The sequence below is a fragment of the Erwinia persicina NBRC 102418 genome, from assembly GCF_001571305.1.
Lineage (GTDB): Bacteria > Pseudomonadota > Gammaproteobacteria > Enterobacterales > Enterobacteriaceae > Erwinia > Erwinia persicina.
Map to the genome: position 1 here is coordinate 113,461 of NZ_BCTN01000012.1, position 44,649 is coordinate 158,109.

The following is a 44,649-nucleotide window of genomic DNA, read 5'->3' on the forward strand; positions in this document are numbered from 1 at the left end:
CTCCGGCTGGCGGGCCATTGACAGAGCCGGGGCATCGCTGGTTTTCGGCTTCATCTCCTTGCCGCGTATCCACCAGGCCAGACCCAGTAAGGCGGCGGTAAACAGCAGGAAGACCAGGTTTGGCATTCCCGGCACCAGGCCAAGCAGGCCGAGGACGCCCGCACTGAGCATCATCACGCGTGGGTTATTAAACAGCTGGCCCACCATCTGCTCACCGACGTCCTGATCGGTACCGACGCGGGTAACGATAACCCCGGCGGCGGTCGAGATCACCAGCGCCGGGATCTGCGCGACCAGGCCATCACCAATGGTCAGCAGCGTATACGTTTCTGCCGCATGTCCGGCGTCCATCCCATGCTGTACCACGCCCACCAGCAGACCGCCGATGACGTTGATAATCATAATCATGATACCGGCGACAGCATCACCACGAACAAATTTACTCGCACCGTCCATCGAACCGTAGAAGTCCGCTTCCTGGGTCACGTCAGAGCGGCGTTTTTTCGCCTCCTCTTCGCCAATCAGCCCGGCATTGAGGTCGGCATCGATCGCCATCTGCTTACCCGGCATCCCGTCAAGGACAAAACGCGCGCCCACTTCAGCAATACGCCCGGCCCCTTTGGTGATAACCATAAAGTTGATGATCACCAGGATAACAAACACCACAATACCGATGGCAAAGTTGCCACCGACCAGGAAGTGGCCAAAGGCTTCCACCACCTGACCGGCGGCGGCGGCCCCGGTATGGCCTTCCATCAGAATAATACGCGTTGAGGCCACGTTCAGTGCCAGGCGTAATAAGGTGGAAAACAGCAGGATGGTCGGGAAGGCAGCGAAATCCAGCGTGCGCTGGGTGAACATCGCCACCAGCAGCACCATGATCGACAGGGCAATGTTGAAGGTGAACAACAGATCGAGGATAAACGGCGGCAGCGGCAGCACCATCATCGACAGGATCAGCAGGATCAGGATCGGCCCGGCCAGCACCTTCCACTGCGTGTCTTTCATGTTAGCGGGTAAGCGAAGTAATGCGGCCAGATTAGCCATCAGATTTTTGTTCTCCAACAAAGTCCAGCCCATCCGGCACCGGCAATTTAACAGGTCTCTTCGGGATCAGCCCCCCTTCCACTTTCCAGCGGCGGAGTTGCCACACCCAGGCGAGCACTTCAGCCACGGCTGCGTACAACGTCCCGGGAATATGCTGACCAATTTCACTATGACGATACAGCGCACGCGCCAGCGGCGGTGCTTCAAGAATCGGGATGCGGTGCTCCTTGCCCAGTTCACGAATGCGCAGAGCAATTTCTCCTGCGCCCTTCGCCAGCACTTTTGGTGCGCTCATTTTCTTTTCGTCGTACTGCAACGCAACCGAATAGTGGGTCGGGTTAGTGACTATCACGTCCGCCTTCGGCACATCCTGCATCATGCGTCGCCTGGCGGCCGCCCGCATCTGCTGACGGATACGCCCTTTCACATGCGGGTCGCCTTCCTGCTGCTTGTGCTCGTCCATAATATCCTGACGAGACATGCGTAAATTTTTGAAGTAACTGTACACCTGGAAGAAGACGTCGAAACCCACCATCGGGGAGAGCCCCAGCACCACCAGAATGCTGCACATGGCAATCATATTCAGTGCGCTGGCCAGAGCCGTCACCGGCGATTCGCTGATCAGGCGTAACATTTCCGCCCAGTGATGCCAGATATACAGCCAGGTCACCACGCCCACCAGCGTCGCTTTCAGCACGGCTTTGAGCAGTTCGGCCGCGGATTGCGCGGACACCAGTTTCGCCAGGCCTTTTATCGGGTTCATTTTGCCGAAGTCGAATTTAATCGACTTGCCGCTGATCACCAGCCCACCCAGCAGCATTGGTGCCGCAATTGCCATCACCACCAGGCCGAACATCATTGGCAGAATGGCCAGCACGGCCTGCATTAGCAGATTGGCTATCTGATGAAGCATCTGACTGGTATCGCTGACCACGGAATGATTGAAGACCAGACCATCGGCCACCAGCGCACCCAGTTTTCGCCCCATCCACTCGCCGCCGACCCACAGAATACTCAGGCCGGTCACCAGCATCAGAATCGATGTCAGCTCGCGCGATCGCGGGATTTGCCCTTCTTCTCGTGCTTTTTCAAGTCGATGGGCCGTGGGGGACTCTGTTTTTTCCTGATCGCTATCCTGAGACACGGTAGCAAAACCTTCAATACGGAATGACTGAGGGTAGAATGCCAAATTCGCGCAGGGGTAATGCCACGAGTAAACGGGTAAAAAGGGGGTTATTTAAGGAATGGGCGAAAGACAGTGCCCGCGCAATGGCGCGGGCACTGACATCAGCAGAGGCGGAATGGCTCCGCCTCTGTTATCAGAAGCCGAGGCTGTCCAGCAGATCGTCAACCTGATCCTGGCTTGCCACCACGTTCGGAGCCGCAGCATTAATCTGCGGGCCGTTCAGCAGGCTGTCGGTATCTTTCTTCACGCGGGCGCTCTGGTCAGGGATGTTTTCCATGAGGACCGTCAACAGCTGACGCTCAATTTCCTGGATAACATCCATCATACGTTTGATCACCTGCCCGGTCAGATCCTGGAAATCCTGAGCCATCATGATTTCCATCAGCTGGGCATTAGTGAAGCCTGTATGCCCCGGTACTTCGTCCAGATAACCACGAGTATCCGAAACCAGAGAGCGGGCATCTGACAGTTCGATAGGGTTCTCGAACCACTCATCCCAGCGAACTTTCAGTGCTTTCGCTCCATTCTCCATCACTGTCTGACGGGGCTGCGCGGCCTCGACGCAGTTTAGTGCACGCTCGGCCGCCTGGCCGGTCATTTGAATCACATAATCAAGACGATCGCGGGCATCCGGGATCGCCTCTGCGGCTTCTGCGATAGCCTGATCAAGACCTAACTCACGCAGACTGTCGCGCAGCATACGCGTCAGTGAACCAATTTTAGAGATTATGTCCTGCGCCGAAGCTGCATCAACATTTGGTTTCGGAATAGTGTTCATCTCAGCTCCTTACATACCCAGTTTTTCGAAGATCTTACCTAACTTCTCTTCCAGGGTAGCCGCTGTGAATGGTTTAACAACGTAGCCGCTGGCACCCGCCTGTGCAGCCGCAATGATATTCTCTTTCTTGGCTTCTGCCGTAACCATCAACACCGGCAGCTTACTCAGCGCGGCATCCGCACGGATGGTTTGCAGCAGCTGCAGGCCATCCATATTCGGCATGTTCCAGTCAGACACCACGAAGTCGAAACCCCCTGCACGCAGTTTGTTCAGCGCATCCACACCGTCTTCTGCTTCTTCAACATTGTTGAAGCCCAGCTCTTTTAACAGGTTACGGACGATACGACGCATCGTGTTGAAGTCATCGACCACCAGAAACCGCATATTTTTATCAACCATACCTACTCCCGTAATATGTAGCCCGCGAGGACCGCGTTAGATACGCAACGCCTGTCCGGCGCTAATTTTTGCCAGCATGTGCTGGCTGATTTGGTGGAGATCCACCACCTCACTGGCTCCCCCGAGGGCGATTGCCTCCCGGGGCATGCCAAATACCACACAGCTCGCTTCGTTCTGGGCAATGGTCCAGGCACCGGCTTTATTCATCGCCAGTAGCCCGGCAGCACCATCGTTCCCCATGCCGGTCAGGATCACGCCAACGGCGTTACGACCGGCAAACTGCGCCACTGAGTTAAACAACACATCGACCGACGGTTTATGACGATTCACCGGCGGTCCGTCATTCAGTTTGACCTGATAGTTCGCGCCACTGCGCGTCAGTTCCATATGCATCGCACCCGGTGCGATATACGCATGGCCCGGCAGAATACGTTCACCGTCTTCCGCTTCTTTCACCGTAATCTGGCACAGCTTGTTCAGACGTTCGGCAAACGATTTAGTGAAGCCCGGGGGCATATGCTGGGTGATTAACAGCGCCGGGCTGGTGGCCGGTAACGGCTGCAGCACATGACGAATCGCTTCGGTGCCGCCGGTAGAGGCGCCAATGGCAATCAGTTTTTCACTACTCAGCAGCGGCCCGGCTTTCAGCATCACCGGCGCAGGCTGTGGCCCACGGGTGTGCAGACGGGCGCGTGACGCCGCACGCACTTTATCGGCAATCATCTGACTGTAGGCCAGCATCCCTTCCCGAATTCCCAGCGACGGTTTCGTGACAAAGTCGACGGCTCCCAGCTCCAGGGCACGCAGGGTAATTTCAGACCCTTTGCCCGTCAGTGATGAAACCATCACCACAGGCATCGGGCGCAGACGCATCAGCTTTTCCAGAAAATCGAGACCGTCCATGCGCGGCATCTCTACATCCAGGGTCAGGACATCCGGGTTAAACTGCTTAATCAAATCCCGTGCCACCAACGGGTCCGGTGCAGACGCGACCATCTCCATATCGGAATGGCTGTTGATAATTTCGGTCATCAACTGGCGCATCAACGCCGAATCATCGACGCACAACACTCTGATTTTACTCATTATCTTTCCTTAGTCAGTCCATAGACCGTCTGGCCACGCAGATAAAATTCTTTACTAATCTGGCTGAAGTTTTCCGAGTGACCGGCAAACAGCAAACCGCCGGGTTTCAGTAACGGAACAAAACGTCGTAAAATCTTTTCCTGTGTTTCTTTGTCGAAATAGATCATGACATTACGGCAGAAAATCACATCAAACTGTCCGGGCAGCGCCCAGTCATTAGCCAGCAGATTCAGTTGAGCAAACGTCACCATATTGGCCAGCTCAGGACGGGCACGCACCATGCCTTCATGCGGCCCGGTTCCCCGCAGGAAAAAGCGTTGCAGCTGCTGCGGTGAGAGCGTACGCAGCTCCTCCTGGCGATAGACGCCCGCCAGCGCTTTTTCCAGCACCTGGGTATCGATATCACTGGCGTGGATCTGAAACTTACCCGGGCCGGTGCCCAGCGTTTCCGCCAGGGTCATCGCAATGGAGTAAGGCTCTTCGCCGGTAGAGGCCGCTGCGCACCACACGCTGTAGTTCCCCGGGCGACGTTTCGCATGCTCCGCCAGGATCGGAAAGTGGTGGGCTTCGCGAAAAAAGGCCGTCAGGTTGGTGGTCAGGGCATTCACAAACGCCTGCCACTCTGCGCTGTTAGGGTCGTTTTCCAGCAGCGCCATATAGCGACCAAAATCGTCGATATTTAACATCCGCAGCCGGCGGACCAGGCGGTTGTAGACCATTTCTCGCTTGTGATCGGCGAGAACGATGCCAGCTCGCTGATAAATCAACTGACTGATACGCTTAAAATGCGTATCGGATAACGGCAGGCGCTGTACCATCTGCGACAGCAGCGTTGCGTTTTCCGGTGGAGCTAACAACGTCGATTTCTTCATGTAGCCATCCTGCAAAGCGCGGATAAGGGTATTATTAGGGTGTCTCGTTCCCGCCGGTCTTCAGACCGACGGGATCGCTATTTAGTCTGCACGCTCATCCAGTGCGAAGCGGCTGACCGCCGCTGTCAGATATTCTGCCTGTGCTTCCAGTGCCCCCGTGGCGGCCGCGCCCTCTTCCACCAGGGCGGCGTTCTGCTGGGTCACCTGATCCATCTGGCCTACCGCCAGTGCAACCTGTTCAATACCGCGTCGCTGCTCGTCGCTGGCGGCGGCAATTTCGCCCATGATGTCGTTCACCCGGTTGACCGACTGGAGGATCTCATCCATCGTTTCCCCGGCAGAAGCGACCTGCTTCGCCCCCTGATCGACCCGGCTGACCGACTCTTCAATCAGAGATTTAATCTCTTTCGCCGCCTGTGCGCTGCGCTGGGCAAGGTTACGCACTTCACCCGCGACCACGGCAAACCCGCGTCCCTGCTCACCGGCGCGGGCCGCCTCTACCGCCGCATTCAGCGCCAGAATATTGGTCTGGAAGGCAATACCGTCAATGACGCTGGTAATGTCGGCAATCCGTTTTGAACTGCTGGCAATCGCGTTCATGGTGGTGACCACATTACCGGTCAGTGCGCCGCCTTTGTGCGCCGTACCCGATGCCTCCCGCGCCAGATCAGAAGCCTGACGGGCGTTATCGGCGTTGGCAGACACCGTGGCCGTCAGCTGCTCCATACTGGCGGCCGTCTGCGCCAGCGACGCCGCCTGCTGCTCGGTGCGGGCGGAAAGATCGTTGTTACCGGCGGCGATCTCGCCAATCCCGGTCTGCATGGCGCGGCTGCCGTCACGCACATCACGCACGGTCGAAGACAGTGCATGCTGCATATGCTGCAGGCTGGTGAACAGCTGGCCCAGCTCGTTGCGGCTTCCCGCTTCCACTTCGCCATTCAGGTTACCGGAGGCAATGCGCTCAAAATGGCTGCGCATCCGCGCCAGTGGCGCAATCAGCGCCTGCTTCACCCACCACAGCGCGGCCAGGGTCACCAGAAGTGACAGGGTCACTGAGACCGCAAAAATTACCTTCGACTGGAAGTAGAAACCTTTGCTGGCGGTCCCGGCGTGATCACGCAGTTCATCGATGTGTTTCATCCAGCGCTGGTACTGCACCTGGAACTTGTCCTGCTTGCCCTGCGTCGGAGAGTCAAGAAACGCCTGCAGCTGATTGTTCTGCAGCCAGGCGATCAGCTGTGACAACTCGCTGTAGTAGACGTCATAGGCCGCCACAATATCTTTTTCCAGTGCCATCCCCTCGGGGGTGACGACGGGGATCGCTTTAAATGCTTTAAACGCCTTATCGGCCCGATCGAGGTCGCTCTGCGCTTTGGTCATCAGGCTGACCACCTGCTCACGCGGGACATTCAGTGCCGCACGGGTGCCGGCACGACTCAGTGTCACACGGGTGCTGAGAAGCGCAGCCCAGCTTTCACCCAGCGCGTCGCGCTGGTCACCGCTGATTTCAACCTGATGAATATTGTCTGCATCCAGGCGGAAAGAGTTAAATGACAGTCCGCTGGCGGCGATCTGCATCAGGCAAAACACGCCAAGCAGGGCGATGATGGTGCCAGATATACGTAAACGACCTAACATTGCGCACTCCCCGGAAATGTCACCTGACACAGGCAACAAAAAAGATTCTTTTTCATCGGGCCGCCCGTTTACCGGGCTGGCCTCTTGTAGCGTTATAGCGGGTTCAGAAATTAAAACGTTTCCCAGTTATCATCTGATTTGCTGGCCGGCAGCGCTTTACGCGCAGCAGACGGAGGTGACAGCAACGGAGAAACCTGCGCCCTGTTGTTATTAACGGCCGCGATGATATTTTCTTTACGAATTCGGAAAACAGCGACAGCCTGAGTCAGACGGCTGGCCTGATCTTCCAGCGAAGCGGCAGCAGAAGCAGACTCCTCCACCAGTGAGGCATTCTGCTGAGTCACGCGATCCATCTCGTTAACGGCGGTGCCCACCTGGTCAATACCCCGGCTCTGTTCGTCGCTGGCAGAGGCGATCTCACCCATGATATCGGTGACGCGGGTGACCGCGCTGACGATGTCTTTCATGGTTTCCCCGGCGCTTTCCACCAGCACCGAGCCGGTATCCACGCGCGACACGGAATCCTCAATCAGGCCCTTAATCTCTTTTGCTGCCTGCGCGCTGCGCTGGGCAAGGTTGCGCACTTCTCCGGCCACCACCGCAAAACCACGGCCCTGCTCGCCGGCACGTGCCGCTTCCACCGCCGCGTTCAGTGCCAGGATATTGGTCTGGAAGGCAATGCCGTCGATCACGCTGATAATATCGGCGATTTTCTTCGAACTTCCGGCGATGTCATTCATGGTTTTCACCACGCCATCCACCACTTTGCCGCCCTTCTGCGCGGTTTCCGAGGCGCTGAGCGCCAGCTGGGACGCCTGGCGGGCGTTTTCAGCGTTCTGTTTCACCGTTGAGGTCAGCTGCTCCATGCTGGCTGCGGTTTCCTGCAGCGCGGAGGCCTGCTCTTCCGTGCGTGAAGAGAGATCGTTATTGCCGGCTGCAATTTCGCTGGCACCGGTATAGATAGCGTCAGAGCCATCGCGTACCACGCTCACCGTCTTCACCAGTTCCTGCTGCATATGCTGCAGGCTGGCTGCCAGCTGGGCCATTTCATTGCGCCCTTCCGTGTCGATCTGCTGTGTCAGGTCGCCACTGGCAATATGACGAATATGGTCAATGCTGGCTTTCAGCGGACGTAACAGGATCTGGTGGATCCCCGACCAGACGGTGGCAATGATGATCACTGACACCAGCAGAATGGTCAGCAGGACCCAGATGGCGCGCTGATAGGCGCTCTCATTCTGCGCCGAACCGGCTGCCAGCATGCCATCGGTATTTTTCAGCCAGACGGTATAGGCCTGCTCAAATCCGTTCTGGAAACCGGTCGTTGGCTGATCCACGAAGCCTTTAAAATCACCGCTGGTCAGCATCTGAATCAGCTCGATTAACGCACCGTGCAAAATCTTGTAGTTTTCATTCACACTCTGCACGTGCGGCAGGCTGAGCACGTCAGGCGGCAGTTCTTTGTTGAACTCAGCGAATTCCTGCTCTGCCGTCGCCAGCTGCGATTTCGCCAGCGCCAACAGTTCGGCCACCGTCGATCCCGTTCCCTGGCCTTTTTCATCCAGCAGATAACGCGTTGCCGCACGGTTCAGCGTGTTGCGTGTTTGTACCAGTGCTATCCATGCAGAGGTCAGATTGGCCTGCTCGCGACGAATCTGTTGGGTCAGACTAAAGTTTTCCTTATCGCCTTTCAGAGACTGGAAAAACAATCCCCCGGAAATTAACTGCAAAGAACCAAATATTACCAGGACCAGCATCAGGCTGGTCACCACTTTCATACGCTTGAACATACCTTTCCCCAGTTGGATAGCTACTGTGATTTATCGGCAGTCATAGCGGGATCTTTACCGGGTTATGCATAAAGCCCGCAGAATAGCGGGCTGGGGAGTCAGTTCGTCTTTTTTTTAAGCATATCGGGGCTGAGAACCGCCCCGTCAGCATGGCTAGAAGGTTTCCCAGTGATCCCCGGTGGCGGCAGGTGCCGCCAGCTTCGGCGCCGCGGCGGCGCTCAGAGCGGGCCGTTTCAGCACTGCAGCCGGTGCCGTTTTCTGTTGGCTGAGGCGGAACACCGCAACAGCCTGAGTCAGACGACTGGCCTGATCCTCCAGCGAGGCGGCGGCTGAAGCCGACTCCTCCACCAGCGAGGCATTCTGCTGGGTCACGCGATCCATTTCATTAACGGCGGTGCCCACCTGGTCAATCCCCCTGCTCTGCTCGTCGCTGGCAGAGGCGATCTCACCCATGATATCGGTGACGCGGGTGACCGCGCTGACAATATCATTCATGGTTTCCCCGGCGCTTTCCACCAGCACAGAACCGGTATCCACGCGCGACACGGAATCCTCAATCAGCCCCTTAATCTCTTTTGCCGCCTGCGCGCTGCGCTGAGCGAGATTGCGCACTTCCCCGGCTACCACCGCAAAACCACGGCCCTGCTCGCCGGCACGGGCGGCTTCCACCGCCGCGTTCAGTGCCAGGATATTGGTCTGGAAGGCAATGCCGTCGATCACGCTGATAATATCGGCAATCTTCTTCGAACTGCCGGCGATGTCATTCATGGTTTTCACCACGCCATCCACCACTTTGCCGCCCTTCTGCGCGGTTTCCGAGGCGCTGAGCGCCAGCTGGGACGCCTGGCGGGCGTTTTCAGCGTTCTGTTTCACCGTCGCGGTCAGCTGCTCCATGCTGGCAGCCGTTTCCTGCAGCGCCGAGGCCTGCTGCTCAGTGCGCGAGGAAAGATCGTTATTCCCGGCGGAGATTTCGCTGGCTCCGGTATAAATGGCGTCAGAACCGTCGCGCACCACGCTCACCGTGCGGATCAGTTCATCCTGCATATGCTGCAGGCTGGCTGCCAGCTGCGCCATTTCATTACGCCCTTCCACGGTAATCGGCTGTGTCAGATCGCCGCTGGCGATACGGCGAATATGTTCAATGCTGGTTTGCAGCGGACGCAGCAGGATATGGCGAATTCCTGTCCAGACTCCGGAAATGACCATCAGCGAGACCACCAGTGCAATACCGAGGATCCAGATCGCCTGCCCGTAAGACCGCAGGTTTTCTTCCGCACCCGCAGCGGCCTGAGCATCATTATTCGTCAGCCAGGCGTCGTAGGCATGGGCAAAGCCATCCTGATAGCCCTGGGTAGGTTGATCAAAGAATTCATTAATTTTCCCGGCATTCATGAGCTGGATAAGCTCACTCAGCGCCGAGTGGAGGATGTCATAATTTTTCTGGATAGCCAGTACGTTGTCGGCCGTCTTTCCCTGTTCTGTCAGGCGGGAATTCCACAGCGCATAATTTTTTTCTGCCAGGGTTAACTGCCCCTGCGCGTCGGCCAGCAGCTGCTTCACTGCTTCGCTGATCCCTTCACGGTTAGCATCCAGGGTGTAGCGGATACCCGAGCGATTGAGCGTGTTACGCGCCTGAATCAGCGCGATCCAGGACTGGTTGAGTGCGGACTGTTGCAGACGAAGCTGCTGGGAGACGGCGAAGTTGTCTTTATCGCCTTTCAGGGCCTGGAAGAATAAGCCCCCTGTGATGAGCTGTAATGAACCAAAAAACACCAGCACCAGGATCAAACTGGTGACGACCTTCATACGCGTAAACATAATGTTCCTTATTAAACAGTTGACGCTGCTGTTATCGGCAGGCGGCTGCGGATCTTTATGTGGTCGCGTTGCGGTTAAGGTAGTCAGTTATCTGGCGCTGAGCGGAATGAGCACCATGAAACATTCCGTTATTATTTCATTACAGCACTATTATCAGGTTAATCTTCCGTACGGGCGGCCGACGTTAAGGCCGCCCTCTGCCGTTCAACGCACGGTCAGAACGTTTCCCAGTGGCTGTCTGAGGCCGTTGCGGAGGCAGCCTGTGGCTTGCTGAGTGCCGCCGGCTTCAGTACCGGACGCTTCAGCGGTGCCGGGGCGACGCTTCCCTGACGGGCAATGCGGAAGACGGCGACCGCCTGAGTCAGTCGGCTGGCCTGATCTTCCAGAGAGGCCGCTGCCGAAGCAGACTCTTCGACCAGAGAGGCGTTCTGCTGGGTCACGCGATCCATTTCGGTCACCGCCGTGCCCACCTGGTCAATACCCCGGCTCTGCTCGTCACTGGCGGAGGCAATCTCCCCCATGATATCGGTGACGCGGCTGACGGCATTAACGATATCCGTCATGGTTTCGCCGGCAGTTCCTACCAGTACTGACCCGCTGTCAACACGCGCCACGGAGTCTTCAATCAGGCTCTTGATCTCTTTCGCTGCCTGAGCACTGCGCTGGGCGAGGTTACGTACTTCCCCGGCCACCACCGCAAATCCACGGCCCTGTTCGCCGGCACGGGCGGCTTCTACCGCTGCATTCAGTGCCAGGATATTGGTCTGGAAGGCAATGCCGTCAATCACGCTGGTGATATCGGCAATTTTCTTCGAACTGCCGGCGATATCATTCATGGTTTTCACCACGCCATCCACCACCTGTCCCCCTTTACGGGCGGTTACCGACGCATTCAGCGCCAGCTGCGAGGCCTGACGGGCATTCTCCGCATTCTGTTTTACCGTCGCGGTCAGCTGTTCCATGCTGGCAGCCGTCTGCTCCAGCGAAGCTGCCTGCTCTTCGGTACGCGCAGAGAGATCGTTGTTACCCGCAGCAATTTCACTGGCACCGGTATAGATCGCATCAGATCCGTCACGGACAACACTGACCGTTTTTACCAGTGACTGCTGCATATCCTGCAGGCTGGAGGCCAGCTGAGTCATTTCATTACGACCTGTCACGGCAATATTTTGCGTCAGGTCGCCTTCTGCGATGGAACGAATATGGGTAATGGTCGACTGCAGAGGACGGATCAGAATGTTACGCAGTCCAAACCAGCAAAGGATAATCAGCGCAACCACCAGGGCCATCACACCCGCAATAGTCCACAGCATATTGATATAGGCTTTCTGGTTCTGCACGGCTCCTTTTGCACTTAACTGATTCTGCAGCGTGCGCCATTCTGTGTACACCTCCTGCATAGCAATCTGTTTCTTTTCAATGTTCTGCTTGAACATCGCATCCAGCTGCTTGTTCTCCATCTGTCCGGTCATCGCTTCCAGCGCCTGAACGTAATCGCCATAGCGCTGCTGAAGGCGTTCGGTCAGTTGGGGATCGATGCCGGGGGTCGCTGGGGTAGCCTGAAAAGCCTCATAGGACTTCTGCGCGGTCACCAGCTGCTGTTTGGCCTGTGCACTCAGCGTGTCGAGTGAGGCGCTGCTACCGCTGTTGGCGGCTTCACTCTGGATGCGCAACATGCCACGGTTCAGCGTGATACGGGTCTGGTTGAGCGTGACCCACGCATCGGTAAACAGCGAGACGTTATCATTGGCTGTTTTGGAAACGGCAAAACTGTTTTTGTCGTGGGTAAGCGCGTTGATAAACAGGCCGCCCGCGGCCAGCTGTAAAATGCCGAAAATCAACAGCACCAGAATCAGACTGGTAACGACTTTAATACGCGAAAACATAGGTAACCTTTGGTGTAATTTATGGAATAACACTGGGGGTATCGGTCGGGAGACGGCAATCTTTATGCTGTGAAGAGTTAAATAACTAAAAGAGGCAGAGGTGCCGATTTTCCTCCTTTTTTGGGACTGACCCGGGGTGTAACCCTGCTCTTTACAGGGGTAAGGAAGGACAATAAAGCTGACGACAGAGCATCTTGGTTAGCCGTTTCGTGAAGTGTCATACAGCACCGCTACACTCACGGCGTCAGGCAAGAGAATGCAAATAAAGCGAGGGGCAATGAGCGAGGTAAAACTTTTCGCGGTTAACATCGGTGGCAGAACGGGATGAGGGTAATAACAGAGCGGATCGACGATCCGCTCTGTTGACGATTATGCGCTACGCAGCGTATCCATCAGCGCCATCTCTTCGCTGCTTAACAGCTTCTCGATGTCGACGAGGATCAGCATACGCTCACCGAGCGCCCCCAGACCGGTCAGATATTCGGTCGACATGGTGACGGCGAACTCCGGGGAAGGCCGGATCTGATCCTGCGTCAGGGACAGCACGTCAGACACGCCATCCACAACGATACCGACCACGCGCTGCTCCAGATTCAGCACTATGACCACGGTATTGTCGTTATAGACCACACCCGGCTGTGCGAACTTGATGCGCAGGTCAATAATCGGCACGATCACACCGCGCAGGTTAGTCACGCCCTTAATAAACGCCGGGGTGTTCGCGATACGCGTCACCTGATCATACCCGCGGATTTCCTGAACTTTCAGGATATCGATTCCGTACTCTTCGTCACCCAGCGTAAACACCAGGAACTCCTGACCCACGGTTTCGCCGGCGAGTTTAGTGACAGTGGCCATTCCAGTCATAATTCTACCCTTAATCAGTTATTGTCAGGCTGCGGCTCCCGCCACACGCTTTTCACGGTTCAGAGACTGCAGTGCAGAGACATCGACAATCAGCGCTACGCTGCCATCCCCAAGGATGGTGGCGGCGGAGATGCCCGGCACTTTGCGATAGTTGCTTTCCAAGTTTTTCACCACCACCTGGTGCTGACCAATCAACTGATCGACCAGCAGCGCATAGCGTTTCCCGGCACTTTGCAGGATAACGACAATCCCCTGCGTGGCTTCGGTTTTGGCCCCCTGGACCTCAAAGACGTTCCACAGCTCAACCAGCGGCAAATATTCTCCGCGAACTTCCAGCACGCGTTCACCACCTGCCAGCGCTTTCAGGTCATCCGCCAGCGGCTGCAGGGATTCCATCACCGCATTCAGTGGCAGGATAAACACTTCATTTGCCACGCGGACGGACATGCCATCAAGGATGGCCAGCGTCAGCGGGAGCAGGATGCGGATCGTGGTGCCTTTACCCTGTTTAGAGGCGATTTCAACGTGTCCGCCCATCTCCTGGATATTACGTTTCACCACGTCCATCCCGACGCCACGGCCGGAAACGTCCGTGACCTGCTCGGCGGTCGAGAAGCCCGGCGCGAAGATCAACATGCCGACTTCTTCATCGCTCATCGATTCGCTGACCGGCAGTCCGGAAGAAAGGGCTTTCGCCAGAATACGTTCACGGTTCAGGCCGGCACCGTCATCAGTAACTTCGATGCAGATATTGCCGCCCTGATGTTCCGCAGACAGGGTCAGATTCCCGACCGCATGTTTGCCTGCTGCCTGACGTTTTTCCGGGGTTTCAATCCCGTGATCAAGGCTGTTACGCACGAGGTGCGTTAACGGGTCAATAATGCGTTCGATCAGGCTCTTATCCAGTTCGGTCGAGCTGCCCATCAGGGTCAGTTCCACTTCTTTACCCAGCTTGCTGGCCAGGTCACGTACCAGACGCGGGAAGCGGCTGAAAACGTATTCCATCGGCATCATACGAATCGACATAACCGATTCCTGCAGATCGCGGGCATTACGCTCCAGCTGTCCCATGCTGTTCAGCAGGTCACCGTGGTTAACCGGGTCAAGCTCTCCCGAACGCTGCGCCAGCATCGACTGGGTGATCACCAGCTCACCAACCAGGTTAATCAGCTGGTCAACTTTCTCTACCGCCACGCGGATACTGGTAGATTCACTGACTTTAGGGTTCGCCGCTTTCTTCGCGGGTTCACGCTTCAGCTGGACCACATCACTGACGGCAGCCAGCTCAGGTTCAGCCACGGCTTCCATCTCAGCCTCAGCCTCGACAGCCGGCGCATCGGTCATCGCGGTGGCAATATCGACCACATCGGCCTGCGGGAAGTGGATCTGTGACTCATCAATCACAAAGCACAGTACCGCAACGATGTCGTCTTTACCCACGGAGGAGTCCAGCGTGGCTTCCAGGAAGTTGGCGCCTTTCACCGCATCAGAAACCGTACCCAGATTGCCCAGTTCTTCCAGCATCAGATCGGCTTCATTGGCCTTCAGCGCTGTCAGCTTAATACGCAGACCGCTGGAAGAAACAGACGTCGCTCCTCCCGCAGGCGCCGCAGAAATGTCAGAGACCGGGGCTTCGCCCTTCGCTTCCAGTGCCAGCTGGCGCAGAGCCTGACAAATGTAGGCGAACGTAGCGGCATCGGGCTCCGAGGCGGTTTTATACGCATCCAGCTGTTCCTGCATAATATCTTTGGTTTCCAAAAACAGGTTGATGATATCGGTACTGAGCTGCATTTCGCCGCGGCGCGCACCGTCAAGAATGTTTTCCAGAATATGCGTGGTTTCCTGTAATACAGTAAAACCAAAGGTACCCGCCCCGCCTTTAATCGAGTGGGCCGCACGGAAGATAGCGTTAAGCTGCTCCGAATCTGGTTCCTGTGGGTCTAAACCCAACAGGTGTTGTTCCATGTCCGCCAACAATTCATCGGCTTCATCAAAGAACGTCTGGTAAAAATCGCTGATATCCATGCTCACGGTATCACCTCGGCTGTGAGTCGCGATCGGTCTGGGTCGTCGGTGCCGGTGCGGCCGGTAACGAGGTTACCGGTGCAGCGGTACTGACAGACTCAGCCTGTGATTGTTGAGGGTCTTGGTTTGTTGTGGCTGTGGAAGGAACTTCCGGCGCCGCTATCTGTTTAAGGCTACTTGCATCATTAATCTGTACCGCATCACTTTCAGCATTTTCCCGCTCAATCTGAGCTTCAGTGTCGTGGTTCAACACCAGCAGACTGATGCGTCGATTTACCGAGTCGTTTCCGCCACGATTTTTCAGTTTCATGGTGTCAGACATGCCCACCACGCGCAGCATCTTGCCACCGTCCAGACCTCCGAGAACCAGCTCGCGCCGCGACGCATTGGCGCGGTCCGCAGAGAGTTCCCAGTTACTGTAGCCACGGTCGCCCCCGGCATACTGAAAATCATCGGTATGGCCCGCCAGGCTGATTCGGTTCGGAATATCATTCAGAATCGGGGCAATGGCACGCAATATGTCGCGCATATAGGGTTCAACCTCTGCGCTACCGGTTTTAAACATCGGACGGTTCTGGCTGTCAATAATCTGAATACGCAGCCCCTCTTCCACCATGTTAATAATCAAATGGGGACGCAGGGCCCGCAGACGGGGATCGGCTTCAATCAGCTGATCCAGCTTCTCACGCAGGCGGTTCAGACGAATCTCCTCCAGCTTGCGTTTCTGCGCATCCATATCGACAACTTTATGCACCTCACCGCTCTTTTCCGTCGGGTCCTGGCCACCGCCAGGAATAGGGCTTGAACTGTCACTGCTGCGCTGACCGCCGGTTAACGCCACTTTCAGCGGCGTCTTAAAGTAATCGGCAATCTGAATCAATTGTTGAGGACTTGAGATTGAAATCAGCCACATCACCATAAAAAAAGCCATCATTGCCGTCATAAAGTCGGCGTAGGCGATTTTCCATGAACCGTGCGAGCCGGCATGTTTATTCGACTTTTTCCGCTTTACCAGCACAATGGGGTGATTGTTATGCTTCATGCGTCTTGGTCCGAAGTCTGCTTAGTGGATTTTGCATTACGGACATGCTCCTCCAGCTCGGTAAACGACGGTCGGTCGGTTGAGTACAACGTCTTGCGACCAAACTCCACCGCAATCTGCGGGGCATAACCGTTGAGGCTGGAGAGCAGCGTGACCTTAATGCACTGCATCATCTTGGTGTTCTCTGCACACTTCTGGCGTAATACCCCCGCCAGTGGAGAGATAAAACCGTACGCCAGCAAAATCCCGAGGAAGGTTCCCACCATGGCGTTAGCAATCAACGCACCCAGCTCTGCTGCCGGTCGGTCTGCAGACGCCAGGGTATGGATAACGCCCATCACGGCAGCAACAATACCGAACGCGGGCAGGGAATCCCCCATGGTGGCCAGTGCCGTCGCTGGCACATCACACTCGTGCTCGTAGGTTTCGATCTCTTCATCCATCAACGCTTCAATCTCAAAGGCATTCATATTGCCGCTGACCATCAGGCGTAAATAGTCGGTAATAAAGTCCACTAATCTTTTATCGGCAAGAATGCGCGGGTAATTAGCGAAAATCTCACTTTCCTGCGGATTTTCGATATCCCGCTCCAGCGACAGCATCCCCTGCTGACGGGACTTGGCCATCAGGCGATATAGCAGCGCCATCAGATCCATGTACACGGCCTTGTTATATTTCGAACCGCGCATCAACAGAGGTAATGCTTTGACCGTCGCTTTAATCGCTTTGCCGTTATTACCGACAATAAAGGCACCAATGCCCGATCCGACAATGATCAGGACTTCTGAGGGTTGGTATAACGCGCCCAGGTGGCCGCCGACCATTGCGAAGCCGCCTAACACCGACCCGAGGACAAGGATATAACCCAATATAATCAGCACGAAAAATCCTTACGCTGTAAACGTGTGGGTGGGTGGAACCAGATTATTCAGGCAGGGACACCAGACGTGGGCAAAAAAAAAGCAGCGGTCAAAGACCGCTGCTGGATTCACTCCACGTGGCGAACACTATTAAACGGCTTGTTTAACCTGTTCATCCAGCAGTTGTGAATTGTTATCGGCAGTTTCTGCGATAAGTTTACGTCTTTTTACCGCCCTGGATGGTGGCTGGCAAAGACTGCAGGTAAAGCTACCAATGGGCTGATGCGCATGATTAATAAAGCTTCCGCCACAGCACTTGCAGCCGATTAATTCCAGCATTCCACTTTCGACAAACCGGACCAGGGTCCAGGCGCGTGTCAGCGCCAACAGCGGGCCCTCGTCCTGTTGTGGGCACTGCTCCAGGTAGAGGCGATACGCTTTAATAACGGCCTCAACTCCGGTGCATAACCCGGTTTTCACCAGGAACTGCCAGGCATTACAGAACATAGAAGCATGGATATTTTGCTCCCACGTCATAAACCAGTCGGTAGAGAACGGCAGCATTCCTTTAGGGGGCGGGCTACCGCGCAACTCTTTATACAGTTTAATTAAACGACCACGGCTTAACTGCGTTTCGCTTTCCAGCATCTGCAGACGGGCACCCAGAGTAATGAGTTCCATTGCCAGCTGAATATCACGTGCTTCCTGAACAATACTTTTTTCGCTCATCAGCTCGCTGCCCTCTTTTTCGGGGTTTCTGTATCTTTCGATACATCTCGTAATAAACGGCTGGAGAGCAGGATACCCGTATGGATCTGCTGCAGGTCGTCCACGCGTGATTCCTGAGTTAAACGACTAATTGACTTGTGGTCGTTGAAACGGAACTGGCACACCAGTTGATTGGTTTCTGCCAGCTTAACCATCTCAGGCAACGTCAGACCGGCAAGGGCATCGGCCATTGGCTCATCAATACCTAAGCGGAACATTGCAGAGGCTTTTTCCTGGTTAATTAAACGTTGTGCGAGTAATAAATAAGACAAATTGATGTCGTAAATATGTTTGAGTAATTCTGATGTACCCATTTTTTTTTCCATCCTGACTGACACTACTTTTAACGTGTGCGGCTTAAGCCGCTACCATGGTTGCTGGTTGGTAAATCTAAAGATGGCAAAAAATTAGTGGCAAACGCCAAACGTATAAAAAAGCTGTCTTGTTTTCGGTGAACCAAGCCAGGAAATAATCATGAATTCATTTTGCCAGTGGCCATTCCTGAGCCATCTCATCCCTGACTTCTTCCGTGACTTCTTGTTACATTCTTTTAGGACTATTCCTAAAACAACGCAACTCTATCCCCTCTGATCGCGACATACAACGAGAGCCACGCCAAATTTTAGATAAAGTGTGACGCAGGTCACACTTTTAAGGCAAATACTTCCTAAAAACCCATCAGTAACGCTGTTGATTAGCTCACTAACTAACCATTATGGTCATTTTTTGTAAATTTCAGCTCATGAGCAACCATTAGCCAGGTGAAACAGGCATCTGTGGAACATTAAAGCGAAGCGGGCTGGATGTCTTACGAGTTGATAGAGAATAATAGTCACTTAAGCGCAACTTAACAGGATTTTATCCTGAATAATGATGCTTTGAGGGCAGGATGAGATAGTTACTTACGGTGAATATTTGCACGCCATATGAAGGCAGAAATGTGACACAGCTCAGGTTTTTTAAAGGAAGTGATAACGGAATGTAAGCAGTTAGCCCCTAATGTTTAGGGTCTGCCAGAAGATGTAAACAGGGGTTACATAAGAGACATGAATGTTTAAGCGGAAACTCTAAGAATATCCTTATGATTATCGACAACCCGCGCGGAATCTTTAGGGAAAAGTGGATTTATTCGATTTTTTGTGGGCTGGGCGGCTGTTTTTTCAACAATTATCCGCATAAATTACGTAGCAGCGGTGATGGATGGTTAAGCGGAGAGCGAAAAAAACAGGGGGCAACGCCCCCTTTCAGTTACCTTTCTTATTTATACTGGTCCGCCTGATCAGGCAAGTTTCGGGAAAGCGGCCACATTATTCTCCTTTTCAATGGCCCTCCCCTGAATCGGCAGCGCCTGCAGGTCCTGCAGATAGCTTTCCCGCCAGTGGGCGATATCATTCTGACGCAGCACGTTCATCATATCGTTATAGCGTGAGATACGCTCCGTGCGTGACATGGTCAGCGCCTGATTCAGTGCAGCGGCGACCTCGTCGCGATCGTAAGGGTTAACAATCAGCGCCGATGTCAGCTCGTTGGCCGCCCCGGCGAAGCGCGACAGCACCAGCACCCCCGGGTCATCCGGGTCCTGTGCAGCCACGTACTCTTTTGCCACCAGATTCATACCATCACGCAGCGGGGTGACCAGGCCGATATCGGTCAGCCGGAATATTTTCATCAGCAGGCGGCGATCGAAATGCTGATTGAGGTAATAGAGGGGCGTCCAGCCCAGCGTACCGTACTTACCGTTGATACGCCCGGCTTCGGTTTCCAGCTGATGACGAATATCCTGGTAGGCCTGCACGTCACCGCGCGACGTCGGGGCAATCTGTGAGTAGCGAATCTTGCCGCGATGTTCCGGGTAGTTCTCCAGCAAGGCCTCGTAGGCAAGAAAGCGCTCAGGCAATCCTTTGGAGTAATCCAGACGCTCACAGGCGATAATGTTTTTTGCATCACCCAAATCTTTTTTCATCGCCACCATCTTCGGCGGCAGCGGTCCTTCTGCCATCTCTTTGATGCTGTCCGGCTCGATGCCAATCGGATAGACCTCGGTAGTGAAGCGATTGCCGAATGCCCGGTGCTGTTTGCCGTCGCTGTTCAGTGTGGTCTGCAGCGCCACGCACTCCAGGAAGGCGATACGGTCGCTTTCGGTCTGGAATCCCAGCAGATCGTAATCACACATCATCTGCAGCAGATCGGCATGAGGCGGCAGCGCGTTGAAAATCTCCGGCGTCGGGAACGGAATATGCAGGAAGAACCCAATACGGTTATTTACCCCCAGTTTGCGCAGCTCGGCGGCAAAGGGCAGCAAATGATAATCGTGGATCCACAGCACGTCATCTTCCTGCAGCAGCGGCACCAGACGCTGCGCCAGCTGGGTATTCACCCGCTGATAGCCGTCCCATGCCTCGCGCTGGAAATTCACCAGATCCAGACGGTAATGGAAGGCAGGCCACAGCACGGCATTGGAGAACTGCAGATAATAGAGATCATAATCATTCTGGTTCAGACCGAAAGAGGCATAAGTGATGCCGTCCTGCTCCAGCATACTGAGCTCTTCTTCATCCTCACCAATTTCAGTGATATCTCCATTCCAGCCGTACCACACGCCTCCCGTGGTCTTCAACGCGTCGACGATCCCGACGGTGAGCCCTCCTGCACTGGCCTTACTGCCATCCGGGATAGCAATACGGTTAGATACGACAACTAAGCGACTCATAACCTTAACTCCTTACTGACGTTGTAACGTCTTCATCTAGTTTTATTCGTGCCTGTTCCAGCCAGTGATACACCGCGGCAACATCGCTGAGATGGCCCTGCGCTGCGCTGGTTCCGGCACCGACTTTAATTGAGATGCCCTCCATGGCATTGACCACGTTAAACCCTGCCTCGTCGGTCAAATCATCTCCCAGAAAGACCGGAACTCGTCCGGCAAAAGGAGGGTGCTGCATAAATTCTTCAATAGCCGCGCCTTTATTAACGCCTCGCGGCTTCAGTTCGACCACGCACTTACCCGGCTGCTGTACCAGTTCAGGGAAACGCGCCACCAGCGAGTCGGCCAGTTGCTCTACGGCCTGCTGGTGCTGGGGGGCCTGTCGGTAATGCAGGGCAAAGGCCATGCCTTTACTTTCGAGTTGAGTACCCGGCAGTACCGCCATGGCGGTGTTCAGCGCCTGGCTGAGCGCGGTCACGGTGGCGGGCTGCAGGCGAAGACGCGATATGTGCCCTTCGCTGTTGCGTCGCTCCGCGCCGTGTACACCGGCCATGGGCAATACCAGCGGAGACGCCAGCGCATCCAGTTGTTCTATCGGACGACCGGAGATCAGTGCCACGGCCCCCTCGCAGCGCTGTGCCAGCCGGTTGAGGTTATCCAGCACCTGCGCCGGAATAGAAACCTCGTCAGGGCGTGGCTTTATCGCTGCCAGGGTGCCGTCCACGTCGAAGAAAAAGGCATAACGGGTTGCCGCCAGCAGGGGGGGAACGAAATCTGTTTGGGTAGTCACACATTCCTCCTGAGTAAACGATCGGGAGATGCTGCTGACAATGAGGGGGACAGCGGTCGTCTGACGAGCGGCGGTGGTGTCAGGCCTGTCGTCAGACGTAGTCGAGGGCAGCAGTATCGCGGCATCGGCCCTCAGTGCAGACAACATCAGCGTAAAGTATAGCGGGGTTTCCAGAACCTGCCAGAAATCATGCGCTAACTGGCTGCTGCCACAAAGAATTCACATCAATGTCCGGCCAGCCGTTGGCCTCTTCCGGGCCGACAATATTATCTTCACAGTAGAGACTGGCGAGATCGATAATATGCGGCGTCAGCCGCTTTCCGCTGTTCAGGGAGAAGAATACGCAGATTTTGGGTTGCAGTAAGGAGTGCTTGCCGGGTTCCGTTACCACGCCGAGCCGCCCGGAAGAGAGACGTACCAGCGATCCAACCGGATAGATCCCAACGGCCTTTACAAAGGCGTAAAGCAGTTTACGGTCGAAATGCCCGGGCCAGCTGGCCATCTGGTGCATGGCGCTGGCCGGATTCCAGCCCGCTTTATAGGGCCGGTCGGAGGTCACGGCGTCGTAGACATCACAGATAGCAGCCATGCGTGACAACAGGGAAATCGCATTAGCACGAAGCCCATGGGGATAACCGCTGCCGTTGACCTTTTCATGATGATGCATCGCCACATCCTGCAGATCATCACCGGCGCCACTCAGCCGCAGGATCTCAGCACCGGCCACCGGGTGATGCTTCATAAGATCGAACTCTTCTTCCGTCAGTTTGCCGGGCTTATTCAGGATGGCCAGCGGAATGGCCGCTTTACCGACGTCATGCAGCAGCCCTGCCATCCCTGCCCTTTTCTTCTGTGCTTCGTCCAGCTCCAGCTGATCGGCCAGCGACAGCATCAGCGCACATACCGCCACTGAGTGAAGATAGGTGTAATCATCATGGGACTTGAGACGGGCGACGGTGAGTAACGCTGCCGGATGACGGTTAAGCGAACCGGCAATATCATTGACCAGCGGGATCGTACTTTGTGCATCAATCGTCTTACCCAGACGTGCATCGCCAAACATGGCCATCACCGGGCCTTTTGCCGCGACACAAATTTTTTGTGCCTGCGCCATTTCGCTTTGCATGGTCACCGCGCTGTCCGCCGCTACAGGCGGCGGCATATACACTGCAACCGGTTCAGTTTCTGCCGCTGGCACCGGCTCTTCTGCGGTGATGCACCGCTCGGCAGCCCGCCCGCGGGACAGATCAATCCACACCTCACGCACGCCACTCTCCTGAATGGCCTGGATCTGGCGCGCCTCAGTCAGCAGCATCTCATTATGGACTAACGGGTGCTTAAGCCAGAACACGTCCAGCTTGTGTAAAAACATCCCGGTTTGCAGCTCTTGCACTGCAATACTGATAATCATCCGGTCTCCCCCTGACAGTATGCATTCCATTCCTTCTTACTATCGGCAGATGATTAAAAAACATGCGCCGCGGCGGCGTAAACAGCGATGAATTATCGCAGTCTTGCTGGCATTTGTGCTCAGGATCACACCTGCAGTCTGTTCTGCAATCCCCCCGTCAGTCACACAACGCCGCCCGGGGTAGCAGGATTTACTGACAGGAATTGAATAAAAAAGACGAAAACTCACCGTCACGATAGGAGCTGTCTGGAATAGTGGAAAAATCTCTGGCGAAAGCAACAGGCGACGCGCCGATGCGCTACATTGCCTCCTTACCTGCGCTGCGGTCTCACTGCCGCACCGTTTTTACTCAGGGGAGCTGATAATAATGTTAGACATGATGATAAAAAGAAAACGCGAACGCCGGCACACGGAAGATCGCTACCTGGCGCTGGTGCTGGCCACCAGCGCAGGACTTCTTAATGCGATGGCGCTGGGGGCATTCGGCATCTTTCCGTCACATATGTCAGGAAACACGTCGCAGCTCTCCTCGGAAGTCTCCAGCGTGGATATCCGTGATATGACATTTCTGCTGGCAATGATCGTCGCGTTTGTTATCGGCTGTATCAGCGCGCGCCTGCTGGTGATTGTCGGTATTCGCAATAATATCCGCACCATCTTCAGCCTGATCCTGCTGATGGAAGGTATGCTGCTGATGGCCATGGCGGCCTTTGAGCTGCTCTACTACTCCTCGGCCAATAACCGTGAGGCCCTCGTTTTTCTCGGATTTTTAATGGGGATCCATAACGCCACCTCCACGCAACTTTCTAATGGCCGCGTGCGTTCCACCCATATTACCGGCACGCTGACGGATGCAGGCATTGCGCTTGGTTCTTTACTGGCCGTCCTCTTCCGCCACGATCCGTCGAAGCAGGTCACCGCCCAGCGTAAACAGTTTATCACCCACCTGGTCACCCTCTTTTCCTTCCTGACAGGAGGCATCGCGGGTTTGCTGCTGTTTAACCAGTTTGGTTTCGGGTCGATGATTGCCGTCGGCGCCTTTCTGGCGATCATCGCCATCGGTGCCGTGGTGCTTACCGTGAACCTGGCACGCAGCTAGTCCTGCCATTTACATTCCCCCCTTCTGGCGCGGCTCTTTTCAGAGCTGCGTCATAAAATAACAATTTGATCTGACCCGGCGTGATATTTTCGTTGCGTCAGCAAACCCGCTCAATAACTATAGGTAGAACGTTCTACTAAAACGTTCTACTTAAATAATACCTGCCCCATTACTCTTAAAACTCTGTCCCAGCGGGAGACACTATGCGTTTTTTTACCGGGTTCTTTAAATCGCTTTCCAGATTATCAATGATAGGCCGTGCGCTGATGTTGCCCATCTCACTGCTGCCTGCGGCCGGGCTGCTATTGGCGTTCGGGGATAAGTTTCATCTGCCCCTGATGATGAATGCAGGGGGAGTGATCTTTGATAACCTGCCGCTGCTTTTTGCCGTTGGCTCTGCCGTCGGTCTGGCGTCTGAATCCGGGATTGCGGCCCTGGCCGCTACCGTGTCCGTCCTGATCACCAATATGACCATCGGCACCGTGATGCAAATCACCCCGGAAATGGCCGCCAGCGGTGGGAAATACGCGATGGTCATCGGCATTCCCACCTTACAGATGGGCGTGTTCGGCGGGCTGATTTGCGGGGTGCTGGCGGCCTGGTGCTATAACCGTTTCCATACGCTGCAACTGCCTGAGTTTCTCGGTTTCTTTTCCGGTAAACGCTTCGTCGCCATTGCCACCGCCTTCCTTTCTTTCCTGCTTGGGCTGGTGCTGCCGCACATCTGGCAGCATATTCAGGCTGGCATTGATGCGCTGTCCGTGGTGGTTAACGGGGATAACCAGGCGCTGTCGACCTTTATTTTTGGTCTGGTCGAGCGTGCGCTGATCCCTCTTGGGCTGCATCACATCTGGTATCCCTCTTTCTGGTACTCCTTCGGCGACTACACCACCCAGGCCGGACAGGTTATTCACGGCGATCAGACCATCTGGTTCAAAATGCTGGAAGAAGGGACCAAATCCTTTAGCAGCAATACCTATCAGAACGCCGGTAAGTTTATGCAGGGGGAGTTCCCGCTGATGCTCTTCGCCCTGCCAGCCGCCTGTCTGGCGATGTACCATGAAGCCAACACCAAAAACAAAAAAATCGCTTCAGGTATCCTGTTTTCGGCGGCGCTGACCTGCTTCCTGACCGGGATCACGGAGCCGGTAGAGTTCACCTTTATCTTTGTGGCACCGATACTGTATGTCTTCAACGCCATTATGGCGGGCCTCTCCTATATGTGCATGTACCTGCTGGACGCACATATTGCCAAGTCATTCTCTGCCGGTCTGATCGACTACATTTCATTCGGCATCCTGCCGTCCTTTAATGGCTTCCAGACTCACTATCTCAGCGCGGTGATCGTCGGCGTTCCGATGGCAGCCATCTACTACGTGGTGTTTCGCTTTGTGATCCGCCGCTTTGACGTCAAAACACCGGGGCGGACGGACATCACGGCGAATGCCGGCGACAAAAGTGATGCGGAGCTGGCCACTGAGATCACCGGCCTGCTGGGGGGCAGTAAAAATATCAGCAACGTCGGAGCCTGCATCACCCGCCTGCGTCTGGAAGTGGAAGACAGCGAGCTGGTAGATAAAGACGGGCTTTACCATCTCGGCGCACGCGGAGTGGTCTTTGTCGGGGATAACGGCATCCAGATTATCTTCGGTGCCCGGGCACAGTTTATTGCGCAACAGATGGCCCCCGTGACCGGGCGTTAACTGGCACAAATTATCGTCTCCTGTATGCTACGGGAGACGATTTTTTTACAGGGAATACAATGAAGAAGGTCAGTATTGTTGATGTGGCAAAACTCGCCGGCGTTTCCGTTTCTACCGTCTCGCTGGTGCTGCGTCAAAAAGGGAAGATCTCAACGCAGACCATTGAAAAGGTCCAGGCCGCCATCACTGAACTCGGCTACGTGCATAACGTGGCCGCGGCTAATCTGCGCGCAAGCACTTCTAATCTGATCGGTCTGATTGTCCGTGACTTCAGCGACACCTTTAACCTGAGAGTGATCACCAGCATTGTGCAGGCGCTGGAGCAGCAGGGTTATATGGTGTTTCTGGCCCATCCCCAGGATGATGAGGCGCGGCTGGAACAGTGTCTGCTCTCTTTTACCCGCCAGGGGGTGGCCGGGGTGATCTACCTGACCAGCAGCACCACCCGGCAAACGCTACCTGGAGCGGTTAGACACTGCACGCTGCCGCTGGTAACCGTTTCGCAGGCGATGATCGAAGGGCAGTATGATCTGGTGATGCGCGACAACCGGCAGGCCGCTGCGCAGGCGACCCGCTACCTGATCGAACGTGGCCACCGTAATATTGCTTATATCGGCGGTGAGGAAAACGGTCTGATCCGCGACCAGCGGCTGGCGGGCTATCGTATGGCCCTGCAGCATTATGGTCTGGTCTATAAGGAAGAGTTCACGCCCGCCTGCCTGGAGGAGACGGACGCAGCACGCCTGGCGACCCGGCGACTGCTGGAAAGCAATAACAAGATCACCGCCCTGCTGTGCCACTCTTCCCATGCGATCATTGGCTGCCTGAACGGTATTCATCAGGTAGGCCGTACCGTGGGGAAAGATGTGTTTCTGACGCAGCAGGTCTCCCTGCTGGGCTTCGAAGATATGTTACAGATCAACCTCAGCTCCCCTTCCTTTACCTATGTTTCGTCAGCCAGTGATGAAACCGGCCGCCAGGCTGCCGCCCTGATCCTGCGAAAAATCGGGCAGAACACGCTGCCGCCTCAACGCATTGTGGTGTCCGGTGAACTGGTGCTGCGGGAGTCCGGCTAGTGGCTTACAGCCGCCCGGTATTCACCCGTTTGCCAATATCCTTCAGCTGAGAGTACTTCTCCAGCAGCTGCGGGCCATCGTCCAGACTCATGGCAAACATCCACATATAGGTCATTACCGAATAGATATGACCCGCGTCGGTCCCGCCGCTACGGGCCATATGCATCAGGGTAAGACCAAACAGCAGTGCCACCATCACGCCAATAGACAGATAGCCCAGCGCTTCGCGATCGGACAGGCGGATGCGCAGCCCTGCCAGCACGCGGTAGTGTCGGATCAGTGAAGGGGTGTTGGCATGGCTGACAAAACGCACTTCCCGCTCCAGGCGGTTATTCAGCCGTCCAAACAGACGCTCATTTTTATCCGTATAGCTGCGCAGGAAAAATGAGAAAAACAGCAGAATGACCAGGCAGGCCACCCCCGTCCAGAATTCAATCACCAGCAGCATCACCGCCGCCCCGCTGATTGACGCCACGCTGGTGATCAGTACCGGCAGGTGTTTTTCAAAGAAGTCGACGAATTCACGCGACAGCGCCACGCGCGCCGCAATAGTGGAATGGGTGTGCCGATCTTCACGCTGCTGCAGGATCACCGGCACCGCCAGTTCAGCATAGATCCGCGCAAAGGTTCGGGTATCCACACTGCGCCTGGCCGCCCCGATGGTCCACATCACCATCACCATGACGGCATACAGCAGCGCGTGCAGTGGCTGGGCATTCAGCGTGGCATTGATGGCAAAACCCGCCAGCAGCGGATAAAGCAGATAGGTCACATTCTCAGCCACCACCAGCAGTAAGGTGATCATCAGTTTTCGACTGTGGCGGCGACCCAGACTTTTCAGGGTAGCGGCGGCGCTGCCGGAAACCGCGACGGTTTCCGGTAATTTACAGGTTTGCATGGAGCTCATTTCTGGGTAGGATTATGTTTGAGCGGTTGCTCAAAACTGAAATCAAGTCTATTTGAGCGCTTGCTCAAAGTCAATGCAGGGTCAATGATGAAAGAGTCCCGGGAAGCACTGAAAGCCCGAATTCTGCAGGGTGCGATTGCGCTGTTTATGGAAAAAGGCATTGAAAAAGTGACCACGCGCGAACTGACCGAACACGTCGGCATCTCACGCAGCCACATTTATCACTATTTCCGCGACTGGGAAATGCTGTGTAAAGAAGCAATGACGCTCTACCTACAGCAGGATCGGGAGGATTTTGCCGCCGGCATCACCGGCCTGACGGCTGAACAGCGGCTGACCGCCTTTGTCGCCGGCTATCTGCCTGCCGCAGCCGATGCCGCCTGGCAGCTTTACAGTTCGCTGTGGCAGTTGGCCATTCACGATGAGGAGTGGGCCGCGATCGCCCAGTCAATGATGGAACAGTGGCACCGCCTGCTGGGTAGCATTATCCGTCAGGGCATTGCGGATCAGGCCTTTTTCAGCCCGGCACCAGAACGGGTGACACGCCAGTTGAGCGCCATGCTGAATGGCTATGCCGATCAGCTGATTGTCTCCCCCAACCAAGAGGCACATCAGGCGGTGATGCAGGATATTGAAGCCTTTATCACTCTGGCCCTCAGAACGGAACCGAGCCGTTAGCGCTCAATGCGCTAACCCGCTCCGCGTGCCGTTCGCTATACTCGCGTTGTTGCCACTCCCCATTTGAGGAAAAACTGTGATCAAATTCAGCGTACTTTACCCGCGTCAGCCGGGTGCCCATTTCGACCATGATTATTATCGCGACGTTCACCTGCCACTGATCAAAGCGCGTATGGGTTCCGCCTGCCTGCAGTATGAAATTGATACGCCGCTCGACAGCAATATGCCGTTTATCGCCGCCTGCCATATTTACTGCCCGGACAAGGCGACATTTGACAAAGTGATAGCAGAACATGGCGCAGAGTTTATGGCGGATGTGGCTAACTTTACTAACGTGGAGTCGCAGAAGCTGGTATCTGAGGTGTTACGCGTCAATTAACCGGACGGGCAGCGCGCTGTTAACCGCAGCGACCCGTCGGAATGTCTGCAGGCTGGCCGGGGACACCGACCCGCCTGCAACGGTCAGGAAAGGATGTTTTTCTCGGCCAGATCCAGAGCGAAATAGCTGAAAATGATATCGGCTCCGGCCCGTTTAATCGACCCCAGGCTTTCCAGCGCGACGTCGATCTCGCTGATGGCTCCCGCCTGCGCGCCAAATTTAATCATCGCATACTCCCCGCTCACCTGATAGGCCGCCAGCGGCAGCTGGGTGCGCTCACGCACGTCACGGAGAATGTCCAGATAGGCTCCCGCTGGTTTCACCATCAGCGCATCAGCGCCTTCCGCTTCGTCGATCAGCGACTCACGAATGGCTTCGCGGCGGTTCATCGGGTTCATCTGGTACGTTTTACGATCGCCCTTCAGCGAAGTGCCAGCCGCTTCACGGAACGGGCCATAGAAAGAGGAGGCAAACTTGGTGGAATACGACATGATCGCCGTATCGGTAAACCCTGCGCCATCGAGAGCGTGACGGATCGCCGCGACCTGACCATCCATCGCCGCTGATGGCGCAATAAAGTCTGCCCCTGCGGCAGCGGCCACCACGGCCTGACGACCAAGGTTAATCAGCGTGGCATCATTGTCCACGCCGTGGTCGTGCAGCACGCCACAGTGGCCGTGGCTGGTATATTCACAGAAACAGGTATCGGACATCACAATCATTTCCGGCACGGTTTCTTTGCAGATACGCGACATGCGCGCCACCAGGCCGTTCTCGTTCCAGGTATCACTGCCGTCCGCATCGGTATGGTGCGATATCCCAAAGGTCATCACCGACCGCACGCCCGCCCTGGCAATGCGCTCAATTTCATACGCCAGGCGTTTTTCAGGAATACGCATCACGCCCGGCATGGCGGCGATAGGCTTATAGTCATCAAGCCCTTCCTCAACAAAGATCGGCAGAGCCAGATCGTTCAGGCTGAGGGTACTTTCCTGAAACAGGGAACGAAGAGATGCAGACTGACGCAGGCGTCGTGGGCGCTGGACTGGAGAATAGCTGGACAAAACAACCTCTGTTTAGCGGGTCATACACTGGTCAACGGCACCGGTGATGATAAACATGAATAGTGCGCTAACAGTATACCTCCGGGCGCAGGATGACAATGCCTGTGCAAAACCGGTAGCGATCCCCGGCACAGAATGATTCATTTTTAGGGGTTGCTCGCACAGGAGTGACTTGAAAGCGCAACGCAGATAGCGCTTTATAAAGGAGACTTTTTCTCTATTAGGAAATCCCCATGACTGAACACGCCACGTTAACCTTCGTCACCCTGCTGGGCAGCCTGCGCAAAGCCTCCCTGAATGCTGTTGTTGCCAGTAACCTGCCCGCGCTGGCCCCCGAAGGGGTTGAGATCCACGCCCTGGGGTCGATTGCCGACTTCCCCCATTACGATGCGGATATCCAGGCCGAAGGCTTCCCCCCTGCCGTGCTGGCGATGGGTAAAGCGATTGCGGCGGCCGATGGGGTGATTATCGTCACGCCGGAATATAATTACTCCGTGCCCGGCGCACTGAAAAATGCCATCGACTGGCTGTCGCGCCTGCCGGACAACCCGTTTGCTGATAAACCTGTCGCGATTCAGAGCGCCTCCCCGGGGATGATTGGCGGCGCTCGCGCCCAGTATCACCTGCGCCAGAGTATGGTTTTCCTGAATGCCCGGGTGCTGAACAAGCCGGAGATCATGATTGGCCAGGCCGCCAGCAGGATCGACGCTGACAGTGCCACCGTGACCGATGAAAGCACCCGACAGCACCTGACGGCGCAGCTGGTGGCTCTGGCTCAGGAAGCCCGCCGCTAAAGCCCCTTCCGACAGACAGCTCACCGTCTGTCGGAGCTAATATCGCCTCCCGCCCTTTTTTTCCTGCATGCCGCTGCCCTCGCGCACATATCTCCCCATGACTGGCGATAAGTTATCTATCCTCTACAGGACAAAATTAAACACGGCTGAATCACAACGGGAGACAAAATGGGATTTCTTGGCTGGATGGCGGCCACAGGAGGGCTGCTGTTACTGATGTCGCTGGCCTCAGGCTGGATAAGCCGTGGCCCGGTCACTTCGTTCGCACTTTACCTGATTGCCGGGATCCTCTGCGGACCCTGGGTACTGGATGTGCTGCGGATCGATATTGCCGCCCACGCGCCTCTGGCAAAAAATCTGACCGAAATTGCCATGGCGGCCTCACTGTTTATCACTGGCCTCAAGCTGCGTCTGCCGCTGAACAGCCCGGGCTGGCGAATGGGGCTGCGGCTGGCGTTTCCCGCCATGCTGCTGACGGTAGCGGGCGTGACGCTGGCCGCGCACTTTCTGGTTGGCTTTTCCTGGCCGCTGTCGCTGGCGTTCGGTGCCATCGTTGCGCCAACTGACCCGGTGCTGGCCAGTCTGATCTCGGTTAACGACGCCCGCGACGACGATAATCTGCGCGTCTCGCTTTCCAGCGAGGCGGGGCTGAACGACGGCACCGCCCTGCCGCTGCTGATGCTGGCGGTCGCGCTGATCGCCGGCGGCGGTGAGATGTCCTGGTCGTTTATCACGCACTGGGCGCTGAAGGATGTCCTGTGGGCGGTAGCAGGCGGCAGCGCTATCGGTTTTGGGCTGGGCAGGCTGATTGGCCAGTACGCCTCACATCTGAGACACACGCATCAGGATGTCGCCCCCAATGACTTCCTGGCGCTGGCGCTGATCGCTCTCAGCTACGCCCTTGCGCAGTCGCTGGATGCCTCCGGTTTTCTGTCGGCCTTTGCGGCAGGCGTCGGCCTGCGCCGCGCCGAGATGCGCGTGGTGCGCCATTTCCCGACGGAAGAGTTCCGGGAGAGTGAATACCATCCGCCTGCGGAGGAGCTGGTAAACCCTAATGCGCGCCATCAGACCGACCAGACCCATCCGGCACGATCGGCGGGGCTGGTGGTCAGCGATGCGCTCTCCTTTGGCGACACCATTGAGCGTCTGTTTGCTGCAGCGATTATTATCGTTCTGGGGGTAACGCTGGCGCAGCACTGGAATACCACCGGGCTGTGGCTGGCCGCGCTGCTGTTTTTCGCCATTCGCCCCCTGTCAGTGTGGCTGGCCACTGTCGGGACGCCCGCCCCGGGTCTGCAGCGCGCCACCATTGGCTGGCTGGGGATCCGCGGCATCGGCAGCATTAACTACATCGCCTGGGCCTATACGCACGGTCTGGCGGGTGCCGACGCCGCGCGCATGGCCGATATGGCTTTTACACTGATCGTGGCCAGCGTGGTGGTGCACGGCATTTCCGTCACGCCGTTAATGAACTGGCGTCAGTCCCGCCTGGAGCGGAAGTGACGCCGCCGATCAAGCCTGTTCGTTGCCCGGACGCTGATATGCCGCGGGCCGGGCCAGGTAGGTTTTCAGGATGTTGTGTTTCACCAGCAGATAAATGATGCCGATAAACACCAGCACCTCTGAGAACACCAGCGCACAGGCCGCCCCGAGGGCACCAAACTTCCACGCCATCAGGCAACAGAACGGAATGTTCGCCGCACCGACGATAAACATCAGGTACATCCGCTGCTTCGCCAGGCCATGTGGAATAAGGATTTGCAGGCCTGCCGGGTAGCTGATGTTACCAAAGATAAAGCCGCATACAGCAATACGCAGGACGTCAGCCGATGCGTGAAATGCCGGGCCCAGCAGCAGCCGTACGACAAAATCCGCAAAAAAGAAGGTGAAGATCACGATAAACACGCTGAGGCCAAACGAGAGGCTGATGCTTTTACGCGTCGCCGCCACCGCGGCAGCGCGATCCTTATGGAAAAGGTGACTGACTCGCGGGAAAAAAGCGTTACCGATCTGTTCCGGCACCGAGTTAGCGGCCTTCTTCAGACGGTCAGAGCCGTTATACAGACCCACCATGTAGGTATTGGTCATACTTGCCAGAATGAGCACATTAATGTTGTTGAAGAGGTTGGCCCCCAGAATGGACATAAAGACGTGCAGGCTGTCTTTCGTGCGCTGCAGGATCTCGCCCGGCTCGAAGCGGTAAGCGCCAATGACACGCATTTTAACCACAAAAGTCAGCGTAATGATGGCGGTGACAAACGCCACTACCCCGGGCACCAGTGCGGCCAGCCACGTATCTTCCGGTGTCTTGACCAGCAGGAAGGTTAGCGGAATAGACGTCAGCTGACCCACGGTGGAAATGACCGCCGTTTTACCGAGCTTCTCGAAGCCCTGCATCAGCCAGCCAAAAGAGAGCAGTTGCCCGTATAATACCGTTGAGTTGGCCAGCGCAATAAAGAACAGCGCGTGCCAGGCGGGATTGAGCCAGGTGACGACCAGCAGCACCGCCAGCGAGGTGGTACCCAGCAGGAGTTTGGCATTAAACGTCGACCAGAATAGTTGGGTGACGCGTTGCTTGTCATCCCGGTGCTGGGCAATGTCCTTTGTGGTATAAACGTTAAACCCCCAATCCGAGATGGTGCTGCAGTACATCACGCAGGCCAGGCCCAGCGCCAGCAGCCCCATATGTTCAACACCGAGGACACGTGCCAGATAAGGCAGCGTTGCCAGTGGAATGATAAATGAAGCACCGCGATACGCCAGTAGCGACAGCACATTAATTAACAGCGTTTTATCGATAACTTTAGCCATCAGCCCCTGACCTTTAAAAAAAATCCCTTCATGCTTTGCGAAGACTCCGCTTTATCCTGAGCAGATTAGAGTACAATTCCGGCTGTCTTAACAGCAGCCAGTTAGCCGCGCCCCCTGGTTTCAGATTTTTCCCGAAATATTCAATCGCATGATGCACATATTCCGGCACGGACTTTCCACTGGACAGCGACAGATGGATCATCAGTTTAAATGAGTGAATAAGATATAAGCGTCGTAACTCACTGCGGTCGTCGAGGTCGGCGGTCAGCCTGATCATTTTTTCATAAGACTGAACAAAGGCATCGTAACGCTGACGGAAATACCCTTCTGTTTTAACGCCATTAGTTAACGACCCGCGACGTAATCGCTGCCGGTAATAAACGTTCTCGCTGACAAAGGCGACACGGGTTCGCAGGAAAGCATCGAGCGTGTAACAATGATCTTCATGAACCCGATCAATATATTTCAAATTAAATCTGTCTATGATTTCTTTTTTCAGAACATAATTCCAGCTGGCTGAGGTGTAGGCGCCCTTGCGCAGCAGATGGCGAAAAACGGTTTGCGAAGAGGACAACCCGGACAGCGTATGCTGCACCTTCGGCCAGCTGTCTGCCGGGTTACCGTCGGAGAAAATCTCCGAGTTAAAACAGAACAACTCCAGCGCAGGATACTGTACCACCCGTGCAGAGAATTCAGCGTAAAACCCTTCACAAACAACATCATCCGGGTCACAACAGAACACATACTCACCACTGGCAAGCTGAATGCCGTGGTCACGCGCCCGTCCCGCCCCGCCATTTTCCACGCTGACGACCCTGACCCGTGCATCATTACCGAAGCGAGCCTCGATCCGGGCCAGTGTATTATCGGTTGAACCGTCATTAACGATAATTAATTCATTCGGTGCCGGTATTTGCGACAGCAGTGAAGCAACACATTCAACAATATAATTCTCTACGTTATACGCAGGGATGACCACTGACAGCAATTTTTGCGTCATCACATTACTCTCACCTGTTCGGATTTGTTTTTTAATTAACACCAGAACAATAAAAAAGACAACGCTGCATACCCCCCATGTATGTGTTTAGGATAAAACTTAGCTCTTAAAATAAATTCCATAAGAAAAATTAAAATGAGACATAAATTGAAATATGAAAATCTGCAGGTAAATTAAAATTAAACAAAACTTAAACGCTTCATTATTAATTTTCGAATATTCTTCCTGTCTTAATTTAATCTTAATGTTTCTTTTTCTCTCATCTTCGTTTAATTTTCGCCGCGCACCGAGATTAACAAAGCGTCAACGAACGGCACGTTCGGGAAAAATCCCAGTAAAAGAGATGTCAGCCTGTAACCTGCCCTCAGGGCTTGACGAAAAGAACGGTCACGGTATTTAGCGTTCTGAAGGAGAATAACCATTAAAATCGTGGTGTTAATGAAATCACTTTCGGGTAGCACGAGGGACGGGCTGAATAGTACAGAAATAGCTGGTTACGTTTTCTGGTGACGAGACCGCGCCGCGGTAACCGGAAGCATGGCCCATCGGGATGAAAAAACAGAACAGGCTGATTGAAATTGTTGTGGTAACCGGTGACGGATCTTCTTCTCTCCCTGCCAGCAGATCCTTGACTGCCTCTCTCCCACGCTCTCCCTGCGAAGGGCTACCCGGTCATTTTTTCATCTTTCCGCTGTGGATGTCGCCACACCAGGCCCTTTTGATTACCCGCCGTAACATTCTGTGGCACTTTCGGGTCTGAGTGATAAATCCGCCTGATAGATTAAGAATTTCTTATCAAAAAGCCTCAACCCTGAGCACGCCCTCAAAGCCTGAACCTCTACAGATCAGGGCCTGCAGACGCTTTCGCCCGGCGCACACTAAACGGAAAATAACAGGAGAGGTAATGATTGGTGATAAAAGAGAGCAGCCGGGATCACCGACGGCGTCCGTCAGGCACACCCGGGCATGCGCGGACGATCGGTGGTCACACCGCTGAAGCCGGCAGAGGGAGAAAACTGGCCGGGGGAGCCCGGCCAGTGCATTCAGAAAAAGCCCAGAGGTTCTATGCTGTAGCTGATCAGCAGGTTTTTGGTCTGCTGATAGTGATCGAGCATCATTTTATGCGTTTCGCGGCCAATCCCTGATTTTTTATAGCCACCAAAGGCGGCATGCGCCGGATAAAGGTGATAACAGTTAGTCCACACCCGCCCCGCCTTTATGGCGCGGCCGACCCGATAAGCGCGGTTAATATCGCGCGTCCACACTCCGGCCCCCAGGCCGTAGATGGTGTCGTTGGCCATGGCGATGGCTTCCGCTTCATCTTTAAAGGTGGTAATCCCCACCACCGGCCCGAAGATCTCTTCCTGAAACACACGCATGCTGTTGTTACCCTTCAGCAGGGTCGGCTGAATATAATATCCGGTGGCCAGCTCTCCTTGCAGTTTTTCCACGCCGCCGCCGGTGAGGATTTCCGCCCCCTCCTTCTGCGCAATGTCCAGATAAGAGAGGATTTTGTCAAACTGCTGCTGCGAGGCCTGCGCGCCCACCATGGTATCGGTATCCATCGGGTCACCGCGCCTGATGGTTTTGACCCGCTTCATCACCGCAGCCATAAAGGGTTCATAAATCGACTCCTGCACCAGCGCGCGTGACGGACAGGTACAGACTTCCCCCTGGTTAAGGAAGCCCAGCACCACGCCTTCTGCCGCTTTCTCAATAAATGACGGCTCCGCCTGCATAATATCTTCAAAGAAAATGTTCGGTGACTTCCCGCCCAGCTCCACGGTTGAAGGGATCAGATTTTTTGCCGCCAGCTCAAGGATATGCCCGCCGGTCGCGGTGGAACCGGTAAAGGCCACTTTGGCAATGCGCGGGTGGGAGGCCAGCGCCTCCCCGGCTTCACGCCCGAAGCCATGGATGACATTCAGCACGCCTTCAGGCAGCAGGTCGCCGATCAGCCCGACGAACAGCGTGATCGACAGCGGGGTCTGCTCGGCCGGTTTCAGCACCACGCAGTTGCCCGCGGCCAGCGCCGGAGCCAGCTTCCACGCGGCCATCAGCAGCGGGAAGTTCCAGGGAATAATCTGTGCCACCACCCCCAGCGGTTCATGGAAATGATAGGCCGCAGTGAACTCATCAATTTCCGCCGCCGTGCCCTCCTGGGCACGCAGACAGCCGGCAAAATAGCGGAAGTGATCCACGGCCAGCGGCAGATCGGCCGCCAGCGTTTCACGCACCGGCTTGCCGTTATCCCAGGTCTCATTGACCGCCAGCATCTCCAGGTGCTGCTCCAGACGGTCAGCAATGTTCAGCAGCGTAAGAGAGCGGGACTGCACCGACGTTTTGCCCCACGCGTCAGCGGCGGCGTGCGCGGCATCCAGCGCCTTTTCCACGTCGTCTTTGTCGGAGCGAGGAAAGTCGCCAATCACCGATCCATTGATCGGAGAGGTATTGGTAAACCAGGTACCGTTAACCGGCGGGGTAAATTCCCCGTTGATGTAGTTACCATACTGCGATTGCAGGGTAATCAGAGACTCGTTACTGCCCGGATATGCATAGCGCATCGTCGCTCTCCTGTTAAAGACATCGCCGTGGCGAACTTAACGTTAACAATAAAACAACCCATTATTAACATTATCAATAACGGTGAGCATGTCAGATTGCCGGGCCGTAAACTGTGACGGTATCGAAAGGAAATAAGGATTTTAGCCTTGCGCTGTGAGGCAGCGCACAGGGCCGCAGCGAGAAGCGTGCGGCCGGGCCGCCAGTGTTACGCCCGTATAGCGACGGGCTGCACCTGCTGCCAGAAAGCGCGCAGTAACTGGCGTGGCCACTGCGGGGTCGGCTGCGCCGTCATCAGGCGGGCAACCTCTCCCTCGCTCAGGCTGTTCTGCAGGCAGGCGGTCATAATCGCAGGGGTGAATTCAGGATGAAACTGCACCGACAGCGCCTGTGCACTGTAGCGGATAATCTGACAACCCTCCTGCGCCGAGTGGGCCAGCACCTGCGCGCCCGGCGGTGGCGTCAGTACCGACTGGCGGTGTGAAAGCCAGGCGGTGAACCGATCGGGAAGTGCCGACAGCAGCGGGTCCTGCCGCATTGCCTCACCGCCCGTCACGGCGATCAGACCCCGCTCCCATCCCGCCGGGTTATCTCCGACGTTGCCCCCCAGGGCATAAGACATCAGCTGGTGTCCGTAGCAGACGCCCAGTAACGGCAAACCATCGGCCACTGCCCCGCGCACCCAGGCGGCGGTGCGTTCGCTCCAGTCGGCACGGTCGGTCACCATTGCCCAAGAGCCGCTGAGGAGGGCGGCAGAGAGCGCACGCACATCGGGCAGCGCCTCCCCCCGATCCGGGCGGACGACAATATAGTCACTGCCTGACAGATCCAGGGCGTCCACAAACCACTGCGTCTGTTCGCCGACGCGCGCACTGACCGCCGCGGGCGGTGATTCAAGCTGGATAATCGCTAAAGGAAGTCTCACTGTCATCGTACTTCATCCTCAGATCGCTGCGGGGCCGTTACCCCGGCAATTATCATGGCAGCTCGCCGGCGCGCTGTCTCATAACATTTTCTTGTATTGTATTGATAACGCACCGGGTTCCCGTCCCCCTCTGCGCTACCGGTTGCGAAAAAAAACTGCGCAGATCAGCGCCTCAAGCGGCGGTTTTCATGCCATGATTATCAGGACTACTTCGTTTGCTAAGGACTTTGCGGTGGCTTTGCGTCATTTTTTACTGATTTTGCTGGTGGTGTCTATCTGGGCGTTTAATAACATCGCCATTAAATGGGGGTTGCTCGACCTGCCCCCCCTGCTGATGATCACCCTGCGCTTTGTCGTTGTGGCTCTGATCCTGGTGCCCTTTACCCGCGTCACCCGTCAGCAACTCTGGTATCTGATACCGCTTGGCTTTACTTTCGGTTTTATGCACTTTTCTCTGCTGTTTGTCAGCCTGAAGTATACCGATGCCGGAACCGCGGCGGTGATCGTCCAACTGGGAACCCCGATCGCCATGCTGCTGGCCATGGTGATCCTGAAAGAGAAACTCCGCCTGATCCAGCTGGTGGGCATCGCCCTGTCCCTGAGCGGCGTGGTGGTGCTGGCTGGCAGCCCGACCATCCCCAATTTCTGGATATTCCTGATGCTGATCCTCAGCGCCTTTGGCTGGGCGATCAGTAATCTGATTGTAAAAAAATCCCCGCCCATCAGTCCGTTAACCCTTACCGGCTGGCTGTCCTTTTTTGCCATTCCGCTGGTGGCACTGGCTTCGTGGATGACGGAGTCTGATCAGCTTCATCTGCTGCTACACTCATCATGGCGGGGCTGGTTTGGCATTCTGTTCAGCGCTATTGGTTCATCCATCGTGGCGTACTCCCTGTGGTACAGCCTGCTGAAACATTACAACGTCAATCTGATTATGCCTTACTCGCTGCTTACCCCGGTGCTGGCCGTCATTATGGGCGTTGTGGTACTGGGGGACAGTATGAACAGCTACAAGGCTATCGGGGCGTTGCTGGTGATTGTCGGGACGGCCATCGCGGTAATTAACCTGCGTAATCTGAAGATGCACGCCCGCCTGTCGCGCTTTCGCTATGACCGCCAGCGGAAAAATCGCCCCCGTTCCTGAGCAACGATCAAGGAGAGCCGAATGGATCATCGCCTGAGCACTGCCCTGTGGCAACAGCTGTGGCACGGGCTGCGCAACAGCAGCACGCCCCTGCCTGAACTTCGCATCACCGGCGAGCAGGCACTGGTCTCTGCTTATCCGGTCAGTGAACTGGCAGCGACCAGCTTCGCTCTTGCCGCGCAGGCCACCGCCAGCCTGACTGGGGCGGCGGCTACCGTGACAGTTGACGGCACGCTGGCCTCGCGCTGGTTTCAACAGGTGCTGCGTCCGGTTAACCGCCCGACGCCTCCCCTGTGGGATGCCTTTGCTGGGGACTACGCCACGGCGGACGGCTGGTTGCGCCTGCACACTAACGCCCCGCATCACCGTGCAGCCATGGAGCAGGTGCTGGGCCGACACGCCAGCCGTCAGCAGCTGGCCGCCGCCGTGGCGGCATGGCGTAAAAGCGATCTGGAACAGGCTGTCGTGGACGCAGGCGGCTGCGCTGCCGCGCTGCGCAGTCACAGCGAATGGCAGCAGCATCCGCAGGGACAGAGCGTCAGCCGGGAGTCACTGATCGAACAGACACTGCAGGCCTGCGGCCCGATGCCGGCATGGCGTCTGCCTGCGGCGCGACCGCTGCTCGGCGTGCGCGTGCTTGACCTGACGCGCATTATTGCCGGGCCGGTGGCCACGCGATTTCTGGCCGGACTGGGAGCAGAAGTACTGCGCATCGATCCACCCGGCTGGCAGGAGCCTTCGCTGGAAGAAGAGATCACCCCCGGAAAACGCTGCGCGCGCCTCGATCTGAAGACCGCTGGTGGCCGCCAGCAGTTTGAGCAGTTACTCAGCCAGAGCGATGTACTGGTGCACGGCTACCGCGCCGATGCACTGAACCAGTTGGGTTATGACAGCGAGTCACTGCAGCAGCACAAGCCCGGGCTGGTGGAGGTCAGCCTGAATGCCTGGGGCTGGACCGGCCCCTGGCGCAACCGGCGCGGGTTTGACAGCCTGGTGCAGATGGCCTGCGGCATCGCCGAGCGCGGCCGCCTGTGGCAGGGCAGTGACGCCCCGGTGCCGCTGCCGGTACAGGCGCTGGATCACGCAACAGGTTATATGATGGCCGCCGCCGTGCTGGAGGGATTACGCCAGCGTCTGCTGCACGGCACCGGCTTTACTGCCCGCCTGTCGCTGGCGCGCACCGCCTGTCTGCTGACCGATGCACCTTATCCGCAGGACGCACAGCCCGCGGGTCTGGGACCGCGTCGGCCGCAGGATGACGATCCGGAGGCGCTGATCTCTCCATGGGGCATCAGTTACCGGCTGCGGTCGCCGTTCTGGCTGCCCGGTACTCCGCTGGCCTGGTCCCGCGCCCCTTCCCCGTTCGGCTCCGCCCCACCGGTCTGGCGCTGACGCCTGACCGGCTGACGGATAAAAAAAGGCCGCCCCGGTGAGGAGCGGCCCGTTTAATGCGCAGGACAGCCGTTATTCCGGCGTGCCCTGTGCTTCATCTTCCAGCTCGTCACGCATTGCCTGGATGGCCTCACGGCTGATGGCGGCCAGCGTACGGTAAAACGCCGTTTCCGCATGCGCCTCAACCTTGCCGAGGAAGGCACCGACCCACGGCATCAGGAAATCATCAAACAGCTGGATTTGCGCCTGGCTCTCATCCTCTTCTGACTGATCTTCCAGCCAGGATGCGGCCAGTAACAGCGCGCCGATATGATCGGCAGGCGCATCGGTCAACGGCATCCCACGCGGGCCGAGAAAAGCACGGACATCGGCTTCCTGTGGGCCATTCTCCCACTGCGATGCATACGGCGACACCTTACATTCCGGCCCGACAAACAGCGCATTGTAATCAGCAGCAAGCAGAGCGGGATCGCTGTTCTGCTGCAGGCGGGTTAACAGCTCATCCTGCTCCAGCGGCCAGTTCTGCTGTAACTTGCCTTCACGCAGAAGGGTAAACAGCGGCACCAGCAGCGGATCCTGAGGCTGGCGATTATACAGCGAGCCCAGAATGCGGCAGATGATGGAAAACTCATTCATGTCTTTCAGTTCCGTTAGGGGTTATGTGTGACGGTGTCACATATCAGCGAATTCGGTAATTTCTCTGCCGGTGCGCAGCGTTAAAAAGTCCAGCAGGCGGCGCGGCGTGACATTTAACACGCGATCTTCAGGAAAATCCACCTCGCGCATAATGCGCAGGCAGTGATCGAAGTTGCCGAGGGTAAAGGCCGTGTGCGAATCCGAGCCCAGGGCCAGACGGCCACCGGCATCGCGCACCGCAGCGGCCACCGCGCGGCAGTTCGGTTCGCTCCCGAGGCGGGAGGTGGTAAAGGAGGAGTTATTCAGCTCCAGCGCCACGTCGTACTTCGCGGCGGCTTCGGCCACCGCCTGAATGTCGATCGGGTATTTCGGGTTGCCCGGGTGGCTGATGATATGCACCAGCCCGTTCGCCATCGTGGCGATCATCGCTTCGGTATTGGTCGCCTTATCCTGCGGGGCCAATACCGGTTCGTGGAAGCCGGCGACGATAATATCAATCGAGTCCAGCATCGGGCCGCTGCAGTCTATCTCGCCCTGAACATTTTTTATATTCGCCTCAATGCCGCGCAGGATGCCAACGCCGTCCACCAGGCGCGGCCAGACTTTCATATTAACGAAATGCCAGTAGTGCGGGGCATCGGCCATATCCGGGCCGTGGTCGGTTATCGCCAGCAGCTTTACGCCACAGGTCTGCGCCTGTAAAACGTAGTCACGTAGCGTACTGTAGGCATGTGTACTGGCGACGGTATGCATATGCAGGTCAACGGGGTACATGAGTTCTCTCCTTTTCGTTAATAGCCACGGCTGATATCCACGCGTCCTGGCGGCATTTCGCCACGCTCGCATCGCAGTACCGCCTGAGCAATATAGTCCATAGCTTCGTCGGGTAAGGTTACAGCCGCATTATGCGGCGTGATAGCGATATCCGGATGCGACCAGAACGCATGTTCCGCCGGGAGCGGCTCATGGTTAAACACGTCCAGCGCGGCGGCGCTGATTTCTCCGGCCTCCATCGCTGCCAGCAGATCGGCTTCCACCAGATGCGCCCCACGCGCCAGGTTCAGCAGGAAAGCGCCGGGTTTAAGCTGGCTGAGGAGCGCCCGGTTCAGAATGCCTTCCGTCTGCGGCGTATTCGGCAGCAGGTTAATCAGCACGCGGGTGGAAGAAAGAAACGCGCCCAGCCCCGCCTCCCCGTGAAAGCTGGTCACGCCATCGATCTGCTTAGGTGAGCGACTCCAGCAACTGACCGGAAAGTCCCACGCCAGCAGGCTTTGTGCCACGCTGCGGCCCAGCACCCCGGCCCCCAGAATGCCGATGGAGAAATCACTGCGGGCGCGGTTGGGCAGGTGATGCCAGAGCGTTTCGATTTTTTGTTTCTGATATTCAGGAAAGCGGCGGAACCAGCCGAGCACGTGATACACGGCGTACTCCTGCATCTGACGGCCCATGCCGGTATCCTCAAGGCGAAAAAGGGGCACACCGGGCGACAGCATTCCGGGATTGTCCCGCAACTGGCTGAGGATATCGTCCACCCCGGCACCCAGTGCAAACACGGCTTTCAGCTCGCGCCCCGCCAGCATCTCCACCGGCGGCTGGCGTACCAGTGCAAAATCCGCCGGGCCGTTGTCACCGGGCTGCCACTGGCGAATGCGGGCCTGGGGTAAACGCTGCTGCAAGCCGTTGATCCAGGTTTCTGCCTTAAAGAACGGATGATAAAAAATGATATCCACGTTTTTTCTCCTGTTTTTCTGTTTATGGTAGAAAATCGCGCGGCTGGCAAGTGAAATCTGGGGCAGCGGTCTGCCCCGGTCTGGTTAGCGATGTTCAACCTGTTGGATCAGTCGGCGTAAGAACGGGATCAGACACACCAGCAGCAGCCCTGTCCCGGCACTGCCCCAGCCCAGCAGACTGAAGATATGGCTGTAGCCCGGATTGGTCAGCAGTGGCGTGCTGCCGCTGTTTTCTGGCATCAGTGCAGAGACGTGACCCGACAGTACCGATGCGACGCCGGTGACCATCATCCAGCAGCCCATCATCACCCCCTGGTAGCGTGCCGGAGCCAGTCTGCCGATCATCGCGTAACCGATGGGGGAAATCAGCAGCTCACCGATGCTCTGCAGGATGTAACTGATGACGATCCATTTGAACGCCACAATGCCATCGCCCCCCGCCAGCGCAATACCCAGCGGCAGAACCAGCATACCAAGACCAATGAAGAATAAAGAAGCAGAGAACTGTAGCGGAATATCAATGCGCCATGCGCGCTCACGCAGGTTACGGAACAGCAGCGCCAGCAGCGGCCCACCGATAACAATCACCAGCGTATTGATATTCTGCACCCACTGCGGAGCCACGCGGATTCCCCAGACGTTGAGGTTGATGTTGTGTTCGGTGAACAGCATCAGTCCCATCGGCGCCAGCTGATACAGGGTCCAGAACACCAGTGAACCGAGCGCCAGAATCAGATAAGCCCCCATCCGGCGCTGCTCGTCGCGGGGACGGTGGCGCAGCGTAGTCAGGCACAACAGCAGGAAAATCGCCGCCCCCAGCACGAGAACAAAGGTCCCGGTAAAACCCGCATGGTTAAGCATCAGTCGAATCGTCGGCACCAGCAGGAGCAGCACCGCCAGCCCGCCAAACATTCGCCAGCGGAACTGACGCGGGCTGGCCTGTAGCAAGGGGGTATTGATATCGGCAAGGATCTTCCAGCACAGCAGCGAGATCACAATGGCAACAGCATTACCGACGGTGGCGAACAGGAACAACGCCTCATAGTGCTCACTCAGTTGGAAATAGCCCGCACCGGTGAAACCAAGAAAGAAGCCGAGGTTCATCCCGGCGTAGTTCCACAGGAAGGCGCTCTCACGGCGGTTATCCTCCGGTCTGAAGCGCTGGGTCAGCATCATATTGATGCAGGTGACATTCAGACCGCTGCCGGTGAGGAACATCGCCAGCCCCCAGTACAGCCCTTCCGCGCTCTGTCCTGAAAGCGTCCAGCATCCTGCCACCTGCAGGGCCATGCCCAGCACAAACAGATTGCGGTTGCTGAGGAAACGCCCGCCCAGATAGCCACCAAACAGATGCAAGCCGTAATTAAAGGCGCCAAATACGCCCATCATGGTATTGGCCTGCCCTTCACTGAACCCTAAACGCTTGGTAGCGTACAGCACCAGGCTGGAGTACAGCACAGCAAAGCCCATGGTGGCGAAGATTTGAATAAAGAACAGCGCGCCGGTACCGCCCGGCACGCGCTGTTGGGGTATAGGGTTGGACTGCTCCACAACTAACCTCAGTATTTCCTGCCAAATGAAGCGGATCATTATGCACCTTTTCACCGGCAGCGGCGGCACAGATAGGGGGGAAAGTGACGAGAGAACGGTGCTACTGCCGTTTAAAGCAGCAAAGTGGTGTAAAACTGACTAAACGCACGCATTTTTCTGGAATGACGGTTGACCGCAGCGGGCGTTTTCCCCTACATTAGCGCCGGTCAGCAGCCCCGGCTGCGGCAACAA

The 44,649-nt window shown here is 56.2% G+C and carries 38 protein-coding genes (1 of these 38 only partly in view); 9 read left to right on the forward strand and 29 right to left on the reverse strand.

Features of this window, described 5'->3' with window-relative positions; genetic code table 11:
* The 19 genes from flhA to EPE01S_RS14480 form a co-directional block, all read right to left on the reverse strand.
* On the reverse strand, positions 1–1,047 hold the 5' portion of the coding sequence (gene flhA, locus EPE01S_RS14385) for a flagellar biosynthesis protein FlhA (protein WP_062746322.1). Its footprint begins 1,044 nt before the window's first position; the window shows 1,047 of its 2,091 coding nt (coding positions 1–1,047); its start codon is at positions 1,045–1,047; the stop codon falls past the left edge of the window.
* On the reverse strand, positions 1,040–2,191 hold the full coding sequence (gene flhB / locus EPE01S_RS14390) for a flagellar biosynthesis protein FlhB (RefSeq protein WP_062746430.1): 1,152 nt from the start codon (positions 2,189–2,191) through the stop codon (positions 1,040–1,042). Before flhB ends, flhA begins: the two co-directional genes overlap by 8 nt.
* 175 nt (positions 2,192–2,366) lie before the next feature.
* On the reverse strand, positions 2,367–3,011 hold the full coding sequence (cheZ, locus tag EPE01S_RS14395; RefSeq protein WP_062746324.1) for a protein phosphatase CheZ: 645 nt from the start codon (positions 3,009–3,011) through the stop codon (positions 2,367–2,369).
* Between the two features lie 9 nt (positions 3,012–3,020).
* Positions 3,021–3,410 carry a chemotaxis response regulator CheY gene (gene cheY / locus EPE01S_RS14400; RefSeq protein ID WP_062746326.1) on the reverse strand — a complete coding sequence of 130 codons (390 nt, stop codon included), beginning with the start codon at positions 3,408–3,410 and terminating at the stop codon, positions 3,021–3,023.
* Positions 3,411–3,446: 36 nt separating this feature from the next.
* On the reverse strand, positions 3,447–4,496 hold the full coding sequence (locus EPE01S_RS14405) for a protein-glutamate methylesterase/protein-glutamine glutaminase (RefSeq protein ID WP_062746328.1): 1,050 nt from the start codon (positions 4,494–4,496) through the stop codon (positions 3,447–3,449).
* Positions 4,496–5,368 (reverse strand): protein-glutamate O-methyltransferase CheR, encoded by an 873-nt coding sequence (gene cheR / locus EPE01S_RS14410; RefSeq protein WP_062746331.1) that lies wholly within the window; start codon positions 5,366–5,368, stop codon positions 4,496–4,498. The genes EPE01S_RS14405 and cheR overlap by 1 nt, the downstream gene beginning before the upstream one ends.
* Positions 5,369–5,449: 81 nt before the next feature.
* Positions 5,450–7,006 carry a methyl-accepting chemotaxis protein gene (locus tag EPE01S_RS14415; protein ID WP_062746332.1) on the reverse strand — a complete coding sequence of 519 codons (1,557 nt, stop codon included), beginning with the start codon at positions 7,004–7,006 and terminating at the stop codon, positions 5,450–5,452.
* 110 nt (positions 7,007–7,116) lie between these two features.
* A complete protein-coding gene (locus tag EPE01S_RS14420; protein WP_062746333.1) occupies positions 7,117–8,796 on the reverse strand; it encodes a methyl-accepting chemotaxis protein in 1,680 nt (559 codons plus the stop codon).
* 153 nt (positions 8,797–8,949) lie between these two features.
* Entirely contained in the window at positions 8,950–10,614 is a 1,665-nt protein-coding gene (locus tag EPE01S_RS14425; RefSeq protein ID WP_062746334.1) for a methyl-accepting chemotaxis protein, read from the reverse strand.
* Between the two features lie 215 nt (positions 10,615–10,829).
* Positions 10,830–12,500 (reverse strand): methyl-accepting chemotaxis protein, encoded by a 1,671-nt coding sequence (locus EPE01S_RS14430; RefSeq protein ID WP_062746336.1) that lies wholly within the window; start codon positions 12,498–12,500, stop codon positions 10,830–10,832.
* A gap of 369 nt (positions 12,501–12,869) precedes the next feature.
* Positions 12,870–13,367 carry a chemotaxis protein CheW gene (gene cheW / locus EPE01S_RS14435; protein ID WP_062746338.1) on the reverse strand — a complete coding sequence of 166 codons (498 nt, stop codon included), beginning with the start codon at positions 13,365–13,367 and terminating at the stop codon, positions 12,870–12,872.
* 24 nt (positions 13,368–13,391) lie between these two features.
* Positions 13,392–15,392 carry a chemotaxis protein CheA gene (gene cheA, locus EPE01S_RS14440; protein ID WP_062746341.1) on the reverse strand — a complete coding sequence of 667 codons (2,001 nt, stop codon included), beginning with the start codon at positions 15,390–15,392 and terminating at the stop codon, positions 13,392–13,394.
* Between the two features lie 10 nt (positions 15,393–15,402).
* Positions 15,403–16,434 carry a flagellar motor protein MotB gene (gene motB, locus EPE01S_RS14445; RefSeq protein ID WP_062746343.1) on the reverse strand — a complete coding sequence of 344 codons (1,032 nt, stop codon included), beginning with the start codon at positions 16,432–16,434 and terminating at the stop codon, positions 15,403–15,405.
* A complete protein-coding gene (motA, locus tag EPE01S_RS14450) occupies positions 16,431–17,315 on the reverse strand; it encodes a flagellar motor stator protein MotA (protein WP_062746345.1) in 885 nt (294 codons plus the stop codon). Before motA ends, motB begins: the two co-directional genes overlap by 4 nt.
* A gap of 129 nt (positions 17,316–17,444) precedes the next feature.
* Positions 17,445–18,023, reverse strand: coding sequence for a flagellar transcriptional regulator FlhC (gene flhC / locus EPE01S_RS14455; RefSeq protein ID WP_062746347.1), 579 nt, complete (start codon positions 18,021–18,023; stop codon positions 17,445–17,447).
* Entirely contained in the window at positions 18,023–18,376 is a 354-nt protein-coding gene (gene flhD, locus EPE01S_RS14460) for a flagellar transcriptional regulator FlhD (protein ID WP_062746350.1), read from the reverse strand. Before flhD ends, flhC begins: the two co-directional genes overlap by 1 nt.
* A gap of 965 nt (positions 18,377–19,341) precedes the next feature.
* Entirely contained in the window at positions 19,342–20,772 is a 1,431-nt protein-coding gene (gene otsA / locus EPE01S_RS14470) for an alpha,alpha-trehalose-phosphate synthase (RefSeq protein WP_062746355.1), read from the reverse strand.
* A gap of 4 nt (positions 20,773–20,776) precedes the next feature.
* Positions 20,777–21,556, reverse strand: coding sequence for a trehalose-phosphatase (gene otsB, locus EPE01S_RS14475; RefSeq protein WP_062746358.1), 780 nt, complete (start codon positions 21,554–21,556; stop codon positions 20,777–20,779).
* Between the two features lie 187 nt (positions 21,557–21,743).
* Positions 21,744–22,967 (reverse strand): cyclic di-GMP phosphodiesterase, encoded by a 1,224-nt coding sequence (locus EPE01S_RS14480; protein ID WP_062746360.1) that lies wholly within the window; start codon positions 22,965–22,967, stop codon positions 21,744–21,746.
* Positions 22,968–23,334: 367 nt separating this feature from the next.
* On the opposite strand from EPE01S_RS14480, the gene EPE01S_RS14485 reads away from it, so the two are divergent.
* The 3 genes from EPE01S_RS14485 (at position 23,335) to malI (ending at position 26,845) form a co-directional block, all read left to right on the forward strand.
* On the forward strand, positions 23,335–24,066 hold the full coding sequence (locus tag EPE01S_RS14485; protein WP_062746362.1) for a YoaK family protein: 732 nt from the start codon (positions 23,335–23,337) through the stop codon (positions 24,064–24,066).
* A gap of 203 nt (positions 24,067–24,269) precedes the next feature.
* Positions 24,270–25,769: a PTS transporter subunit EIIC gene (locus EPE01S_RS14490; RefSeq protein WP_062746365.1), complete on the forward strand. Its 1,500-nt coding sequence runs from the start codon at positions 24,270–24,272 to the stop codon at positions 25,767–25,769.
* Positions 25,770–25,828: 59 nt separating this feature from the next.
* A complete protein-coding gene (malI, locus tag EPE01S_RS14495) occupies positions 25,829–26,845 on the forward strand; it encodes a Mal regulon transcriptional regulator MalI (protein ID WP_062746367.1) in 1,017 nt (338 codons plus the stop codon).
* A gap of 4 nt (positions 26,846–26,849) precedes the next feature.
* Here the strand turns inward: malI and EPE01S_RS14500 are convergent, their stop codons facing one another.
* Positions 26,850–27,743 (reverse strand): ABC transporter six-transmembrane domain-containing protein, encoded by an 894-nt coding sequence (locus EPE01S_RS14500; protein WP_062746370.1) that lies wholly within the window; start codon positions 27,741–27,743, stop codon positions 26,850–26,852.
* 96 nt (positions 27,744–27,839) lie between these two features.
* Here EPE01S_RS14500 and EPE01S_RS14505 point away from each other — a divergent pair, with 96 nt between their 5' ends.
* Together EPE01S_RS14505 and EPE01S_RS14510 are read left to right on the forward strand one after the other, a co-directional pair.
* Positions 27,840–28,430, forward strand: a complete 591-nt coding sequence (locus EPE01S_RS14505; RefSeq protein WP_062746372.1) for a TetR/AcrR family transcriptional regulator — start codon at positions 27,840–27,842, stop codon at positions 28,428–28,430.
* Positions 28,431–28,506: 76 nt separating this feature from the next.
* Entirely contained in the window at positions 28,507–28,809 is a 303-nt protein-coding gene (locus tag EPE01S_RS14510) for an EthD family reductase (RefSeq protein ID WP_062746375.1), read from the forward strand.
* 83 nt (positions 28,810–28,892) lie between these two features.
* Here the strand turns inward: EPE01S_RS14510 and hemB are convergent, their stop codons facing one another.
* The gene (hemB, locus tag EPE01S_RS14515; protein WP_062746377.1) at positions 28,893–29,873 is read right to left on the reverse strand and encodes a porphobilinogen synthase; all 981 of its coding nucleotides are present in this window, start codon (positions 29,871–29,873) and stop codon (positions 28,893–28,895) included.
* A 233-nt stretch (positions 29,874–30,106) separates the two neighbouring features.
* On the opposite strand from hemB, the gene EPE01S_RS14520 reads away from it, so the two are divergent.
* Entirely contained in the window at positions 30,107–30,667 is a 561-nt protein-coding gene (locus tag EPE01S_RS14520) for an NADPH-dependent FMN reductase (RefSeq protein ID WP_062746380.1), read from the forward strand.
* Between the two features lie 168 nt (positions 30,668–30,835).
* On the forward strand, positions 30,836–32,170 hold the full coding sequence (locus EPE01S_RS14525; RefSeq protein ID WP_062746383.1) for a cation:proton antiporter: 1,335 nt from the start codon (positions 30,836–30,838) through the stop codon (positions 32,168–32,170).
* A gap of 9 nt (positions 32,171–32,179) precedes the next feature.
* Here EPE01S_RS14525 and EPE01S_RS14530 read toward each other — a convergent pair whose 3' ends face one another.
* From EPE01S_RS14530 to EPE01S_RS14545, 4 genes are all read right to left on the reverse strand, one after another.
* The gene (locus EPE01S_RS14530) at positions 32,180–33,478 is read right to left on the reverse strand and encodes a flippase (protein WP_062746387.1); all 1,299 of its coding nucleotides are present in this window, start codon (positions 33,476–33,478) and stop codon (positions 32,180–32,182) included.
* Positions 33,479–33,506: 28 nt separating this feature from the next.
* Complete coding sequence (locus EPE01S_RS14535) at positions 33,507–34,478, reverse strand: glycosyltransferase family 2 protein (RefSeq protein ID WP_072277466.1); 972 nt, start codon at positions 34,476–34,478, stop codon at positions 33,507–33,509.
* 1,043 nt (positions 34,479–35,521) lie between these two features.
* Complete coding sequence (exaC, locus tag EPE01S_RS14540; protein WP_062746389.1) at positions 35,522–37,042, reverse strand: acetaldehyde dehydrogenase ExaC; 1,521 nt, start codon at positions 37,040–37,042, stop codon at positions 35,522–35,524.
* A 206-nt stretch (positions 37,043–37,248) separates the two neighbouring features.
* Entirely contained in the window at positions 37,249–37,971 is a 723-nt protein-coding gene (locus tag EPE01S_RS14545) for a glutamine amidotransferase (protein WP_062746392.1), read from the reverse strand.
* A 226-nt stretch (positions 37,972–38,197) separates the two neighbouring features.
* Between EPE01S_RS14545 and EPE01S_RS14550 the strand changes: the two genes are divergently transcribed.
* Positions 38,198–39,109 carry a DMT family transporter gene (locus EPE01S_RS14550; RefSeq protein WP_062746432.1) on the forward strand — a complete coding sequence of 304 codons (912 nt, stop codon included), beginning with the start codon at positions 38,198–38,200 and terminating at the stop codon, positions 39,107–39,109.
* A gap of 21 nt (positions 39,110–39,130) precedes the next feature.
* Positions 39,131–40,501 (forward strand): CoA transferase, encoded by a 1,371-nt coding sequence (locus EPE01S_RS14555; RefSeq protein ID WP_062746395.1) that lies wholly within the window; start codon positions 39,131–39,133, stop codon positions 40,499–40,501.
* Positions 40,502–40,573: 72 nt separating this feature from the next.
* Here EPE01S_RS14555 and EPE01S_RS14560 read toward each other — a convergent pair whose 3' ends face one another.
* From EPE01S_RS14560 to EPE01S_RS14575, 4 genes are all read right to left on the reverse strand, one after another.
* Positions 40,574–41,137: a TorD/DmsD family molecular chaperone gene (locus tag EPE01S_RS14560; protein ID WP_062746397.1), complete on the reverse strand. Its 564-nt coding sequence runs from the start codon at positions 41,135–41,137 to the stop codon at positions 40,574–40,576.
* A 36-nt stretch (positions 41,138–41,173) separates the two neighbouring features.
* Positions 41,174–41,911: a phosphatase gene (locus EPE01S_RS14565; RefSeq protein ID WP_062746399.1), complete on the reverse strand. Its 738-nt coding sequence runs from the start codon at positions 41,909–41,911 to the stop codon at positions 41,174–41,176.
* A gap of 17 nt (positions 41,912–41,928) precedes the next feature.
* Positions 41,929–42,867 (reverse strand): glyoxylate/hydroxypyruvate reductase GhrA, encoded by a 939-nt coding sequence (ghrA, locus tag EPE01S_RS14570; RefSeq protein WP_062746401.1) that lies wholly within the window; start codon positions 42,865–42,867, stop codon positions 41,929–41,931.
* An 84-nt stretch (positions 42,868–42,951) separates the two neighbouring features.
* A complete protein-coding gene (locus EPE01S_RS14575) occupies positions 42,952–44,457 on the reverse strand; it encodes a peptide MFS transporter (protein ID WP_084344209.1) in 1,506 nt (501 codons plus the stop codon).
* Between the last annotated feature and the right edge of the window lie 192 nt (positions 44,458–44,649).

Bases quoted from the DNA above. Each gene is read 5' to 3' on its own strand.
- cheZ (WP_062746324.1), bottom strand. From the start codon at position 3,011: ATGAACACTATTCCGAAACCAAATGTTGATGCAGCTTCGGCGCAGGAC.
- cheY (WP_062746326.1), bottom strand. From the start codon at position 3,410: ATGGTTGATAAAAATATGCGGTTTCTGGTGGTCGATGACTTCAACACG.
- EPE01S_RS14405 (WP_062746328.1), bottom strand. From the start codon at position 4,496: ATGAGTAAAATCAGAGTGTTGTGCGTCGATGATTCGGCGTTGATGCGC.
- cheR (WP_062746331.1), bottom strand. From the start codon at position 5,368: ATGAAGAAATCGACGTTGTTAGCTCCACCGGAAAACGCAACGCTGCTG.
- EPE01S_RS14415 (WP_062746332.1), bottom strand. From the start codon at position 7,006: ATGTTAGGTCGTTTACGTATATCTGGCACCATCATCGCCCTGCTTGGC.
- EPE01S_RS14420 (WP_062746333.1), bottom strand. From the start codon at position 8,796: ATGTTCAAGCGTATGAAAGTGGTGACCAGCCTGATGCTGGTCCTGGTA.
- EPE01S_RS14425 (WP_062746334.1), bottom strand. From the start codon at position 10,614: ATGTTTACGCGTATGAAGGTCGTCACCAGTTTGATCCTGGTGCTGGTG.
- EPE01S_RS14430 (WP_062746336.1), bottom strand. From the start codon at position 12,500: ATGTTTTCGCGTATTAAAGTCGTTACCAGTCTGATTCTGGTGCTGTTG.
- cheW (WP_062746338.1), bottom strand. From the start codon at position 13,367: ATGACTGGAATGGCCACTGTCACTAAACTCGCCGGCGAAACCGTGGGT.
- cheA (WP_062746341.1), bottom strand. From the start codon at position 15,392: ATGGATATCAGCGATTTTTACCAGACGTTCTTTGATGAAGCCGATGAA.
- motB (WP_062746343.1), bottom strand. From the start codon at position 16,434: ATGAAGCATAACAATCACCCCATTGTGCTGGTAAAGCGGAAAAAGTCG.
- flhC (WP_062746347.1), bottom strand. From the start codon at position 18,023: ATGAGCGAAAAAAGTATTGTTCAGGAAGCACGTGATATTCAGCTGGCA.
- flhD (WP_062746350.1), bottom strand. From the start codon at position 18,376: ATGGGTACATCAGAATTACTCAAACATATTTACGACATCAATTTGTCT.
- otsA (WP_062746355.1), bottom strand. From the start codon at position 20,772: ATGAGTCGCTTAGTTGTCGTATCTAACCGTATTGCTATCCCGGATGGC.
- EPE01S_RS14480 (WP_062746360.1), bottom strand. From the start codon at position 22,967: ATGATTATCAGTATTGCAGTGCAAGAGCTGCAAACCGGGATGTTTTTA.
- EPE01S_RS14485 (WP_062746362.1), top strand. From the start codon at position 23,335: ATGTTAGACATGATGATAAAAAGAAAACGCGAACGCCGGCACACGGAA.
- EPE01S_RS14490 (WP_062746365.1), top strand. From the start codon at position 24,270: ATGCGTTTTTTTACCGGGTTCTTTAAATCGCTTTCCAGATTATCAATG.
- malI (WP_062746367.1), top strand. From the start codon at position 25,829: ATGAAGAAGGTCAGTATTGTTGATGTGGCAAAACTCGCCGGCGTTTCC.
- EPE01S_RS14500 (WP_062746370.1), bottom strand. From the start codon at position 27,743: ATGCAAACCTGTAAATTACCGGAAACCGTCGCGGTTTCCGGCAGCGCC.
- EPE01S_RS14505 (WP_062746372.1), top strand. From the start codon at position 27,840: ATGAAAGAGTCCCGGGAAGCACTGAAAGCCCGAATTCTGCAGGGTGCG.
- EPE01S_RS14520 (WP_062746380.1), top strand. From the start codon at position 30,107: ATGACTGAACACGCCACGTTAACCTTCGTCACCCTGCTGGGCAGCCTG.
- EPE01S_RS14525 (WP_062746383.1), top strand. From the start codon at position 30,836: ATGGGATTTCTTGGCTGGATGGCGGCCACAGGAGGGCTGCTGTTACTG.
- EPE01S_RS14530 (WP_062746387.1), bottom strand. From the start codon at position 33,478: ATGGCTAAAGTTATCGATAAAACGCTGTTAATTAATGTGCTGTCGCTA.
- EPE01S_RS14535 (WP_072277466.1), bottom strand. From the start codon at position 34,478: ATGACGCAAAAATTGCTGTCAGTGGTCATCCCTGCGTATAACGTAGAG.
- exaC (WP_062746389.1), bottom strand. From the start codon at position 37,042: ATGCGCTATGCATATCCGGGCAGTAACGAGTCTCTGATTACCCTGCAA.
- EPE01S_RS14545 (WP_062746392.1), bottom strand. From the start codon at position 37,971: ATGACAGTGAGACTTCCTTTAGCGATTATCCAGCTTGAATCACCGCCC.
- EPE01S_RS14555 (WP_062746395.1), top strand. From the start codon at position 39,131: ATGGATCATCGCCTGAGCACTGCCCTGTGGCAACAGCTGTGGCACGGG.
- EPE01S_RS14560 (WP_062746397.1), bottom strand. From the start codon at position 41,137: ATGAATGAGTTTTCCATCATCTGCCGCATTCTGGGCTCGCTGTATAAT.
- EPE01S_RS14565 (WP_062746399.1), bottom strand. From the start codon at position 41,911: ATGTACCCCGTTGACCTGCATATGCATACCGTCGCCAGTACACATGCC.
- EPE01S_RS14575 (WP_084344209.1), bottom strand. From the start codon at position 44,457: ATGATCCGCTTCATTTGGCAGGAAATACTGAGGTTAGTTGTGGAGCAG.